Raw genomic sequence first — 56,243 nt, 5'->3', positions numbered from 1 at the left:
ATTTTGCATAATACCAAAATCCTTGTAGAGACGTAGCACTGCTACGTCTCTACATAGGTTTAAGTTTACACGTATGGCTGACTCGCTACCGCTACGCTAATGTAATTCGTAATTTCAGCAAAAACAAAAGGCAGTAGGTTTAAATCCCACTGCCTTATTTGTTAGTTATTCCAAAATTTATCACCCAGGAAAAACCAACATTAATTTCGCGTTAACGGCGGTAATCTTGATCTGCGGGGTCGCCGTAGGGATCTTCGCTGGCTGGACGGACATCACCAAACTCTTGGTCTGCGGGGTCGCCGTAGGGGTCTTCACTGGCTGGACGTACATTACCATAAGACGAAATATCTCCAGGGTCACCATAGGGGTCTTCACTGGCTGGACGGACATCACCGTAAGAGGCGATATCTGCGGGGTCGCCGTAGGGGTCTTCGCTGGCTGGACGGACATTGCGATCGTCTACGGCGGGGCGTAGCCCATCGCGGTATTCAGTATCCTCAGCTTGATCGCCCTTTCCTCCAAAGAAGAGATCCTTCGCCTTTCGCAAAAAGTCATCTACCATAATCTGTCTCCTGATTTAAGTTCGTGTTTCCGACGTGCGCGATCGGCGTTATCCTCCGAGAAACCCGCTTGAGATTTACACACGCTTCGCTATCTAGAGTGCTGGAGCTGCGGATGAAGTTATGCCAGTTAGATCGCGACCTGAAGTACTCCGGTTATAGCCTTGGAATTCCCGATACTTTTGCGCTTCAGATTCAGGTACTCGAATTCCTTCTGCTGGTGGAGTTACCCAGTGAGCGCGATGTTCAGCATCGCGGTAGTATACACGCCCGTTCTTGGAAAGATAGTACTTACCTTGCGCTCCTTCTTGGGGAGCATTCTTATGTTGGTTGTACATATAGTAAAGTGCCGCAGCTCCCGCCAAAAGTGCTACTTTTTGCCCTGTACCCATTCCCTTTTTAACTTCGGGTTGGTTTGTGGTGCGATCGCTCACTGTTCTAGCAACGGTATCATCAACAGGTGGTGGCGTAGCAGTTTTAGAACCACCTCCGCAGCTACTCAGCAGAGGAACCATCAGCAATGCGGAAAGCAACACTGCAAATAGACGCGAAACTATTTTACGTTCTTTAAATATTGTGTTCATCGGATTTCTTCATCACCTGTATTTACTAAAAGCCTTGCTGTTGCAAATACAAAGTTGGAATTCCTGTTATTTCACCTGGAATTGAAAAAACATCTACCACTCAATTCACAACTGCACAGCTACAGCGTTTCACTGTTATGATGATCGATTTTCTCAAGTATTCCATCCCGCCTTTGAGAGAAACTGCATTCATCCTAAGGAAATATCTTATTGATTCTTTATTAATCAATTTAGCTAAAACGCCGAAATATTCAGCAATTTCTTGGTTATTTTTTTGGTGTAAATAAATTAAAAAGATACAGTTACTATGATGATCTTTGCCAATAAATACATTCAAATATGACATCAAAAAATACACCCCAAACTAGAACTCGTCTCCTTTTGGCTTTGTGGGATTTGGGAGGAACGCAGCAGGAAGTTAAAAAGGGTCAACTCACTAACTGGAGTTTAGACTAGTTAGGAGTGCGAAACTAAAGAACAAATCAACTTAAAAGTTACTTTCACAGGATTTGATTGCTTAGTTACTTTTGTACCCTTAGCTAAAGTCCAGTTGTAAATCCGTTAGCGAATATTCCCTCCTTATTAATAAGGAGGGAATATTTTTTGCTCTCTACGCTCTTTTTAACGTGAATTCGACAGACCTCTCCCTCCCAGCCTCCCTCTCCGAAGCGGAAAGGGAGGAGCAACGCAAAAATTAGGTTCTTAAGTCTCTCTCCATTTCGGGGAGAGGTTTGGAGAGGGGTTCTTCAGAATCTATCGAACTCAGGTTCTTTTTAAGAGGTAAATTCAGGCGAATGTTTTAGGTATCCAAAGAGATTTTCGCAGAGTACCTGTTTGTGCAGCTTCTCCAACGAGAGAATAGCTTAAGGCTGAGTATGAGGACGGTTACAGTTACTAATGACTGCTTACTAAACTGAACTCAGTTGTTTTTTCAGGATCAGCTTCTGGACTATCAGCTTCAGAAGGTGGAACCAACTGCCAGAATTTCGGCAAAAATTCTTGCCAGTCTTGGAGAATTTTATTTGCCTTTAGTGAACCAGTGCGTTCCGCATGAGTTTTGATTAACTCTTGCAATTGCTTTGCACCTGCTTCTGTAATCACCCTCTGAATTTTGACAATTTCCGGGTTGACTAACTCACGAAATAAGTCGTCTTCATCTAAAAAGTACGCCAGTCCACCAGTCATTCCAGCTGCTACGTTACGTCCTACTTTGCCGAGGACGACAATCACACCACCAGTCATGTATTCACAGCAGTGATCCCCAGCACCTTCAATAACTGCTATGGCTTTAGAGTTTCTTACAGCAAAGCGCTCTCCTGCTAAACCATTGGCAAATAACATGCCACCAGTAGCACCATAGAGGCACGTATTGCCAACTATCACGTTTTGTGATGCGTTATAGGTAGCATCGGCTGGAGGTTTGATGATGATTTCACCACCATGCATCCCCTTACCTACGTAGTCGTTTGCCTCTCCTGCCAGGGTCAGAATTATACCAGGGAGGTTGAACGCACCAAAGCTTTGCCCAACACTACCTGTAAAGTTGAGATTAATTTGTCCTTCAAAGTCGCTGTCACCGTATTGAGAAGCGATCGCTCCCGCTAATCTAGTGCCTACTGTTCTGTCAGTATTGACAATAGGGTAAGTCTTAGTAACAGTAGACTGATCCCGAATGGCAGTCTGAATTTCGGGATCGGCAAGCATCTTGTCATCTAAAACCACGCCGTTGCTGTGGACTTCTTCATGCACTAACCAATCACGATTGTCTCTGGTATCTGGTAGCTTCAGTAAACAGTCCAGGTTGAGCGATCGCGTTTTGGTGAGTTTTGCCTCTGGGCGCAGTTTCAACAAATCTGCACGTCCAATGATTTCTGACAAAGAACGGTAGCCAAGTCGTGCTAATAAACTACGCACTTCTTCAGCGATGAAGTAGAAGAAGTTAACAACCTGTTCCGGCATTCCCGTAAACCGCTTGCGGAGTTCTTCTTTTTGAGTAGCAACACCCACGGGGCAGGTATTCATGTGGCAAACTCGCGCCATGATACAACCTTCAGCAATCATGGCGATGGAGCCGAAACCGAATTCTTCACCGCCCATCAATGCACCTATTACCACATCCCAGCCACTCTTGAGTCCGCCATCTACGCGCAAAATCACGCGATCGCGCAGGCTATTTTCCATCAAGACGCGATGCACTTCACTTAAACCCAGTTCCCACGGGGAACCGGCATGTTTAATCGAACTTAGTGGCGATGCACCTGTACCACCATCATGTCCAGAAATCTGGATAATATCAGCGTTTGCCTTCGCTACACCAGCGGCGATCGTGCCAATACCAACTTCTGCAACTAACTTCACCGACACCTTTGCTTTGGGATTAATTTGGTGCAGGTCAAAAATCAGTTGCGCTAAGTCTTCAATGGAATAGATATCGTGGTGCGGTGGTGGTGAAATCAGCGTGACACCTGGCTTCGAGCGCCTTAACATCGCAATGTATTGGCTCACCTTGGGCCCTGGTAGCTGTCCACCTTCCCCTGGTTTAGCACCTTGGGCAATTTTGATTTCAATTTGTTTGGCGTTGACTAGGTACGCTGGCGTGACACCAAAGCGTCCCGATGCAACTTGCTTGATGGCACTATAGGCTTTATCACCATTTCGCAATCCTTTTAAATGAGGTAGGGTTGGCGAGTGACCAGACTCGTCTACATCATCTAGAACTGTGTAGCGGACTGGATCTTCGCCGCCTTCTCCAGAATTTGATTTACCGCCAATGCGGTTCATAGCGATCGCCAAAGTTTCATGAGCTTCTCTTGACAAAGCGCCTAAAGACATGCCTCCGGTGCAGAAGCGCTTGACAATTTCAGTTACCGACTCCACTTCTTCTAGAGGAACCGAGGGGCGATCGCCTTGGAAGTCTAGCAAGTCGCGCAAGGCTGTTACTGGTCTGCCTTGAAGATGCTTCTTGTAAACTTCGTAGTGGTCGTAGTTTTTACCATCTAAAGCCTTATGCAGCGCCTTAACCATTTCTGGGCTATTCATGTGGTACTCGCCGCCAGGACGGTACTGCACAAAGCCCAGGTTTTGTAACTTATTGGTCGTCACTTCTGGGAAAGCTTTGCAGTGGAAGGAAAGCACTTCATCAGCTAGTTCGCTAACACTCAAACCACCGATCCGGGAAGTCGTACCACGGAATCCCAGTTCGATTAAATCTCCACCGATGCCAATAGCTTCAAAGATTTGGGCTGCTTGATAGCTGGAGAGCAGAGAAATTCCCATTTTGGAGAGAATTTTTAGCAAACCTGACTCAACTGCTTTGCGATAGTTTCCTAAAGCTTGTTCTAGGGTGAGGGTGGGAATTTTTTCTACACCCATTAACTTTTGAGTTTTGGGATCAGACCACCAATCACGCACTGTATCCAAAGCCATATACGGGCAAACTGCACCAGCACCGTAGCCAATGAGACAAGCAAAGTGATGAGTACTCCAGCATTGAGCAGTATTGACAATTAGGGATGTTTTCATTCGCAGCCCTTCCCGAATCAGGTGATGATGTACAGCACCCACTGCTAAAAGGGGAGGAATGTATGTATCTTCTGGGCTGATACCGTCATTTCCCTTATCGCTTAAGATTAAAATTTTTGCACCTGCGCGGACTGATTGGGCTGCTTGTGCTTGTAAAGATTGGACTGCGGCCTTTAATCCTTCAGGGCCGGTAGCGATCGCAAATCGGGTTGACAACTCAGCCGTGGCAAATCCTGACAGCTTAATTGCCTCTAACTCACCATCCGTTAACACTGGCGATTCCAGCTTCAATCTCCGAGCATATTCTGGCTTGGGTTCTAATAAGTTACCCCGTTCACCCAGTTCGACTTTCAGAGACATCACTAGCTTTTCGCGTAGGGGATCAATTGCTGGGTTCGTCACCTGAGCAAAGCGCTGTTTGAAATAGTCATAAAGCAGGTGGGGTTTTGTTGACAGCACTGCTAAAGGAATATCATCCCCCATGCAGAAAGTCGGCTCTGAACCTGCGATCGCCATTGGATGAATCACCATTTCTACATCTTCTGTGGTGTAGCCAAAGGCAGTTTGCAGCTGAAGCAATGTTTGCTTGTCAATTTTGTTAGTTGTACTATGCCCATTACCATTTTCAGCAGCCAGATGTCCATTTCCATTCACATGTGCCGACTGACTACTGACAATTTGTTTGAGTTCTTGACGGTACTGTTGCAGCCATTCTCCATAAGGGTGCTGCTTGGCGATGCGCTGCTTAATCTCCCAATTTTTCAGGACTTCATGGTTTACTAAATCCACGGCAATCATTTGCCCTGGGCCGAGTCTACCTTTCTCGACAATATCGGCTTCTGGGAAGTCCACTACACCAGCTTCGGAAGCTACAACAATGTAGTCATCTTTGGTAATCACGTAGCGAGCTGGTCTTAAACCATTACGATCTAGTGTTGCACCAACTTTTTTGCCATCGCTGAATACTAAAAGTGCTGGCCCATCCCACGCTTCTTGCAGACCGCTGTAATATTCGTAAAAATCAACAATTTCTGGATAATTACGTAAAGAAGGCTGATTTTGGTAAGCCTCTGGAACCATAATCATTAAAGCTTCCAAGGGGCTGCGTCCAGAGCAGACCAGCAATTCCAGTACGTTGTCTAGGGTAGCTGAGTCGCTATTATCAATATGAACTAATGGCTTAAGTTCCTTGATGCGAGTCTCCTGCAAAGAGGCTGCGCCGTTTTCATGCGCGGAGCGCTGTACGCCCCATACAGGATGATTCAGACTAGCTTCTCGTGCCATCATCCAGTTGATGTTACCCAACAAGGTATTGATTTCGCCGTTGTGACCCAAAAGCCGCATTGGTTGGGCTAGGGGCCACTTGGGCATCGTGTTGGTACTAAAGCGGCGATGATAGACAGCAAAGGCACTTTTGTAAGCTGGATTCTTTAAATCGTGATAAAAGTCGCCCAATACGGCAGAACGCACCATGCCTTTGTAGACAATTGTGCGACTTGACAAAGAGCAGATATAAAACTCTTCTGAGATGTTGGTTGCAACTTTACTAATTCTGCGGCGGGTAATATACAACTGCCGTTCTAATTCATCGCCACTCTTGTCAACAGAAGCTAGCAAAACTTGTTCAATCTGGGGTTGATTTTCTCTTGCTTGTATCCCAAGTAAATCAGGTTGCACTGGCACAACTCGCCAACCAAGTACAGTGAATTTTTCTTCAGCAGCTACCTGCTCAACTGCCGTCCTAGCTTTTTGTGCTGCTTCCTGGTCTTGTGGTAGAAAGATCATCCCAACAGCTATATTATTGATGGATGGAAATTCCTTTCCACTTTCGGCAAAGTCTTGTTGAAACAACTCCCAAGGTATAGCTGTCAATACTCCAGCACCATCACCAGAGTCTTGATCGGCGCTACAACCTCCCCGGTGTTCTAAGCAGGTTAAAGCAGCTAAGGCTTTTTCGACAATTTCGTGGCTGGTATGATTTTGGCGATGAGCAATAAAACCTACACCACAGGCATCTCTTTCCTCTACTAACCACTTTTGCCCCTGATAGGTATCTCTTGAATTTATATCCACTGTGATTTGTTGGTCTTGATTCATCGGTTTATTATTCATACCCTGTTCCTGAAGTATTGAGTTACCAATTTTGCCACTACGTTATGGGAGAAAATTTCTAAATTTAGCGATGGAAAACTATACAAGCACCGAAATTTAGGGAAAAAAAATTTTAACTTCGGTTTTACTTTTGTTAGTTCACCCGTGTTAAAATGATTGCGTATTTTTTATGTATTTATGCGGTGTTAGACAACTTACCTCCGCCAAGACATCATTTTTGCCCTGACAGTTTCTTTTTTATATTGTGAAGCTAAGTATTTTCTCAATTCCCTTTTTGCACATGCACGATAGCTACTCATAGAGCCTATTTCGGCTCACCTGAAACAAAACTAAAACTGAACGCTGTACTATTTTTCAAAGCCAAAGTCAAAATGATTCGTAATTGATCGTGACAAGAAGGACTCACTCTAAGTGTTCACGTAGCCTCTCCCTTTCTCCCAAACGGAGAGGCTAGCGCCAAGGGAGAAGAGAAGGCTTTAAGTTACGCTACCTTAATTCGTAGTTGCAACCAGTGGGGGGTTGTACCCTCCATTGTTTTGTTAACCACTAAATTTTTAATTTAGTGTGGGCTGTTGTACCCTTTTAATTACGAATTAGTAAATATTTAGTTATCCTGATCCAGGACTAAAATCAGCGTATTACAATATATACCCATTTGACAATTCCCAAATATCTTTGTTGTCTAGAGTTTTGCCGCTTACCAGTTGGCACATGTATTACTATTAACTAGACCTTACTGAATTAGCAACATTTAGTCAGGATTGAATATCTTAATCCAGTTTTGATAACCAACACTACCGTGTATAGTGTGGTCAGAATTAGTGCTAGTTAAAACACTTAATTGCAGTGGCTTTAGCGTCTAAATAATTTTTTGCTTTTAAAAGAGATAGCTTGCCAATATATACAATAGCATATTTTAAGAAAAATAAACTCCTATTTTTTTATATTTCCAAATAATTAGTTAATTTATACCTTGGGTGATAGTTTTCAAAAATACCAAGTAAATTATGGTGAAAATGCCGAATTGTTTCCAATCAGGGATTGGCGAGCGCAGATTTTTCCGAGCTACTGTGTCACCAATGCTTTTAACATTACTGTGCTTAACTACTACCTGTGCTACCAACGCCCAGGAGTCCCCAAAAAACGTCCAATCGATACCAAGCCTGATCTCCCAGTCACCTGCACCTCCTTTAACAGGCGTAGCATCTTCTGGTAATCAAATTTCCCTCAATGGTCGTACTTTACCAGGAACTTGGTTGCAGCGACCTGGAAAAGCTGGTCAGGTAACAACTCATCTCAGTGATGGGGTATTTAGGCAATTAATTGGAGTAAATTTCTTAAATAGTAGTAACTCAGCCAGGCAACCAATACAGTGGTTCTCATCGGTGACAAAGCCATTGGTTTTAACCACCAGACTACTAGGAGCATATCGCTATTTGGATATTAGCAATTTTGCTCAAACATCTGGATGGGAAATCCGAACCAATGGCAACACCTTGATAATTGCTACCCCAAAAGCACAAATTAGAAATATTATTCAGAGCCAGGAACGTCCAGAGGCGAGTGCCCCTTTGCAACAAACTCGGCTTCTTGTTGATTTAGATCGTCCAACTCCCTGGCAAGTTGTACAAGGGTCAATTATTAAAAAAATTGAAACTCCACCCTCTGATCCAGACACACCAACTCCCAAATCCACTGCACCACCAAATCGAGAGTGGAGAATTACCCTTGATGGAATAGCCGATCCTGTTTTGATAGAACGCTATACCCCCCAGCCACCAGCAGCACCACCAACATTGCTGCCAAACCTACTCAAACAATTATTACCAGTTACGCCAACACAACCAATACCACCAGCACCAACCCCTGAACCACTAATTCAAGAAGTGGAGGTTGTGAAAAACCAAACAATTATTAGTTTGAGCGTTCCCTTCGGTCTATCGCCTCAAGTGAATACTGTTACTAACCCCAATCGCCTGATTATCGATATTCGACCCGATCCCCTAGAAGAACGAGATATTACTTGGGCCCCAGGATTGCGCTGGCGACAGCACTATGTCAACTTAGGCACAGAACGCTTTCCGGTGGTCTGGTTAGAAGTTAATCCCCGTAAATTTGGGTTAACGTTGAAACCCATGTGGGCTAGTCTTGATGGGCTTGCGGGTATTGCTCCCTTAATTCAAACAGCACAACGTTACTTAGCAGTAGGTGGAATTAACGGTGGTTATTTTAACCGCAATAACAAATTGCCTTTGGGTGCAATTCGTCGGGATGGTCGGTGGTTATCAGGCCCTATTCTGAATCGAGGTGCGATCGCTTGGAATGATTCTGGTCAATTTTACTTCGGTCGTCTCACCTTAGAAGAAACTTTAATCACGGCAAATAATCAGCGCCTACCAATTCTGTTCCTGAATAGCGGTTACGTCCAGAGTGGCATTGCTCGTTACACCCCAGCTTGGGGAGCAACTTACACGCCCTTGACGGATAACGAAATTATTCTATTGGTGCAGAAAGACCAAATTACTCAACAGTTAACAGGCGGCAAAGTTGGTGAGACGGCGGTTCCTATTCCCCAGGATGGCTACCTACTAACCTTACGCGCCAACGCTGTTACTGCTGCCTCACAGCTACCTATTGGCACCACAGTAAGCATTTCCAGCAGCACTGCTCCCACTGATTTTAGTCGTTATCCGCATATTATCGGAGCCGGGCCGCTATTAATCCAAAATCGCCAAATTGTCCTCGATGCCAAAGGTGAAAAATTCAGCAATGCCTTTATTGCCGAAAAGGCTATTCGTAGCGGTATTTGCACAACGCCAACAGGCACATTGATGATTACTGCTGTCCATAATCGTGCCGGCGGCTATGGCCCTAATTTGGCAGAACACGCCCAATTGATGCAACAGATGGGCTGTGTGGATGCCTTAAATTTGGACGGTGGTAGTTCTACCAGCCTTTACTTAGGAGGACAACTACTCGACCGTTCACCTAGTACCGCTGCTCGTGTTCATAATGGAATTGGGATTTTCCTGAAACCACGATAATGAGTCAGTAGGAAGTAAAAAAGCCTCTTAATCATCAATGCTCAATGCCCCATGTTTTTTTAAAGTTTAGAACAAGCTATCATTTTGCTTGATGAAGACTTGGTGTAGATACAAGAATTTTAGTAGTGATGATTTACACCATAAGGTTTGATTTTGCTATGTTTATCAAGGTGCAATAAAATTGCTGATTTCCAACGTTGCAAGATAGCGCCAGATTTTTATCACTAATTAAGAGTACCAACGGTTTGTTATGTCTTCAAATGAGGTAACTATGGCTCGATATCAAGAAACTACACAGACTGACACTCTACACCTACCTTCAACTATCACATCCAGAGGCGTTGCTGCAACTGAGTTACGTCCTTGGGGTGCTTTTACAGTTTTGGAAGAAGGGCGCGGATACAAAATCAAGCGCATTGAAGTTAAGCCCGGACACCGCCTCAGTCTACAAATGCACCACCACCGCAGTGAACATTGGATTGTCGTATCTGGTACAGCTCGGGTAGTTTGTGGCGAGAAAGAAGTACTACTGAGCAATAACGAGTCAACCTATGTACCTCAATGTACATCTCATCGTTTAGAGAATCCTGGTGTGATCCCCTTGGTGTTAATTGAAGTACAAAATGGCGAATACTTGGGTGAAGATGATATTATTCGCTACCAAGATGACTATGCTCGTACCAAGGATTAAACCAAAAGAACGCTATTAAAAGCTCTAATCCCAAAACCAAATACATTTTTGTGCAAAACGTTTTTGGTAACCATTACACCCCAGAAGTCCCTACCTAGTTAAGGTGGGGACTGAAACATGTTAGTGTTATAAATGTAGTAATGGCGATCGCGTTCTTGCCTTTGGTGATTTGGAATTTTTAAGAAGCGAGAGTAAACCCATCTGTCTGTAAAATAATGAAGATGGGATATTCAATTGCAAAAAAAGAGTTCCATGATTCATCTGAGTCAAGCAGCCGCAAGTGAGATTGGGCGAATAAAGTCCAAGCAGCAGCCAAATGTTTTGTTTCGGTTGGCAATAAAACCAGGTGGTTGTTCCGGGTTGTTTTATGAAATGTCCTTCGATGAAGCAATAAAAGTTGGCGACCAGGTCTTCCATTTGGATGAAATTCAAGTAGTCATAGATGCCGCAAGCTTAAATTACCTCAACGGTTTGAGGGTGGATTATTCAGAAGACTTAATGGGTGGTGGTTTTCGCTTTCAGAATCCCCAGGCGATCGCTACCTGTGGCTGTGGGAATTCATTCTCCACAACTAGTCAATAATCCTTAATTAGTGATCATTTGCCAATAACAAAGGAAAAATGACCAAGTAATTAAGCAAAAATCACAATTGACATAAAACCGTAAAAAACGATATAATCAGGATTTGTTAAAACTTAGACATATAAGCAGCTTTACGCGCTGTAACTCATGCCAACAATACAGCAGCTAATACGTAATGAGCGCGAACAAGCGCGTCAGAAAACCAAGTCCCCTGCTCTGAAACAATGCCCACAACGTCGGGGAGTTTGTACCAGAGTATACACGACCACACCAAAGAAGCCTAACTCAGCTCTACGCAAAGTAGCAAGAGTCAGACTTACCTCTGGATTTGAAGTCACAGCTTACATTCCAGGTATTGGTCACAACTTACAAGAACACTCAGTTGTGATGATTCGTGGCGGTCGGGTTAAGGATCTACCAGGCGTGAGATACCACATTATCCGTGGCACCCTAGATACAGCCGGAGTCAAAGACCGCAAGCAAGGCCGTTCCAAGTATGGAACTAAGCGTCCTAAAGAAGCGAAAAAATAGGATTAGGCGATTAATCGTGTTGGATACGATTAATCGTCTACCTTAAAAACACCCAAGGGCAAAAGAAAGAACGCCGTCTTTGTTCTAACAGTAGTTATGAAGGCTGCTAAAGTCTGTTTCAAAAAATCAAGCAAGCTAAATCTACACTAAGCGAGCAAGTGTAGAAGTTCTGAGGAGGAAAATACTGTAATCTACAGCTAATTTCTCATCTGAACATTAAAGTTTATAGTCTTGTCGCCTTGAGTATTTCGTTGCAGGTAGTTAAGTCAAACAATTCTTGATTTTAGACTTCGGCTACGCTCAGTCGAACGATTTGCGGTTTTGGATTGGTCGAACCCACAAGGGAATTAGGCTTACAGACTTTTGATTTGTTCAGATCCTTGCGATCGGAATATATACCGAAAACTTTTAATCCAAAATCAAAAATCAAAAATCAAGAATTGGCAGTCAATTAAGTCAGCCTTGCTGCAACGGTCGAAAAAATAGAGGAAGTCTGAGGGTTGGGTTCTACCGCTTTTAGTTTCCGGTGTCTGATAGCATATAATTTCGTTGCCAATTCCGAATTAAAGGTGAAGTATGTCTCGTCGTGGTGTTATTCAAAGGCGCCCAGTTCCGTCTGACTCCGTATATAACAGTCGCCTTGTGAGCATGATTATCAGACGGATCATGCGTCATGGCAAAAAATCACTTGCCGCACGCATTGTTTATGATGCATTAAAAACTATTGAAGAACGCACTGGTGCTGGTGCCTTAGAAACGTTTGAAAGAGCAGTGCGAAATGCCACGCCTTTAGTAGAAGTAAAGGCTCGGCGAGTTGGTGGAGCAACCTACCAAGTACCAATGGAAGTGCGTACAGAACGGGGCACTACTTTAGCACTGCGTTGGTTAGTGCAATATTCTCGCTCTAGACCAGGCCGAACAATGGCCAGTAAATTGGCAAATGAGTTAATGGATGCTGCCAACGAAACTGGCAATGCTATTCGCAAACGTGAAGAAACTCACCGGATGGCGGAAGCTAACAAGGCATTTGCACATTATCGTTATTAAGTAAAAAAGCGGTATATCGCCTTGCCGAAGCGGTATATCGTGGATTTACACAAAAAGACGGTTTTCCGTAAAAGTATAGAATCTTAACAAAGAGTAATATACAAGATATCATGAGGCAAAAACTATAGGAGGTAGCTGTGGCACGCACGATCCCGCTAGAGAAAGTACGCAACATTGGTATTGCGGCGCATATAGATGCGGGCAAAACAACAACAACAGAGAGAATATTATTTTACTCTGGGATAATTCATAAAATTGGCGAAGTTCATGAAGGAACTGCCGTCACAGACTGGATGGAGCAGGAGCGGGAGCGGGGAATTACCATTACTGCCGCTGCTATCAGTACCAGTTGGAAAGATCATCAAATTAACATTATCGATACTCCGGGTCACGTAGACTTCACAATTGAAGTTGAGCGTTCCATGCGCGTGTTGGATGGTGTAATCGCAGTATTTTGTTCTGTGGGCGGCGTGCAACCGCAGTCTGAGACAGTGTGGCGTCAAGCAGAACGCTACAAAGTTCCTCGGATAGCCTTTATCAACAAGATGGATCGGACTGGAGCGAACTTCTATAGAGTTCACGATCAAATCCGCGATCGCCTGCGGGCGAATGCGATCGCCATTCAACTACCAATTGGTAGTGAAAATGACTTCCGAGGTATCGTTGACCTAGTACGGTTGCGTGCGTATATTTACGCCAATGACCAAGGAACCGATATCCAGGAAACCGATATTCCGGAAGAATTGCAAGCGCAGGTAGAAGAACACCGCACCAAGCTAATAGAAGCCGCAGCAGAAACCGATGATGCTCTGATGAATAAGTACTTTGAAGGCGAAGAACTTACAGAACAGGAAGTTCGGACTGCCTTGCGTAAAGGCACAATTGCGGGGACGATTGTACCAGTACTTTGTGGTTCAGCATTCAAAAACAAAGGCGTGCAGTTGATGCTGGATGCCGTTGTAGATTACCTGCCAGCGCCAAGTGAAGTACCTCCAATTCAAGGCTTACTACCGAATGGCGATACTGTTGAGCGGCGGGCTGATGACAACGAACCCCTAGCAGCTCTGGCATTCAAAATTATGGCTGACCCTTACGGTCGCCTGACATTTGTTCGAGTTTATTCTGGTGTCCTGAAAAAGGGCAGCTACGTTCTCAACGCTAGTAAGAATAAAAAAGAACGGATTTCCCGCTTAGTTCTCATGAAGGCAGATGACCGACAAGACGTCGATGAACTGCGAGCGGGTGATTTAGGAGCAGCTCTGGGATTGAAAGACACCTTGACAGGTGACACCCTCTGTGATGATGGATCGCCAGTAATTCTGGAATCTCTATTCATTCCTGAGCCTGTGATCTCGGTAGCGGTTGAACCCAAAACCAAGAACGACATGGACAAGCTGTCCAAGGCTCTGCAATCTCTCTCAGAAGAAGACCCCACCTTCCGTGTCCGCGTCGATCCGGAAACAAACCAAACCGTGATCGCGGGGATGGGAGAGCTACACCTAGAAATTCTAGTAGACCGGATGTTACGAGAATTCAAGGTGGAAGCGAATGTAGGAGCGCCGCAAGTAGCTTACCGGGAAACAATTCGGAAAGCTGTGAGCAAAATTGAGGGCAAATTCATCCGCCAAAGTGGTGGTAAAGGCCAATACGGTCACGTTGTGATCAATTTGGAGCCTGGAGACCCCGGTACTGGCTTTGAATTCGTCTCCAAAATTGCCGGCGGTTCAGTACCTAAAGAGTACGTTGGCCCCGCAGAACAGGGAATGAAAGAAAGCTGCGAATCTGGTGTTCTAGCTGGATATCCATTGATTGACGTTAAAGCGACCCTAATTGATGGGTCATACCATGATGTAGACTCTTCAGAAATGGCTTTTAAAATCGCTGGGTCAATGGCGATGAAAGAAGCTGTATTGAAAGCTTCACCTGTCATCTTAGAACCTATGATGAAAGTTGAAGTTGAAGTTCCTGAAGACTACATTGGGAACGTCATTGGCGACCTCATCGCCCGTCGAGGGCAAATTGAAAGCCAAAGCACCGAACAGGGACTCGCTAAGGTCGCATCCAAAGTTCCACTGGCGACCATGTTTGGCTACGCAACTGATATCCGGTCGAAGACCCAAGGTCGGGGTATCTTCACGATGGAGTTCAGCCACTACGAAGAGGTGCCTCGCAGCGTAGCTGAAACTATCATTGCAAAAAGCAAAGGGAACGCTTAGTTAAAATAAGGAAATGAGCATTCATGGCACGCGCAAAGTTTGAAAGAAATAAACCCCACATCAATATCGGTACTATTGGCCACGTTGACCACGGTAAAACCACGTTAACAGCAGCCATCACTATGACCTTGGCAGCTATGGGTCAAGCTGTAGCTAAGGGCTATGATCAAATCGATAACGCGCCAGAAGAAAAGGCACGGGGTATTACCATCAATACCGCCCACGTTGAGTATGAAACCCAAAATCGGCACTATGCTCACGTAGACTGCCCTGGACACGCCGACTATGTGAAGAACATGATCACTGGCGCTGCTCAGATGGATGGTGGTATCCTCGTAGTTGCGGCTACTGATGGTCCTATGCCCCAAACCCGCGAACATATCCTGTTGGCAAAACAGGTGGGCGTTCCCAGTCTGGTTGTATTCTTGAACAAAGAAGACTTGATGGATGACCCAGAACTCTTGGAACTAGTGGAACTAGAACTTAGAGAACTGCTTTCCAGCTACGATTTTCCTGGTGATGATATCCCCATCATCAAAGGATCTGGTCTGCAAGCTCTTGAAGTAATGACCAAGAATCCTAAGACCCAACGCGGTGAAAATCCTTGGGTAGATAAAATCTACGAATTGATGGATGCTGTGGATTCTTTCATCCCTACACCTGAGCGGGATGTTGACAAGCCCTTCCTGATGGCTGTAGAAGACGTATTCTCAATCACAGGTCGTGGTACTGTCGCCACAGGCCGGATTGAACGGGGTATTGTAAAAGTCGGCGATAACGTTGAACTAGTGGGTATCAGAGATACTCGCGCCACTACCGTAACTGGTATTGAAATGTTCAAGAAGAGTCTTGAGCAAGGTATGGCTGGAGATAACGCTGGCGTACTTCTCCGGGGTATTCAGAAGGCTGATATTGAACGGGGTATGGTAATTGCCAAACCAGGTTCAATTAAACCCCACCTGGAATTTGAAGGTGAAGTATACGTCCTAACAGAAAAAGAAGGTGGTCGTAAGACTCCATTCTTCGCTGGCTACCGTCCCCAGTTCTACGTGCGGACAACTGATGTAACTGGTACTATCAAAGCCTACACCTCCGATGAAGGCAAAGAAGTAGAAATGGTAATGCCAGGCGATCGCATCAAGATGACAGTAGAATTGATCAACGCGATCGCTATTGAACAAGGAATGCGCTTCGCTATCCGCGAAGGTGGTCGCACCATCGGTGCTGGTGTCGTCTCCAAAATTATCAAGTAGCACCTTTTCGCTCATAACAAAGGAGCAGAGATGGTCTTTATTGTGCCTCTCTGCTCCTTTCTCTTCCCTCTATAAATAAGGTAATAGGTTACAGGGGACAGGTAATAGTTTTCTGTAACCTTTACCCTGTAACCTTTAACCTGTAAATACTCCCCTAATAACGCAGAACCTGGAAAATTAAAGATGGCAACTCTACAGCAGCAGAAAATTAGAATTCGCTTACAAGCTTTTGACCGACGCTTATTGGACACATCTTGCGAGAAGATTGTAGACACAGCTAACCGCACCAATGCTACAGCCGTAGGCCCAATTCCTTTACCAACAAAACGCCGGATCTATTGTGTGTTGCGATCGCCTCACGTAGATAAAGATTCACGGGAACACTTTGAAACCCGTACTCATCGCCGGATTATTGATATTTACCAGCCCTCTTCTAAGACTATTGATGCCCTGATGAAATTGGATCTACCATCGGGTGTAGATATCGAAGTCAAACTTTAATTAGTTATTAGTCATCGGTCATTAGTCATTAGCAAAGGACAAATGACACATGATATTAGTATGAATTTTTACATTGCCCTGAAGAAATATATCTCAGGGCTTTTATTTAGCTAGGAAACAAATGATAGAATGTAGATAAAGTACGGGAAAAGCAGAGAAAAATAAATTTTAAAGATTAAGTTTATACCAAGGTAACAATGACATCATCTTCTAAAATTGCAGTTCGTGAACTACCTCTGTTCCCGTTACCCGAAGTAGTTCTGTTTCCTACTAGACCACTACCTTTGCACATCTTTGAATTTCGCTACCGAATCATGATGAACACGATTTTGGAAAGCGATCGCAGGTTTGGTGTTTTAATGGTCGATCCTGTTAAAGGTACGATTGCAAACACTGGTTGCTGTGCCGAAATCGTTCATCACCAACGGTTGCCAGATGATAGGATCAAGATGTTGACTTTAGGGCAACAAAGATTTCGTGTATTAGAGTATGTTCGTGAAAAGCCATACCGGGTTGGCTTAGTAGAGTGGATTGAAGACCAACCACCGACTAAAGATTTGCGACCTTTGTCTTCTGAAGTAGAACAACTATTGCGAGATGTTGTGCGTCTATCAGGCAAATTAACGGAACAAAATATCGAACTGCCAGAAGATTTGCCAGACCTACCAACAGAGTTATCTTATTGGGTAGCAAGTAATCTTTATGGTGTCGCCGCAGAGCAGCAGTTGTTATTAGAAATGCAAGATACTGCAACTCGGCTAGAGCGGGAAGCAGAAATTTTAACCTCTACTCGGAATCACTTGGCAGCTCGCGCTGTTCTCAAAGACACATTTAATGAAAAGTGATGAGTTAAGGGTAGAGACGCGATTAATCGTGTTTGTATAGGAGTGAGGAGTCAGGAGTTAAAAGTTAGGATTTAGGAAGAAATAACAAAAAATAAAATATTTGCAATTTATAATTTATAGTCCCTAGCTGATAACTCCTAACTTCTCAAGTAACAGCGCTGATCGGCAAAACATTGTAAGCGCCAAGAATTTTTAAAATTTCTGTGTGGAGAGTTAATTCTGCTAAGGCAGATTGCATTTGTGCTTCGTTGGCATCCGCTTCTAAATCAATGAAAAACAAGTATTCACCTAACGATCGCTTCGTCGGACGAGATTCAATCCGGCTGAGGTTAATTCCTAGTTGAGCAAATATTTGTAAAGGTTTGACCAATGCTCCGGGTGTGTTGGCAGGCATACTAAAAGCCAGCGATGTATGACTGGCACGTGTTGTTGATCCCTGATATCCAGCGTCCGCTTCACTCTGACTTACTACCCAAAAACGAGTAAAGTTTTCTGCATAGTCGTTGATTTTACTGGCAAGTATGGGCAGGTTGTAGAGTTGAGCTGCTCTACTAGAAGCGATCGCTGCCGTTGTTGTCTCTTGCTCCAATCGTTGTAATGCTTCGGTTGTAGAATTGCTGGGAATAATCTGTACAGTCGGGAGAAACCGCTCTAACCATCCCTGACATTGTGCCAAAGCTTGCGGGTGAGAGTAAACAGTTTTAATTTTATCTAAGCTAGACGCGCAGGAAATTAACATATGGGCAATGGGTAATACCAAAGCCAACTGAATTCGCAAACTGTCTAACTGCCAAAGTGTATCCAGTGTTGTTGTAACACTTCCTTCAATAGAATTTTCGACTGGCACAACAGCCAAGTGGGCTTGACCATCAGCAACGGCGTGCAGTGACTGAGAGATGGTGGGATAGGGACATAAGGTAGCTTCAACTCCCGTACTTTTAGTTAGCCAGTTGACATAAAAGACAGCTGCTTGTTCTGCATAAGTGCCCGGAGGTCCTAAATGTGCGATCAATAAAGTCATGCTTTTAGCCTTGAGTTGCAAGTTTAATGCGTAAATAGAGATTATGATATTTTGGGTTTCTTATTAAACACTGTTATCTCTAAAATTTACGTACTAAACAAATAGACCGAAATACAAGTTATAGAAATCAGCCTTTTAGCAAATAGATTTCCTGACAGTTTCGTTGCTAAATTACTCCTAAAATTTCAGACCAATTATATTGGTTTCTGACCTGATTACAATGCATGTTATGAGTTTTGTGTCAAGGCTTAAATTTTAATCTAGATTTATTGAACCAAAGATGGTAATAAGCGTACCAACTTTTTGCTGGTGATGTATAGCTGATAAGCAACAATCATTTCTATGTCCAATAAATTTTGTACTTTCCAATAATCAGATTTAATTTATTAAAAAATATTAAAATTAAGAAACAGATATTTTTATCCGCTCATGGCTACCCGGTTTACTGCCTCTCAATCGGTTGAAATCGCTGTTCCAGAGCAGCCTATTCCCATTCAGCACTACTTACGCCAGCCTCAACGTCTGGTTAAGGCTTTGGCTGACAACAGTCGGATTGAGCAGCTTTCTGAGGAAGTATTTCGCTTGAAAATGCGTCCGTTAACTTTTATGTCATTGAGTATTCAACCTACTGTAGACATGAGAGTTTGGGCAGAATCAAATGGAATAATTAATTTGCGATCGCTAGGCTGTGAAATCTTGGGTTTCGAGTATATTAACCAGCGCTTTGCTCTTAATTTAAAAGGGCATTTGTCTCCCAAAGAGTTAAGCACTGGCACTCGCCTGCAAGGAAGGGCTGATTTAGAAGTGCTGGTGGATTTGCCACCGCCATTTTCCTTCACTCCTAAGCCGATTTTAGAAACTACTGGCAATGCTTTGCTCAAAAGCGTGCTGTTGTCGGTTAAGCAACGGTTATTAAATCAACTTTTGGCGGATTATCGCTACTGGGTGACATCACAAACCAAAGATAGAGGACTTGACGGTGACAGTACTGAATTGCCAATCCTGAATGCTGAGTAATTATTTAATCACTCAGCGTTCAGTACTTTGATTTGGCAAGGACGAAAAGACTGACGATGTAGGGGCGAGGGCCCGTATTGTTGGAGAGCCAGCAAATGCTGCTGGCTACCATAACCCTTATTACACTCCAGGTTGTACATAGGGTATTTCAATGCTAGACGCAGTAACAGTTCATCACGCCAAACCTTGGCAACAATACTAGCAGAGGCAATAGCGAGCGATCGCTCGTCTCCCTTAACTATTGTTTGTTGCGGCACTAGCAAGTCTTTGATTGACTGATTACCATCAACCAAGCAGAGTGCAGGCTGTACCTTTAATTTCAGCACAGCCCGCTTCATTGCTAACAGTGTCGCTTGCAAAATATTTATCTTGTCAATTTCGGCAGTAGAAGCAAACCCAATTTTCCAGTCTATAGCTAGCCCACAAATTTGCTGCGCTAGCTGAGTTCTCCGAGAAATAGACAACTTTTTACTGTCTTTAATTTTAGCTGCCATCAGTATTGGCAAAGCATGATCTGGTAGGATCACTGCTGCCGCTACCACAGGACCAAATAGAGCACCTCGCCCCACTTCATCGACACCTGCAACCAATCCTGGAATCCCTAACAAGGTAGAAAACTCCAACCAACTGGATTTTTCCAAGGGTGCTGGCGACGTTTCTACCATAAGGTAAATTAATTATCCTCGATCGCTGAAGAACGACGGCGGCGGCGACGGCTAGCAGTGGCGGCGCTGTTTGCATCACTTTCATCTACGATCGGGTTAGCGGCGGCTTTCGCAGACAAGCGTCCCGAAGGATTCGCAGTTAACTCCGATGGTTCAGGTGTTTCTTCTATCAAAGGTTTTGGTTCTGGCTCAATAACTTTTGGTATTGGTACTTTGGTTGCAGTGACTTCAGATGTTACTTTTTGGGCAGTAGTTGATTCTGAGGATGATTCATTTGAGGTCGTTGGCACTTGACCAGGCTGGATCACGTTAATAATCACAGACTTAGTATTTTTAACCTCTTGGTCTAGCTTCACTAACGGAGATATTCCCATCAAGGCAAACATATCCTGTTCTTGGAGGCTCATTTCTACAGTTCTAATCTCCGGTGGTTCTACCACTGGTTTGACTGGCTCTGCCTTGGTAATTTTAGTGCGCTCTACTCTTTCACTCCAACCTGGTTTACCAAGGGTTGGTGAGGGAATTTCTGGTGCAACTCCTAGTTCTGGTTCCACATCAAGGTCTAAGTCTGGCTCGTTGACAAAAGCCAATGGATTGGCAATAATGCGAGCTTCATCTTTCCCATTTAAACCATTGATGCCAATTCGACTGCGGCGAGTCCGGGTACGACGCTTATTATCATTAAGGTCTTGATAACTAGGATGATTGATCAGATTTAGGTTACTCAATTCCGAGTCGCCGTCAAATGTTTCCCCAAATCCATCATAGGTTTCTCGTGGTTCTGGGATGCGGGCAGCCGGCTGACGTGGTTCTCGGTGAGGCAGGGATACAAAACGTTCACGCTCACGCTCTGGTGTTTCTGCTGGTATTGGTAATCGGTTTTCGATTTCTCCAGGCAGACGCACAGTATGTCCTAAACCGCCACAGGTGGGACAAGTTTCCCCAAACAATTCGTAAATATTTTGACCTTGACGTTTGCGGGTCAGTTCTACTAAACCCAGTTCGGTTAATTGGGCAATCTGCGGGCGAGCTTTGTCTGCTTTGAGTGCTTTATTAAAGTGTTCGAGAACTTGCAGTTGGTCACGTCGTGATTCCATATCAATAAAATCAACGACGATTACCCCGGCGATATTCCGCAGGCGTAACTGGCGAGCAATTTCTGTTGCAGCTTCACAGTTTGTCCACAAAACTGTTTCTCTAGCTGTTGCCGATCGCGTGAAGGAACCTGAGTTAACATCGATTACGGTTAATGCCTCTGTCGGCTCAATGATGATGTAGCCTCCAGAAGGTAGGTCTACTCTCGGTTTTAGGGCTTCTCGAATGGCGGCACTGATGCGGAAGTACTCTAAAATTGGAGAGCGATCACGATGATGGTCTATTAACAATCCCTGCGGTGTTTGACCTCCGCTCCAATTCTGCAAGTACTGTTTCACGCGCTTCAAACCAGTACTGGAATCTACGACAATCCGATTTACATCCGCGCCGTACATATCTCGCAATACGCGCTGAATGAAGTCATCGTCTCGGTTGAGTAGTGCTGGAGCACGGGTGGAATGCGCTTCCTGCTGGATGGCCTCCCATTGCTTTTGCAGCAACTCCAAGTCTTCCATAATCGCTTCTTCAGGTTTGCCTTCTGCTTCTGTACGCACAAGCAAACCCATTCCCGCCGGTTTGACCAAAATCGCTAGTGCCCGTAAGCGGTTGCGCTCACTTTCACTCTTGATTCGTCGGGATAAATTTACACCTCTACCATAGGGCATTAGTACTACGTAGCGTCCGGGTAAGGTGATATTACCCGTAAGCCGGGGTCCTTTTGTCCCCGTTGGCTCTTTCATTACTTGCACCAAAACTTTCTGCTGTGGTGCAAGTAGTTCTGTAATTGCCGCTGCGGTACGCTTTAGCTTTAATGGCCCTAAGTCGGTGACGTGAATAAAACCGTTGCGCTCTGGGTCGCCAATATTAACAAAAGCCGCATCTATCCCAGGCAATACGTTTTCTACTACTCCTAAGTAGATATCACCTATTTGATGATGACCCGTAGCAACAACTAATTCCTGTATTTGATCTTCAGAAAAGACAGCAGCAATTTGGTGCTGCTCCGCGATGATAATTTGTTTTGGCATTCAATTTCCTCAAAATTGGCAGCACCAATAGGTCTGGAGGTTTGTTATACCTTTGTTGCCCCTGCAACCCTCAAAAGGTGCTACTGATAATAAAAATCGCAAACCTGAGCTTCTAAATTAAATAGCTATTGGCGCTCTTAAGAGCATTTTTACGACGGATTATTCTAGAACGGCCACATGTTTAAGCAATTAAATCAACCGTCCGTGGTTGATTTGTGATGCAATACTCTCAAATCTTGAGAGTTCTGAGTTGAAAGTTGTGAATCCTGAGTGAGTTTTTAACTCAGGAAACTTCATTTGAGAGTAACCACTGAAGTCATTAAGAAAAAGAAACTATTTCTATTTTCCATTCCCGGCATTTATCCTTAGGGTTATACTCAGCAACGCCAGCTGCTACCCTACCTTAAGCCACGCTTTGCGCGTCTCGTGAACGTATGCAAATTCGGTCTAACCGATGGGAGTTGTTTACCCTACGGGAACTCCAAGGGCGAACAACTTTAGCAAAATAGCTCACTAGCTCTTTGGCACTACTGCGGATTAAACATTTAGCAGTTGTTTAAAAAGCATGGATTTAGAGAAGCTAACCGAGCCTGCTGTTAGTTACTGATTCACAAGGTAGCTATAGAAGAGAGTGTGTTCTTTAATCTGCCTCAGCTTGTCTGGGATAAAATCCTAGAAGTTGCACTCTAATATCTTTGCTTTCGCCCCCTGAACACCAGGGTAGTGAACCAGCTAATTCAATGCAGCGCCAGAAAATTTCTCTTCACCCCATTCTAACGCAACCTTGCTAAAAATCAATTCCAACGATATGCCATGTTAGGACAACTACTAGCAAGCTGCCCTACAGGGATTATACCCCTAAAATTAGCCGATTGCGGTGGATGTGCAGGAGTTGGAATTCTCCACTAGCCACCATCCCTAGCATAAACAGGATTTGTTCAGGACGCAATAGAAAACCATCTTGGCGATAGCTACCTAAATAACGGATAACAGATATGGATTCTGCAATACCTTTGTGGGTTTCTACTAATTCCAGTTCAAATAAGCGATCGCGCAGATTTATTAACTGGCTCTTGCCTGACTTTGTTGTATGCTCGTACCATAGCTCGTCTTTTGCTTTGATGGTATCAATCCATTCTTGCCATTGTACAGGTGTTGTTTCTTCAAATGCTGCTACGGTAATTAAATATTCTGCTGTTTCTAGCAGTTGAGTGGCTGCCGGAGTTTTTAAATCTATCTGTTCCACATCATATATAGGTATGTCTGTGGGCATTTCCCGAATCAGCTGTTGTCGAAAAGTATCAACTGCCATTGGTACAGTTAACTCAAAATCCGCAATTTCACCACTACTAGTAGCCCCTAAAGCCAAAGCAGTTGCTACAGAAATTCGCGGCATTGGATGAAATCCACCAGTGAAAGCGATTGGTAAGCCTGCTCGCCGCACAACTCGGTCAAACAGACGGATTAAATCCAGGTGGCTTACCAAAGCCATATTACCCTGTTTTCCAAACCAAACTCGCAGTCGTTGTGCCTTAGTTGTGTTGGGGACAAATTCGCCAGCGAATGTCGGGATAGCAGGTGGTTCAATGACAATGTTATGACCAAAGTCGGTGCCACAGACACCACAATGAGAACAACCTTCAAAAGAGCAATCGGGTACAATTGCAGCTTCTAGGGCGCGTTGTAAGTCTTCTTTGAGCCACTTTTTTTCAATCCCGGTATCAATATGATCCCAAGGGAGGGGAGTATCGAGGGAGTAGGGAGTGGGGAGTGGGGAGTTGGGAGTTGGGAGTTGGGAGATGGGAGTTAGGAATTGGGTATTTTCCGCATCTGGCGATCTTGCCTGATCTTGTGCGTGAAACAAATTCCATTCGCCATTTTCTACTTGGCGGTATTTCCAATCTAGATCGGCCCCGGCGATCGCATCTCCCCAAGCGCTAAAAGCCTGATCTAAATTTTCATACCAGGAATCCATCCCTGCACCCAATTCCCAAGCACGGCGAACTACTTTGCTCAAATTGCGATCGCCTCGTCCCACAAAATCTTCCATTGCGGAAATGCGGACATCGGTAAAATTTACCTTCACTGCCTTTATTCGGCGGAATTCTTGCCGCAACAAGTTTTGTTTGCGTTTAAATTCAGTGGTAGAAACTGAGTGCCATTGGAAGGGTGTATGGGGCTTCGGGGTGAAATTAGAAATTGTCAGGTTAAAGTTTAGGGGTTTTCTACCCTTACCCCGACATTCTCGCTGTAGCCAGCTTACCGTTTCGGCAATGCCCAAAACGTCAGCATCCGTCTCACCCGGCAAGCCAATCATAAAATACAACTTGATTTTATCCCAGCCTTGCTCCCAAGCGGTTTTCACACCCCGCAACAATTCTTCATTTGTCAAACCCTTATTTACAATGTCTCGCATCCGCTGAGTTCCAGCTTCTGGAGCAAAAGTCAGTCCACCTTGCCGTGTACCTCCAAGGATATTGGCAATATTCTCATCAAATCTGTCTACCCGTTGGCTTGGTAGGGTCAGAGAAATGTTTTCATTTTTTAAGCGATTTTTAATTTCCATCCCCACTGCTGGTAGGGATAAATAATCAGAACAACTCAGAGATAATAGGGAAAACTCATTGTAACCAGTTGCCCGCATCCCCTGTTCAATTGCTTCTACCACCTTATCTGGTTCTACATCCCGTGCTGGTCGAGTCAGCATTCCTGGTTGACAGAAGCGACAACCACGAGTGCAACCACGCCGAATCTCAATGGTCAAACGGTCATGCACCGTTTCTACGTAGGGAACTAGCCCAATGGAATATGCTGGTATGGGAGTTGCAACCCGTCGCAGAATTCGTTTTGGTACGTCTGGGCGACGAGGATGAACCGAGCCATCCTCTGCCATGTCGTAAAATTGAGGGACATATACACCTGGTATCTGTGCTAAGTCCAGTAACAGATGTTCCCGATTCAATCCTGCTTGTTTGCCTTCTTCCAATACCAAACCAATTTCCGCCAACAGTTCTTCTCCATCTCCAAGGGCGATAAAGTCGAAGAAGTCAGCGTAAGGCTCAGGATTCGATGTTGCTGTTTGCCCACCAGCAAAAATCAAGGGAAACTGGGACTGGAGATTCGGAAATTCTCCCCCTGCTTCCCCTGCTTTTTGGCGTTCTCGCCACGTCAAGGGAATTCCAGCCAAATCCAACATTTCTAGGATATTAGTTGCACCCAGTTCGTAACTGAGGCTAAAACCTAAAATGTCGAATTCAGTGAGCGATCGCTTTGACTCTACCGCAAACAATGGCGTATTAGTTTCGCGTAGTTTGGCTGCCAGGTCTTGCCCTGGTAGGTAGGCGCGATCGCACAATTGACGCGGTTGGGCATTCAAGATGTTATAGAGAATGATGTGCCCTAAATTGGATGCACCGACTTCATATACTTCTGGGTAAGTTAACACCCAGCGTATTGCTGCCGTATCCCAAGATTTGTGTACTGCTAAACGCTCATTACCCAGGTAACGTCCTGGTTTTAAAATATCCGATGTTATTAATTTTTCAACTGCAACAGCCACTGTGCTATCTTCTAGCTACCTTAATTACAGCTACTCAAACCTAACCTTAGCATTGAATTAGGTCTGATAACAGAGTTTATCGTTGCAACTTATAACTCCTTTACATAAAGTCCACTTCCTAACCGAATCTTTGTGCTTTTACATAAAGTTATGTTGCAGCCAACTCAACTTCACCCTCCAATATTTCAAACACCCTATCGAGTTGCGTTAGTTCAAAAATAATTCTAATTGACGGAGTAACAGCGCAAAGTCGGAAACCCCTCCCTAAACTAAGAGCCAGTTTATGTATAGATAACAATGCCATCAATCCCGCGCTGTCTAACGATTCTACTGCTGCGAGGTCTACTACCAAGATGGAAATACCATTTTGTGCCAACGCTGTGGTCATATCTCGTTCAAATTCCAAGGCGTTTGCAGCATTCAAATAGCCTTGGGGGCGAATGACTGCAATCTTGGGATAGTTAAGCACTGCTTGCATAGTTACATCCTATTGAGAATTATTGAAGCGTCAAGCTAAGAATTATTTGAACATAAACTCTATTTTGTTGCATCGACCATATGTCTTAGCTCTCTTTGCTGAATCTTTATTTCTTTAGTATCTCTATTTAAAGATTGTCATAATTCCAGTTTAAAGTGTGTTTATCTATACTTTTTTTTTATGCCAGTTCAAAAACAATCAACATAGACAGATTTAGAGCAGACAAATCTTCAGTAACTATGCTGAGAAAACTTGCTTAGTCGATAACTAGAGCTAATTTAGCCAAGTCTTAACGGTAAGTTAAATCTCCCACTTTAGCGTTGCTGATGGCATACAAGAGAGTCATAGCGAACTATCTATTTAACTAACTTACTAGTTCTCTATATCACTAGTAAGTTATGATTTGGATCACTCTTTATACCTAGAAATATCTGGGATGATTAATATCATATACAGTTGATTTATTACTTATGAGCACTCAGTACGCTATTCGTAAATTGGTAGAAAAAGCTCTTGACATTAAAAAGCTAACTCCTGAGATAGAAAATGAAATCAACTCAGAACTGACAGAACTGGGTTACATTTCTGATGTTGACTACGAAGCTCTAGAATTATTAATGTCGGAGATGGATGCTGGTAGAATTAAGTTGGTTCCTAGTTTAGGATATTCTTAATTGCTTAGGCATATCTCTATGGGATGAGCAGTTTGGATTGAGAGGGTTGAACCCGAATTATAGAGGTTTTTTCTCTAATATGACAGGCTAGCAAGTTGGTTTTTGTTGTTGCTAATGCTGTCGGTATTAAAGGCTTGGTGCAGGTAAAAACTAATGTTGATTCTGGGGTATTTAAGGCACTTGAAACATGTGCGATCGCAGCTTATTCTAATACCACTGAAACAAAACTCCAAGCCATCATGTCGGCTTACCAAAATCGCCGTGACATTATCCTGAATGGACTGCAATCTCTAGGTTGGTCAATTTAGCTTCTTAAAACTACCTTTACGTTTGGACACCAGTTCCTCCAGGATATCCCTCAGCACTATCTTGGTATGCTTGCCAAAGTTGGTGAATAAATTGATTAAGTTGCTGCTTGGCGGCTGAGTCAGGTTCACTTTTTGGTTCTTTTGCTAAAACCTGGCTCAACAAACTAATTACTTCTGTGTCTAATGCTGGTCTAAATAAATTGGCAGGCCAAAGCAAGTCAGATGAATCTCGCAAATCGGTAACTAGCAGTGATTCTTGAATAAAACTAACCATTAATAAAGGACGCACCCAGCACAACTGACGGGAAACTACAAATTGAATGACTTCTGCATACAGATTCCTGTCGCCATGCTCTAAAGACACAATTTGTCCTGGTTGAAGAAAATTTAGGCTAATGTCCATCATTATGCAGTTTGGGCAGGGACAACGATTGTTTTGTAACTTCTTTAATTTAAAAGTGAGAATCCGCTACTTTTAATGTTGCTTCTGTAAGATTAGGGTAGCATTCTCAGGGCAACCATGTCTTCAGACATATGCCTCACAAGCGGCTCCTTGGCAGCCAAGGGTTTTTCTAGCATAGTATCTGAACAGAAATACTATAGAATAGGTAAATAACTGTTAAGCGATCGCTACACAGATACTTTGTTGTAGTGAATCAACAAGAAAAGAGCAAAGAGCCGTGTCAGTTGAAACTATTCAAAAGCCTTCCACAACCCGTAAGCTCGCGCCTCGGTATCGCGTTTTGCTCCATAACGACGACTACAACTCTATGGAGCATGTTGTGCAGTCACTAATAGCCACTGTACCGAGCCTTACTCAACCCCAGGCTATTAGCATCATGATGGAAGCCCATACTAACGGGCTAGCTTTAGTTATTACTTGCGCTCTGGAACACGCTGAGTTCTATTGCGAAACATTGAAAAGTCACGGTTTAAGTAGCACAATTGAACCTGATGAATAGTCATTAGTTATTGGTCATTGGTCATTAGTCAAAATTTAGAGTACTGGCTGGTGATTGGTGGCTTTACCTAGTATGAAAAAAAACCTTGTCCGTTTAGCTGAACGCCCTGCCCCTATTAGGCTGGGTTGTTTTATTTTGACTTTATTGCTGCTATGGTTGCCATTAGCTACACCAATATACTTACTAGTGGATGATCCAAACTTAGAAAGTATATTGACATTGGTATTATTATATGCAGTGTTTATTTTTCTGCTGAGACTATGGGGTAAATATGTCTACCAGCAGCCTCAAATTCTGCGGCATTATGGCTTAGAATTCACGCGGCAAAATGGTGTGGATTTACTGCGTGGGTTAGCTCTGGGGATAATTAATATTCTGATACTTTTTGGCGTAGAAAGTTTGTTGGGTTGGTTGGTGTGGCAGCAACCGAAAGTTTTTTTGCTGAAAGTTATTTTAGAGGGTTTACTTGTTGCCTTAGGCATCGGTTTTGCTGAGGAATTGTTATTCCGAGGCTGGTTGCTAGATGAATTACAACGAGATTACAGTCCGCGTGTGGCGCTGTGGACAGATGCAACTGCCTTTGCTGCATTACACTTTATTAAACCATTGGAAGCAATTATTCATACACTGCCGCAATTCCCAGCTTTAGTACTGCTGGGGCTAACGCAAGTATGGGGAAAGCGTTGGCGCAGGGGACGCTTGGGTTTTCCAATTGGTTTGCATGGTGGTTTAGTTTGGGGTTACTACATTATTAATGTGGGGAAATTAGTAAAATATTCTGGTCAAGTTCCTGATTGGGTAACTGGTGTGAATAATAATCCCCTGCAAGGAGTGATGGGGATATTGTTAATGAGTGTACTAGCTTTGGGGATACGAGGGCGAACAAGAAATTTATAAAATCTTTAATATTAAACATTTGTAACCGTCACCAAATTGTATTAGCACTGGATAATTGAATTTTCTTATCTCGACTAATCACTGGTACTCCCAGACATAACGCTGTAGCAGCAATAATGCGATCGGGTAAATCTGGTACTTGTGAGCGATTCACTAAGCGCAAAGCTTCAGCTATGTGCCTATTAAAGGGAACTTCAAGGAGTACAGCATCACTTGTGTCAACAGATACAAGCAGGCGTTCAAGTGTTAGTGGAGAAATACGACCTTTCTCACTCAAGTAGACGATTTCGGCTAGCGTAATCGAGGAGAAAGCAACTTGATCTCCAGAAGATGCTATTTGGGCTATAGTATTTTGGGCAGTTGTTGATAATCGTGAATCGCCAAAAATATACCAAATGACTGAATGAGTGTCAGCTACAGCACGCAGCATCAAACATCCTCCCGTGGAAAGTTAGTCCATTCTTCACTACGGGCTACATCAATTTCCTCTGTGGAAGGTGCGTTTCCTAAATCAGCACAGAGTCCCCATAAGGATTGTCGGGGAAAGTTAGAGAGTTTATCTGTTAACTCGCGTTCTATATCAGGAGCAATTTGCTGGATCAAACGTACTTTGTCCACAGTTGAAAGCTGCTTTGCTAGTCTGATAACTTCTTTTAGGCTCACAAATTTTCACCTGCTTCATCTACAAAAATATTTAATAATAGCGAAGGATACTGGGCTTTTTGGTGCAATCTTTACGCAAGCGTCTCAACCACAGTACCCACCAAACACGCTTTATTCAAATTAACGCCGCCCAAATTTGCACCTTCTAACTCTGCACAGAGTAAATTCGCTCCTGTCAAATTCGCCCCTGCCAAATTTGCCCCTCGCAAGTCAGCTTCTTCAAGGTTTGCTTCACTCAACAGAGCACCCTGCAAATCAGCACGACTCAAATCTGCACCTTTGAGATTTGCCCCTGTCAGGTTTGCACCGCGCAAGTCAGCACCACGCAAATCAACGCCTTGCAAGTTCACATTCATCAAATTAGCACCACTCAAGAAAGCACCCACTAATGAGACATCACTGAGTCTTGCTCCCATCAAGTTAGCACCACGCAAATTGCTACCCCGCAAGTCAGCGCCCGTTAAATCTGCTTGCATCAGGTTCGCTCCCATCAAGTTCGCCCGCAAGTCAGTTTCTTGGAGGTTCGCCCCCATCAAATTTGCCCCCTCCAAATGCCCACCTTCGAGTTTGGAAGCAGCGAAATTAGTGCCAACAAGGGTAGCACCAGCAAGATTAATCCGGCTTAAATCCAGTCGAGAGAGTTCCTCGTCTTCTAAATTTGCCCCTGGAAGTTGTTTGAGTTTTCCTAATTTAATGGCTTCAATATTCATGTAAAGTAACTACCAATCTCCTCACTGATCTTGCTGTGGCTATCCCATTGGGAATCAAGTATCCAGATACCGGCGCTAAATTTGGGTGTCATGATGGGTAAATCAAGTCCCTGTTGTAAACCCATAACTAATAAAGTTAGGGTATCTACAAGTTTAGGGTCAAAGCGGGTAGATTGTTGCTGTCTGCACTCATCTAAAGCTTGAGTAAATATCTGTTCCCGACTTTGATTTGACGATTTACGCTCATTGACTCGCCATTGAAAGTCTGCCAATAATGCCAAAATTCTCGACTCTAAGGGAATTTCATCTCCAGCTAAACCTGCTGGTTCCCCCGTGCCATTCCACCACTCGCTTTGGTGAGTAATAATTTGGGCAACAGCTCGTAGTCGTGGCATAGTTCGTAATACTTGGGCCCCCGGTACTAAGGGACAAGTTAAGGGACAACTGGGGGCATCTTCTTGGTAGCGGGTGGATATACCACCAGTGAGAACACTTTCTGCTTTCTGTAACGGATCTATGCGATGCAACAAAGCCGCTAGCCGCAATCTCTTAATCTGCCATGCAGGAAGATCCAAAAGCTGGCCGATCGCTTCAGCCAGTACAACCACTTCCGCAGCTGCCATTGGATTGTTGACATCTGCCATATCCATCAGTTGCGCCATTCGCAAAAAGGCTTGGATTTCGTTAGAAACCAAGTTGCGATCTAGGGTTTGTTTCTGAAGCGCTGTGGGGATGGATAAATTATCTTGCCCAGTCTGGAGGTAATCTACTACACGGGAGACAACTGCACCTAAATTTTCGGATCTGTCCATTGACGGTACAATTTGTTGTTTATTGCCTGTGAGTTTTTGTGCCAGTTCTGGGTTGTATTTTTTGATGTGAGCGATCGCTATTTCTGCCGTCTCTTGCACTAACTCTGGCTCAAATGTCCACAAGCCATAGAATTTGCGCTCTAAATCTGATGTCGGTACTCCAGTGCTCCCATAATCAGCCTCTGATAACTCTTGACAAATTACCATTGCTGTGTATTTAGGCGATAAAATAATTAAGTGCCACTCCTGCGCCACTGGATCGACTGAATCTAATCCCACTAAGTCTACATTAGGTAAAAGGCTTGTGGGATGTTCAGCAAAGCCAGATTCAGCAGCAGCCATGATGGCAATTTCACGGCTGCGCTGGGCGATGTCTGCATATCGTTCAGCTTCTTGTAGATACCATTTCCCCTGTTGGAAAGCTGTGATCACTAGGGGTATACCGTCGTCGGTTAAGATATGGTCTTCTAGAGCATGGCACAGGGCAACTAGGGTATTTTTGTAGTAAACACCAAATCGAATTGGCCTGGTAGTATGGCGATGGGCTGTTTCTAGCTTTTGTAAGATTGAACCTTCTAACATGGGATTGGGTAGAAAATAACCGCAGAGGGGGAGTGATTAGGGTAGGGGGTAGGCGCGAGACAAGGAGATGAAATTTGCTCTTATCTAATTTCTTCTGCAAATTTTATCAAACAGCTGCTAAGTGTTTGTCTTTTGTCTCTATTGGTGCAGAAAGTGCTGCTTCTAAGTCGGCACAACCTAGTTTTTCTTCTAAGATTTTCATGACTTCGCGTCCGAAATCGTTGGGGTTTTGTTGCCAAGCTTGCAAGCAGACTTCTCCAAAGAATGAACCAAGAGGTTCGGGATTCCAGAGGAGTTTTTTGGCTGTCCACGGCATCAAGCTCATTGGATCATACCCTGGTTTGAGGATGCCTTCTTTGAATGCGTATTCTTCTAAATGAGTATGGGGTTGCAGCCCAATAAAGAAAATGGCAGGTTCCACTTTATCGGCACCAAAAATGCGTTCTAGTTCCCGGTGGTAGGCGACGGTTTGGCGGATGGTTTCGGGACGTTCGTCAATGACGTTAAAGGAGTAATTGACGGAAACTAAATCGTTGAAACCAGCTGCTTTTAAATCGCGGCAGTTTTGCAAGACGGTTCGCAGGTTGTACCCCATCCGCATTTTCCGCACGAGTTCTTGAGAACCACTGGTAATCCCAATTTCAAAGTAGTTCATCCCGGTTCTTGCCATCAAGTCACACAAATCTGGTGTCAAATTGTCGGCTCTAATATATGCTGCCCAGTGGATATCTGTCATACCAGAATCGACGATTTTTTGCAATAGTTCTATGGCATCGTCGATAAATTTTCGTGCTGGGATGAATTGGGCATCGGTAAACCAGAAGTTGCGAATGCCGCGATCGTATAATTGGCGCATCTCAGCAACTACTTCATCTGCTGGGTTGATGCGTACTTGTTTACCTTCGACAACAGTGTAGACGCAATAGCAGCAGTTGTGAGGGCAACCACGCTTAGTTTGTACACCTATATAAAAGTCTTCCTCTTGCAGGTAGAAGTTAAATTCCGGCCAGATGCTTTCGATATAGTCGTAGTTACAAGCTGTTTTTTCTAGTGGGGTGGGTTGTTCGTGAATTAGCCGTTTGCGTGGTTGAGTTTCTCCGGCAACGTAACAGCGTTCATCTCGAAAATCTCTGCCACTTAAAAGTTTTTCCAGCAGGGTTTCCCCTTCACCCACAGAAATTATTGTCCCTTGAGGTAAGCTTTTACCCAACTGTTCATAAAATACACTGACTGCACCGCCACCTACAACTACACGGGCATGAGAATTATATTTTTGGGCACGCTTTAAACCGCGTTTTATTAAGCCCTGATTGCGCCATAACTCTACATAATAAGCGATGAATATTCGTAAACCGCCCAATCCCCCACGTAGTTTCAATAGAGGATTTTTAGCATAGTAAAATTCAAAAGCGTTTTGTAGTGGGTTACCACCACGTCCGCCAACTGGAGCATAAATTTGAATATCCCGCCAAGAAAATACTAGCAGTGTCGGCTTAAATTCATCGATACAGCGATCCAAGGCAGAATTGTAATCTAAAGGTGGCACTGTTCCCAAATCAAAAATGCGCTGTTCGATATTAGGAAACTGTTTGTGAACATGATCGCTCAGGTAGACAACCCCAATGGGAAAGATAGGGTTACAAGGAAGGCGAACGTAAAGAATTCGATTTTCCATCATGGGTGTTTTGACTTCCATCTTGCCAATCTGTGGGGAAAGCGAGATAAATTCCTGTTTTAAAGCGTGTTTTTGTTTTGGCTGCTCTTAATCTCTGACAATCTTGCTTGACATTGAAGCCAATTATTGATAAGTGTAAATTTTTATAGATGCACGAATCAATAAAATTGCTTTGCATACTAAATGCAGGGGATCAAGAGAAGCTTTATGAAGATATTTTTCATATAGCTTTACGATAACATCGAGTTCATTCATTAAGCGATGATCCCAGGCTTTTAATCCTGCGATCGATGAAACACAACAATACACTCCTGAACTAGCTCAAGCTAAGGGGATCTCCGCCATAGCTACCCTGTAATTATCCGCCTTCAGAAAGTTGAAGATTTTTTGCGGTAAATTAAGAACTTAAAAGTGTTCACATAGTGTAAAATTGCAGATAAAGAATAAATAATTTATAAAATTTTCACAACCTGCCTATATCTTTAGGTAGAAATAATCTACAAAGATTTCAGTTGGTAGTCGGAGCTACAGCAACTGGGGATCAGGCAATGCTAGGCTTGGCTGGTGTAATGTAAAATTGTGGCGTAAAGCTCCTCAGCAGTTATGGCTCAAATATTAGATCCTCTACCACCTGAGCAATCGGGGAAAATTCTCTGCTGCTACATCAATGCCACCAGCAAAATACAGGTAGCTCGCATCTCCAATATTCCCAACTGGTACTTTGAAAGGGTTGTTTTCCCTGGACAACGTTTAGTGTTTGAAGCTCCGCGAAAAGGTCAAGTGGAGATTCATACAGGGATGATGGCAAGTGCAATTTTATCCGATAAAATTCCGTGCGATCGCTTAATGCTCGACGAACCCAGTACCTATGAGTTTGATACAGACTCATCAGATGAAAAAGACCTTATTAGTACCAGACCTATGGTGCAGCAAATTAATACAAGAATCGGAGATACTACAAAACCCTTACAAATTGTTGGTTGAGCATCGGTTGATTAAAAAAAAATTTTTACTAAATTTAAGGGTTGCTAATTCAGCAACCCTTTTTGTTTATTATTTATTGGGGATTGGGGATTGGGCATTAGTTATTCTTTTTTTCCCTTGTTCTCCTTATCTTCCCCTGCTTCCCCTGCTCCCTCATCTCCCCCATCTCCCTCATCTCATCTACAATCATTCTTATGAATCTGCCTTCATTTCTTTGGTTGTGGAAAATAGCCGCCTGGTCAATGGGGTTGTCCCTGTTGGCATATGTGATGTTAGCAGTCACCGGCGTTTGGATGTTTCGGGCGAGAACTTCGCAGCAATTCCCTTTCATTACCCAATTTATGGGCGGAAATAGAGAGGTGCGATCGCTCCACTATACAATGGGCATCAGCATGGTAAGTTTAGTGCTACTACTGCTAGCGATCGGCATTGTAGGCACTTTAGGTCACTTTGGTTCTTTAGGTCACTCGTCACATTTAGTTGCTGGATTGATAGTAGTAGCATTAGTTTTACTATCTGCTTTCAGTGCAACGCAAATTAGTGCCAGACGACCTTGGGCTAGACCCTTACACATCGGCGTAAATATTATTTTATTTATAGGATTTGCCTGGGTATCCCTTACTGGTTGGATTGTGGTGCAAAAGTATTTACCCTAAAGAATTACGAATTACGAATTATTAAAGTGGCATAGCTTTTGCGCGACAGGCGAAGTAGGACATAGACCTACCCTACAATGAAGAAAAGCATTGTAATTGAGCCGTGATAGCAAACTCAGCCAATATTTCAGCTTCTGTTTTTCGTCTATCTCCTTTGATTCGGATGACGCTGCTGAGTCTATACATAGCACTCACAGTTCCATTACCCTTCTTATCGCAGGTAACAGCTGCACCCGTACCCCCAGAATTATTGTGGATAGGAATTAGCATCGGCTTAGTTGCCTTGTATGCTGTATTGACTGAACAAGTAATGGTAGATGACGAGGGAATTCAGGTTACTTACCCCGCCTGGGTGCCTCGCTTTTTTCGTAAAGGCTGGCTTTTACCTTGGTCACAAGTGAAAGAGTTAAAACCCCGCACCACTGGTCAAGGAGGAATAGTTTATTACTTCCTCAGTCAGGATGGAAAAGCTTATTTATTACCGATGCGTGTAGCTGGATTTGCCCGTTTCGTGGAAATTGTCCAAGCAAAGACGGGCATTGACACCACAGATGTTCGCCCTTTAGCACAGCCGTGGATGTACTTGATTTTACTAGTATTCACACTGCTGTTACTATTGGTCGATGGCTGGGCGATCGCTACAGCCTTAACTACTGCACAATTAACTTAAAATTGCTATGGGGCATGGGGCATTGGGCATGGAAAAGAGGCAGAGGGGAAAACTCTTCTCCCTTGTTCCCTGTTTCCTCCTCCCCCTGCTCCCCCTGCTTCCCCATCTCCCCACTCCCTACTCCCCACTCCCTTGAATACAGCAAAAGCCACACTCAGGCTAGAGCAAGTTAATCTATTTACGAAGCTGAAAACCCAACTTCCAGGCAATCAGCAAGGATACCCCATATTGCAAGATATTTCCTTGGAGGTATTCCAGGGCGAAGGACTTGCCATTGTAGGGCCCGTTGGTGCTGGGAAAACTTCGTTATTACGCCTTATTAACCGCCTAATTGAACCCACGAGTGGCAAAATCTATTTAGAAAACCAAGAATATCGCCAAATTCCCGTCGTCCAACTACGCCAGATGGTTGTACTTGTATTGCAAGAAGCAAAGCTGTTGGGGATGACAGTTGGGCAAGCCTTGGCTTATCCTTTAGTTTTGCGTGGTTTGTCCAAACAGACAATTCATCAACGAGTCAGTCACTGGACAGAACAACTGCACATTCCCAGTGAATGGTTGGGAAAAACGGAGGTACAACTTTCTGCGGGACAACGACAACTAGTAGCGATCGCTCGTGCCTTAGTCATCCAGCCTAAAATATTATTATTAGACGAGCCAACCTCTGCCCTAGATGCTGGTACTGCTTCTCATCTAATGCAAGTCTTAACCCAGTTGAGTCAAACTCATCAAACTACGATTTTGATGGTAAATCACCAACTAGAACTAGCCCAGATGTTTTGCACTCGGTTGTTACATCTACAGCAAGGTCATTTATTGGCAAATCAAAAATCCTCTGAAATAAACTGGGTCGAATTACGAGAAAGCTTAATTCAAGCAGAAGCTCAAGACGATTTTGGATTTTAGATTTTAAATTGGTCAGCAGACAGGAGTCAGGAATAGTTATTTTACTCCCCCTCACCCCAATGCCCCATGCCCGATTCACACTTGACTACTACTCAGTGTCGAACGTTGATTACTAAATCTCTCTCTAGCTAACTTTGTTGTTTGTGATTGTGAAATATTGCTATTCAAAATTTCCATGTTAAAACGGTATCCTACATTGCGGATAGTTTGAATCAAGTTGGGTTGGCGAGGGTCAAGTTCAACCTTTTTCCGCAGCGATAAAACGTGAGTATCAATAGTACGAGGGTTATCGATAGCGTCAGGCCAAGCACGGCGCAGCAATTCTGACCTACTCAAAGGTACTCCCCCAGCTTGTGCCAAAACGTACAGCAAACTGAATTCTTGGGGTGTTAAGTCGATAAACTCCCCCTGGAAGCGGACCCGGCGCTGAACTAAATCGATTTGCAAAGTGCCATAATCCAAATAAGCTGGTGCAGTAGGTGTGCGCTTCCGACGAATCAGTGCCTCTACCCGTGCCAAAAACTCTTGCATCCCAAAAGGTTTGCTCAGATAATCATCTGCACCCGCTTTTAAACCTGCGACGATATCACCTTCACTATTACGGGCAGATAGCATTAAGATTAGAGGCTGCTGTTGACGATGTAACCACCGACAAAACTCAATGCCATCACCATCAGGCAGGTCTGCATCCAAGACGACCAGTGTTGGTTGATGACTTAAAAATACTTCCCTTGCTTGATAAATGCTGGCTGCTTGATGCACACGGTATTCTAGTTGTTGCAAGTGCCAACCCAGCAACGACCTCAGATGGGGATTCCCCTCAATGATTTCTATACAAACCGAACCCACAGCGGCAAGACCCCTTAGCGTCGATGACTTTCAAAGTAACAAGCTCATCTCTAAGGTTTTGTAGCCTTTGTTACTTCAATAGCTATTAACTTTACATTTCCTAATAAAAAGAGTATTAATATTCTTAATTTATGCCTTGCCGATAGGCGATTAGAAATATCCTTAAATTTTTATTAAATTTCTCACAAGTGTTGTTAAACTTATTAAAAGTTCTTTTAGCTTAACATTCTGCTTTTAGATGAGTATCATGTGGCAAATATCTATAATCCAACTAGCTAACCGCTACTACACCAGCTTTTAAACCTGATGGCAAAAGTGGATATTATCTTGCAGAAACTAGTCCCTATACCCACGAATATATCACCAATATACTTGGGTTGTGGACTATGAAAATCATAAAAATAACTTAGCAGATAACTAGAATCTATGTTTTCTGGAATAGGATTAAAGTATGCTGTAGTTGCTAGGAGGGTACTGCCCAAAGTAGATGTATTGACTTTGAGTTAATGTCAAAGTGAAATTACAGTTCACTTTTAAGCGTAAATCATTTACAATTCTCATTCCAAAGAGTTTAATACAGCAGTTATGCTCCAAGACACACAAACTATCCGCTATTACCAAAGACTCACCGACGCCTTCGTCGAGTTATGGAATCGCGGTTATCGCACGGATGACATGCGGATGTATTTGGATGGATATCTAGCCGCACTACGACATGGCAACATTCTTGAACCTATCTTGATTCATCGCCTAGAAGAGGAAGCCAGCCGCTACTTGTACGATGGATCAAATTTCGCAGTGCCGCAACCACAGCCACAACCCGATTACTACTAAGTAATATTTACCTAGTCATTCAGAGTAACCGTTAATTACCGCAGATGATCATAGCATATTATCTGTATTGGTCAACTGGTGCCGTGGTGTGAGATTTTGGAGATATTTCTATTGTATTGATAAAACGTATCCCCTCAGCCCCATATTGGTCTTGCCAATGCGGCTGAGGGGATTGTCGACTATGCCTCAATACGCTTGGGTTAAGGGCTAATTGTACAAAATTGTGGGTTTTCGAGACGCGATAAATCGCCGTCTCTACAAGTGTTTTGATCTTATCTGAATTGTATTGGACTATGCCTGAAATCAATTCCAACACATATTCAAGTGTTTTGGTCACAAACCCATTAAAAAACCCTTGAAAGGACAGAGAAATTTCAAGGGCATTAAATTAAAAGTGGCAAATTGCCTTAATTGCGTCTGGTTTGCGTAAAGAAATATTACGACGAGGCTAGTGCTACTTCTACCTTTTCTTGCAACTCACCTTTTTGGTACATTTCAATCAAAATGTCAGAACCGCCAACGAATTCACCATCGATATACACTTGGGGAATTGTTGGCCAGTTAGAGTATTCTTTGATTCCCTGGCGGATTTCAGAGTCTGAGAGAACGTCAATTGTCTCGAAGGGAACTCCCAAGGTATTGAGAATCTGCACAACGTTGTTGGAGAAACCACATTGGGGCATTAACTTGTTTCCCTTCATGAAAACCATAATCTTGTTCTGTTGTAGCAAGTTATCAATTTTCTCTTTGAGTTCTGGCGTCATGGTATTTGTGTTTCCTATGTTACATTCAACAATGACGAGTGAGAAGTTAAAAATTCATAACTCCTAACTCCTAATTCCTAACTCTATGTTTACGAAGCTGGTGTTGCTTGCCAAGATTCAGGAGTATATGTTTTTACTGCCAAGGCATGAATTGCTTCAGTTGACATAGCTTGCCCCAAAGCACCATAAACTAACTGGTGCTGTTGCACTAGTCCCTTACCTGCAAAGTGCGATGAAACTACTGTTACCTGATAGTGGTCACCGCCACCAGTCAAGTCTTGCACCTGAACCTGGGCGTCTGGCAGTTCCGCCTTGATCATTGCCTCAACCTGCTGCGGACTAATCATCGCTGTTCCTGAAAAAACTTACTTTTCTATTATTAACAGATATGGAGCAATGGCTGTGCCAAGTTCAGGTTTTGGCAAGGCTAGAGATAAATGCAGCTCAGAGGTGGATTTTGAGGACGATCGCTCGAAAGCTACGGTAGATAATCCTATCCTAGCACTGGACACGTTCTCAAGCTGCTCAGAGGGAGGCAAAGCAGGAGGAGCAGGGGAAAAACAGACAAGAAAAATTTAATTTATTTTTTTTGAGGTGGGGAAGATGAAGCACTACCTCCTCTAGGATAGGGAGAATCAACAAAACCCAATTCAAACAACTGTTGATAGGCTTTCTTACCTAAATCCCGCGTCGGGTTCTGACTTTTAATTATTTGAACCAACAATGGCACAGCTAATTCTGGCTGATTTTGTGCTCGATGTACCAATGCTAGCTGAAAGGTGGCTTCATCTCTCTTCTGGGCTGTTAATAGAGCTTTTTGACGCTGAGAATCAGAAACTCTATTGTCAATTCCCGAAAAACTAGAGTTTAACTCTTGATAAAAATTAGATAGCTGATTATAAACCTGACGTGCTTCTTGCAGTTTCTTAGCAGCTAAGGGGTAATTTTGAGCAGAAACTGCTTGTTCTGCATCTTTCACAAGACGATCGCCACCTTGAATACTCAAAAGACTGTTACTTTGGGTTATGGGGCGTAGATTATTGGGATCGTTGGGATCGATGGGTTGTGGGCTAGTAGTGCCTGGTGACTGTGATACCTGAGCATTTACAGGTGATAGCAGACTGAGGACTGCTATGACTGATAAAAAGGTACGGCGCATCAAGGTAACAGCGACAGCAGTGTTCATGGGGTCAAGTAGTGCAACGACTATACAGAAAAGTTATGGAAACTTCGGGTATCTTAACTCTGTTTTGGTCTTGGGCAAAGCAAAGCCGCATCCTAAGTTTCTTTGATTTAGACTGAAAATCGGTTTAATAGAGTTCCCATTGCTGCTGTATACTAATTAACTAAAATCGTTGCTATGAGCGATCGCGTTAATTCCTCTGATTTTTTAATCTTCGGTTTACCAGCAATTAGCTTGGGAGTAGTTTGACAAGGCGCTGGCGAAAAGTTGATTTGAGAAAAGGATCTTAGACTACTTCACCACTTCACCATCTGTCTGGCTACCAACTTTCCTCCCCAATAATTATCTCAGGTTAAGTGAGATATTTGACACGAGAATCTTTCCAAAGCACTGCTTGAACTATTTGCGATCGCTTCCAGCGGGCGTGAAACGCCATCGCACCAAACTAGTTAAACAAGGCGATGTCCCCAGTTCGCGCTTCCCAAAATTTTATTTTTACCAGTCATGTTTACAAAATCAAGGAAAATCCAAAGATTTTCCTTTAACTGACTGACCAAATAGTAAGAATATTTATTATCTACCAATTCAGTAGCTTGCAAACAATGATGGGCTATTTGCTCCAAAAAATGCCAATTTGGCTAAATATCCCGTCAATAGAGGCTAATTTATATATAACATCCTCAAAAATTGCAAAATACCACTAATCTTTTGTTACTGGCTCAGAATGAATATAGCAGTTGGTGTCAAACCTTAAAAACGTGCAGTTTCTTAATTATGCACGGTTAATGGTCAATGGTTAAGAGCCAATTTTGGGACTCTTGACATTTGACTACATCAAGAATTAGTAATTTCTGCAAATGCACGATTAGTAATTTTTGTTTCTTGATGGCTTAATTGTTGCATTGCCTTTGCCAAATCAGCTGTGATGTTTTTGGCATCTTGTTTTATACAGCCACTCATATAATCCGTAACTCTGATTGCGGAGCCAATGTGAATACTCACATCTGTACCCCAATTTGGATAAGGTTGGCTGTAATTAATACCTATAGGTATAATTTTCACTCCCAGCTTGGAATGGCTAGATTCAGCACTCAAAGCAAGACGGGCAATTCCTGGCTTCAACTGATGAACTTGGCCATCACGAAAAATGTTACCTTCTGGAAAGATGACCAAGGTTTTTTTCTGCTGAAGTAACTCAACTCCATGTCGCAGCGTGCGGATTGACGGATGCTTAGAATTTACAGGAAACCCCCCCAAACGTCGGACAAACCAGCCTTGCAAACCTTGGCATTCGTCAATAGTCACCATAAACCGCAGGTCTTGTTCTGTCCGACAATCAGCGGTAGCGTAGGGTACGAGCAATGCATCCCAACGCGCCCGATGAGTAGGCGCGAAGATCACAGGCCCAGTTGTAGGGATATTTTTTTGTCCGGTTATGCTAATTTGCCCAAAGAATAATGGTAATAAGCAGTGACGCCCTAATAAATATGCCAGAGGACTTAACCAAGGAGAAACCCTTGAGGTAGTACCAGTCACCTGATAATTTGCTGGTGTGCGCTGGCAGGTATCGGATGAAGAGTAAAATTCCATCATGACGGATGCAGCTGATTGACGGGTAAAAATTTAACGAAAAGCTGATTAGTTACACCGTAGATTCTCTTGCGTGACTTGTGTTGTAGTAGATGGACAGTTTTACCTCTGTCCGTTAGTTTACTGTACGCCGTCTAAGAGTAAACCAAGTCTGTAGTTGTTCACGACAAGCTGACTCTAGAACGCCTCCGATTACTTGTAAGCGGTGATTAGAAGCAGCGCTATGGGGTATGTTAATAGCTGTACGAATTGCGCCAGTTTTTGTATCGTCTACTCCATATACGAGTAGTCCTAGTCGCGCTTGGACGATCGCACCTGCACACATCGGGCAAGGTTCAAGAGTTACGTAGAGGGTACATTCATTAAGATGCCAATTTTGTAAAGTTGTTGCAGCTCTCTTGAGAGCCAGAATTTCCGCATGAGCGGTAGGGTCTTTGTCGCGCTCTTTTCTGTTTTCTCCTTGTGCTAGCAATTTGCCTGTTGAATCGATGATAACAGCACCTACAGGGACTTCACCTGCATCACCTGCTACTTTTGCTAATTCTAGGGCATAACTCATCCATTGTTTATGTATAAGATAATCTGCATACCTACTTAGCATATACTTATCAATACAAAAATTTTAAAATTATGCTCGCCTTTGGACGAGCGAGACACTGATCCTACAAGAAAGAAAAAGTATATAGCTTGCAGACTAGAAGTCTTGTCATTACCTACATTTGACAATCCCCGCTTCGTTGTTATCCCGCCTCGGAATAAATTCCAAGGCTAATAGCTAAAGTCCACTCAAGTGGACTGAAATTTTTGTTTAGTCCTCTTAAGAGGACTTTAGCTATTAGCCTAGAACTTAAGTTCTAGGCGGGATGTGCGTCACTGCAATACTTTAACTGTTACAAAAATGGGGGTAATGACAATGACTAAAAATCTGAAGCTAAATAGCAGCTTGGGCTAAAAGGGAATCGAGTTGATTTTGTGTGTCTAGTTGATAAAGATCGTCGCAGCCGCCAATGTGCTGGTTATTGATAAAAATTTGCGGTACAGTACGGCGTCCGTTAGCGCGTTCTGCCATTTTAGCTCTGGCTGCTTCGTCGCCGTCGATTTTATATTCGGTAAAATTTACACCTTTCCACCACAGCAGCATTTTGGCACGGATGCAGTAAGGGCAAGTTTGCCATGTATAAAGTTCGACGTTGGCTTTGACTCGCTCTGGATGGCGATTTAAGAGGGGATTAAGAAAGTCCAGCATGTTTATATTAAGCAAAGTTTTAACTACGTCTCTAGCCTAGATCATTGCTTACCGCATCGGCGCTGGAACCCACTTTTGAAAACCCTCTAAATGATTCCAGTAAGCTAAATATCCCGTCAAAGCCCAAATTAGAGCGGCTACTATCAACACTGCTACGCCAATTAACCGCCAGGTTCGGTTGGTTTTCCAATAGAGAGTTGGCGCTGCAAAAACACCACCTAATCCGGTTAAAATAAAGCCGATTCCTGATAAAAGCGGCTGGCGCGTCAAATTCAAGTTGATGATGCGGATACCCACTACGATCGCAACTGCACCAGCAAAAAAGCCGTAAATTGCGATTGTCGATAAATCCCAACCTTGAGCAAGTGCGATCGCAGCCGCAACAAATAAGATTCCAAATAGGACACTTGTCTCACCAAAGGCAATATTAAAACTACCAGTAACTGGCCAGGTGAAGCTCATGTGTAAACCAGTTGTGAGTGCGATCGCACCCGTAATTCCAAAACCGGGAATCCACTGTCTTTGGTTAGAACTATCTATACCACGATACACATAGTCAGCCAGTAGAAATAGCCCAGCTACCATGTTGATTAACATGAGTGTGATGTAGTCGATAAACACGATTAACCTCTTAATTTGACAAGCTATTTACTCTGTGCCTCGTTTTTCAGTTTTTAGGGAATTCACCAGCTTTTTTCTTCATTATTTTATACCTACAGAGAAACACTGAAGAAAAACAATGCTCTAGATATAGACTGCTACCCATTTGTGGCAGTGCTTAATTTAGTTATTTTTAAACACGCTTTATACTGGAGTAGTAAGAGTAAAAAAGCAAGATGTCTTAACTGGCACTTTTCTAACCAGTTAGCAGCAAAACTTAACTTTCTTCCACGTGTATCCGCCCTTTGGTAGACTTGAAGACTGAAATAGCCAGATAAAGCGGCGGAAATTCAAGCAGTTGAGAGGGCAGACTCTGTGGAAAATACACTTGGGTTAGAGATTATTGAAGTAGTAGAGCAAGCCGCGATCGCATCCGCAAAGTGGATGGGTAAAGGCGAAAAAAACATCGCTGACCAAGTAGCTGTGGAAGCTATGCGGGAGCGGATGAATAAAATCTATATGCGGGGTCGCATTGTGATTGGGGAAGGCGAACGCGACGACGCGCCTATGTTATACATCGGGGAAGAAGTTGGTATTTGTACCCAACCAAATGCCTCAGCTCTGTGTAACCCTGATGAATTAATCGAAATTGATATCGCCGTTGACCCCTGTGAAGGTACGAACTTGGTAGCTTATGGACAACCTGGTTCGATGGCTGTCTTGGCAATTTCTGAAAAGGGTGGATTATTTGCTGCTCCTGACTTTTACATGAAGAAGTTAGCAGCACCTCCCGCAGCTAAGGGCAAAGTAGACATCAACAAGTCAGCTACAGAGAACCTGAAGATTCTCTCTGAGTGTCTAGAGCGCTCTATTGAAGAACTCGTAATCGTAGTCATGAAGCGCGAACGCCACAATGATTTAATTAAAGAAATCCGTGAGGCTGGAGCCAGAGTCGCCCTAATTTCAGACGGAGATGTGGGTGCAGCTATAAGCTGTGGTTTTGCTGGAACTAATATCCACGCGCTGATGGGTATCGGTGCGGCTCCTGAAGGTGTAATCTCGGCAGCAGCAATGCGTGCTTTGGGTGGACACTTCCAAGGTCAACTGATTTACGATCCAGCAGTCGTAAAAACAGGTTTGATTGGAGAAAGCAGAGAAGCCAATATTGATCGCTTAAAGTCTATGAATATCAATGACCCCGATAAGGTCTATGATGCTCATGAACTGGCATCTGGTGAAACTGTTCTGTTCGCTGCTTGCGGCATTACTGCTGGTAATCTGATGAATGGTGTACGTTTCTTCAGCGGTGGAGCAAGAACTCAAAGCTTGGTAATTTCCAACCAATCGAATACGGCTCGATTTGTTGATACAATTCACATGTTTGGTAAACCCAAGACTCTCCAACTGAACTAATTTTTAGGGAATGGGGAATGGTAAAAGTAGGGGCGAAGCATTTGGAAATATATCTTTCTATAAAATGAGAAATAATTACGAAAATGCTTTACCCTTACATGTAGTTAATAGTTAGTAGTTAGTGATTAATAGTTGTTTGTTGCTGGGAATAACTACCAACCAATAAACAAAAATTCCCCATTCCCTATTCTCACTCAATGCCCTATTTTCAACTACCAACTAGTAACTACGATTTAGCAAATGAATATAGCAGTGGTGGGGTTAAGTCATAAAACAGCCCCAGTAGAAGTCCGGGAAAAACTGAGCATTCCAGAACCACAAATTGAAAGTGCGATCGCTCAACTGGCCAGCTATCCCCATATAGATGAAGTTGCAATTCTTAGTACTTGTAACCGTCTAGAAATTTACATTGTTACCAGTGAAGCAGACCAAGGTATCCGGGAAATAACGCAGTTTCTTGCGGAATACAGTAAATTACCCATGCTTTCTCTACGACAACACTTATTTATGCTGCTACATGATGATGCAGTGATGCATGTTATGCGGGTAGCCGGTGGTTTAGATAGTCTGGTACTTGGAGAAGGTCAAATTCTGGCTCAGGTGAAGACTACTCACAAACTGGGGCAGCAATATAACGGTATAAAAACCATTTTGAATCGATTATTTAAACAAGCGCTGACAGCTGGTAAGCGGGTTCGCACTGAAACTAGTATTGGTACTGGCGCTGTCTCTATCAGTTCGGCTGCTGTAGAGTTAGCGCAGATAAAAGTGGCAAATTTAGCAGCTTGCCGAGTGGTAATTCTGGGTGCTGGTAAAATGTCGCGGTTGCTGGTGCAACACCTAATTTCTAAAGGTGCTGTAGAAATTAGTATTGTAAATCGCTCTCGCGATCGCGCTCAAGAATTAGCAAAGCTGTTCCCTCAACAACCGATCCAAATTCATCCACTATCGGAAATGATGAGCGTAATTGCTGATAGTGATTTGGTGTTTACAAGTACTTCGGCAACAGAGCCAATACTTGATCGGGCCAAATTAGAAATGGTTTTAGAAGTTCAGCGCTCTTTAATGTTATTTGATATTTCTGTGCCGCGTAATGTTCATGCGGATGTAAATGAATTGGAAAATGTGCAGGCGTTTAATGTGGATGATTTGAAGGCAGTAGTAGCGCAAAACTACGAAAGCCGTCGCAAGATTGCACAGGAAGCAGAGAAACTTTTAGAAGAAGAAGTGGAAGCCTTTGATATTTGGTGGCGCAGTTTAGAAACTGTTACCACTATTAGCTGTCTGCGAAATAAAGTCGAAACCATCCGCGAACAAGAGTTAGAAAAAGCTTTGTCGAGATTGGGTTCAGAATTCGCCGAAAAACATCAAGAAGTGATTGAAGCATTAACACGGGGAATTGTCAATAAAATTTTACATGACCCGATGGTGCAATTGCGATCGCAGCAAGATGTGGAAGCTAGACGGCGCTGTATGCAAACTCTGCAAATGCTATTTAACCTCGATGCAGAGGAACAATTTAGTTAAATTTAACAACAAGTAAGATCCCCGACTTCTTAAAGAAGTCGGGGATCTTAGCTTTCAATTAGATATACTTCTAAGGGGTTTATGGGCGTATGACATAAACCAGAACTTTAAAATGGTAATAGAATCAAAAAATTAGCCGCACAATCAATCATAGTTTGTATTTTTATGCAGTTAGAAACACAAAAATTATATTACACACCTGAAGAGTATTTAGAAATTGAAGAAAAGGCAGAATACAAAAGCGAATACCGGGATGGAGAAATTGTACCGATGACGGGTGGCACTACAAATCATAATAAAATTGCTTTGAATTTAGCTGCATCCTTAAAAATTGCTTTAAGGCGTAAAAATTATGATGTTTATATTGGTGATGTGCGTTTATGGATACCCCGTTATCGGCAGCACACGTATCCCGATGTGATGGTGATTGAGGGACAACCTATTTATACGGGAACTAGCACAACAACAGTGATGAACCCGATGTTAATTGCTGAAGTTTTATCTAAATCGACTAAAAACTATGACCAAGGTGATAAGTTTCTTTATTATCGCTCTATTCCCGAATTCAAGGAATATATTTTAATTGACCAATATCAGTATCACGTGATGCAGTATGTAAAAACTGCGGAAAGTCAATGGTCATTCACTGAACTTGAGCATGAATCTGCGATTTTATCACTGCAAACGGTTGATTTTAAAATTGAATTGCGCGACCTTTACGAGCAAGTTAATTTTGCAAACAATAATGAAGATTGAAAAAAGAAATTTTATAAAAGTATTGTGCACAATCATCTATCGAACTGGGATTGTAATTATGAACTCTGTACCCTCTCCTGGTGATGAAATGCACTTTAACGAGCCTCCGTGTTTTTCGGTAATTATCTGGTAGCTAATTGACAATCCCATGCCAGTACCTTTGCCAACTGGTTTTGTAGTGAAAAAGGGGTCAAATAGACGAGACTGGATTGCTTCTGGAATTCCTGTGCCATTATCAGCAATATGAACAACGACATTTTCATTCACCTGGGCTGAAGAAATACGAATTATTGGTTCTGGACAAAGCCCGTTTTGAAAAGCCTCTTCTAAAGCATCAATGCCATTTGCCAAGATATTCATAAATACTTGATTCAATTGTCCTGCAAAGCACTGAATTTTAGGGATGTCAACATACTCTTTAATCACTGTAATTTGAGGGCGATGACCTTGGGATTTGATCCGGTGTTGTAAAATTAATAGAGTGCTGTCAATTCCTTCATGGATATCAGCAGTTTTAAACTCGGCTTCATCTAAACGAGAAAAGATTCTTAAACTAAGGACAATTTCCCGGATGCGACTGGCTCCAATCTTCATGGAAGTCAACATTTTAGGCAAATCTTCTGTTAAATATTCAATATCAGCTTCTTCTTTAGCTTTTTGAATTTCTGTTTCTGGGTAGGGATAATGTTTTTGATAAAGTTGAAGTAACCACAACAACTGTTGTGTGTAATCATCAGTATGCTTAAGATTACCGTAGATAAAATTAACTGGGTTGTTGATTTCATGAGCAATACCAGCAACCAACTGTCCTAAAGAAGACATTTTTTCATTCTGGATTAATTGGGACTGGGTAAGCTTGAGTTCTTGTAAAGTTTGCTTGAGAACGATATTTTTTTGTCGTAGTGCTTGGGTTCGCTCTTCTATTTTTTCTTCTAGTGTTTGGCTGTAAACCTCTAGCTTTTGATTTGTTTCATATTGTTCTATTAGTAGTTGCTTTACCTGTTGAATTAACTTATTAAAAGAAATGGCTAAGATTCCAACCTCGTCTTCAGTTGTTACGGGAGCTTGGAGATCAAAATTAGATTCTTGGGTAACTCTTTGTGCCACCTGTGTAACAGCTTTTAAGGGACGAGTAATTGTTCGCGCAATTAAAAATCCAGTAACTGCTAAGATACTGCTTCCCAACAAAAACAAGAGTCCTAAATGCTCCCATAACTTATATTGAGCAACTTCTAACAACGATATGGAATATAACACTGTAGTTGTTAAAGACTGACTTGCTCCTGTAAATACAATGCTTTTGGCTAAATAATTGTTGTTGTCAATAGTGATTCGTCTAGCAGGCAAATTAGGAGGAGGAAATTGCCAAGTTCCACTTTTGGCTGCCAACAAAGTTGTCGCAATGACGCGATTTTGTCTCTGGATAATCAACTGTTTAGAGGAACCCGCAGCAATTTTTTGCAGTAGGATATCGTCTACTAAGTCACCAATGATGATTCCTCCCAAAAGTCCTGCTGATGATTTGATCGCATTTGTTACTACTTGTAGAACCTGTTGCTTGCCTTCTACATCTACCAAGTCAACTAAATGCGCTCCTCTACTAGCAGTGCTGGTAACTACTTCGTCTAAAAACTTGGCTTGAGTTAACGAGTTGTTCCGTAAATCTAGGAGGACATTTCCCTGAGTATCGACTACCTTAATCCAATCCAATTTTAAAATAGACTTCAGTGGTAGTAATATCTGCAAAAGCAATCCTTGATCACGCTGTTCAACAGCTTGATTGAGCATATCTCGATTAGCAATTAGCTCAATTTCAGTTTCTAGTGTTTGCTGTTTATACTGAAAATCTTGATAAACTCGTTCAGCAAAACTTTCAGTTTGTTGGCGGAAATTTTGATTCAAACTATCCGTAAACCAATTTCCTAGCACTACCAAACCCAGCATGAACACGCTAAGACAAACTGCAAGCAGTGGTAGAACAATTTTTTGGCTGAGTCTCAGCCCCCTGAAAAATCTCTGCATGGCACATTCAACAATAATTACTAATTCGTAATGGGCTACGCTTTGCTGCGTTAACGTAATTCGTAATTACGAATTGTTAATTTAGTTGGCAGGAACAAAGCCATTATTTTGTAAGAGTTTTTCACCTTCCGAGCTAAAGATAAAATCAATAAAACCCTGAGTAGATTCTGAAGGTGCTTTTTCCCAGAGAATACCTATGTGACGCACCATTGGGTATTGGCCACTCGCGAAGTTTTGCGCTTTGGGAACAACACCATTGAGACTAAGATGATTGACAGGCAATTCATTGATAAGGGAAGAAGCCAAAGAAAAAGCGCCGATGGAATTAGGAGTATTTTGTAAGGTTTCCATTAATTCTCCCTCTTTATTCAAAATCACGGCTTTAGTTGTGGTCTTCTCTGCTCCCAAATAATATTTTCTCAATAATTTTTTCGCTGATTCATCTTCAGGTCTATCCAACAGTACAATGTTTGCATCAGCACCGCCTAATTCGCGCCAATTTTTGATGTCACCTTTGTAAATTGCTTTTAATTGCTTGGTTGAAAGGTTATTAACTCCTTTGACACTGTTGTGGGTGGCGACAAGTAACAAATCTTTTGCCAGTTCCCGATATTGAACTTCACCGTTATCATCTTCTGATTTGGGTTTTTGACTGCTACCGGCGATATCAATAATATCGTTTTTTAGGGCTGCGATCGCTCCTTCAGATTGGCTATTGGATACAAACTCAATTTTGACAGTTTTATTTTTGGATTGATAAGCTTTTGCTAAAAGTTTTAAAACTGTTACAGTTGAACTGGAACTACCAATTTTGATAATTGTTTTGGCTTGAGAATCAGTTTGGTTAATAACTTGATTAGAAGTTGTTAGATCCGTCGATTTTACTGAGTTACAACTGCAAAGTCCAAGAAGGACGATTCCGATAATTATTGAGTCAGCAAATTTTTTCATAAGTGAGTGTTGAAATATCAAAAATCCGATATCTGTTCTAAGCTTTCATAGCTTAATATTCCCGAATATTTATAAAATGTAACGGCAAACTTAAATTACTCGTGATCAACAAGTTACCCGATTTCTTTGAGACATCGGGTAACTGTAGCGTTCATGAGAAAATATATTTTTAGCTCACAAATTATTTTCGCAAACAATACCAGTTAAATTAATGATTGCAACATATCCTTGGGTAAAGACGCGATGAATCGCGTCTCTACAAATGGTCTATTTGTCGCATTCTTTTTTCAAATTGGTATTTGTGTTTCTTCCTCGGTAAAGATAGGAGGTCAATACGGTTCAGTTAAGGGCTATTGGCAAAAATTTTGGGTTTTCGAGACGCGATAAATCGCCGTCTCTACAAGTGTTTTGGTCTTATCTGAACTGTATTGCTTTATGGGTAGAATATTTTGAATTCTGACTCCTGAATTCTGACTCCTGTTTTATTTGCCCAAATAAGCTTCTAAAACTTTGGGATTAGTTTGAATTTCTGCTGGTGTACCGTCAGCCAAATTCTGTCCTTCGGCAAGTACCCAAACACGATCGCACAAGGACATAACCACATCCATATTGTGTTCAATAATTAAAAAGGTCATCCCATCTTGGCGGTTCCAAGTGATAATGCGATCGCAAATATCATCAATCAGTCTCGGATTCACCCCAGCAGCTGGTTCATCCAACAAAATTAACTTGGGATTAGTCATTAACGCCCGTCCCATTTCCAGCAGCTTCCGTTGTCCACCAGACAAGCAACCAGCATAATCGTGCGCTTTTTTTGCCAAGCCCACTGATTCTAATAGGAACATTGCCCGCTCTTGCAGTTGCTTTTCTTCCTTAGCCACGATGTGCGGTTGCAATTGTACTTGCCAAAAATTTTCACCCGTTTGTTTTTGCGCCGCCAGCAGCATATTTTCTAACACCGACAACCGCGAGAGAGTCCGTGCAACCTGAAAAGTGCGGATTACTCCCTGCTGGGCGATTTGATATGGTTGCAAGTTGTGAATCGGTTCGCCGTCAAAAATCACTCGTCCCTTATCTGGGCGAATGAAGTTGGAAAGTAAGTTAAATAAAGTAGTTTTACCAGCACCATTGGGGCCAATCAAGCCCGTAATGCTGCCTTTAGCAACTTCGATTTTTGCTTCATTAACGGCTCTGATACCACCAAAGCTTTTAGAAAGTCCAGTGGCTACCAAAAGGGGAAGTGGCGATGACTGGTTATTTACCAAGAGTGAGTTCCTCCTTTTTCCCTAAGATACCTTGAGGACGCCAAATCATCAGTACCATCAAAATTAATCCGATTATCATGATCCGAAATGCACCCAAACGCGCTTCATCAAGGGTAACGATTCGGGGTAAGACTTCCCGTGTCAGCGCATCGTAAGCAAAGAAAATTACTGCACCTAAGATTGTGCCAACATTACTACCAGAACCGCCTAAAATCACCATAATCCAAGTGTCAAAGGTGATCTGGGGTTGGAAATTATCAGGGTAAATGGCGCCCAGTTGCCAAGCGAAGAAAGCGCCAGCAAGACCCGCGATCGCACCCCCAAGCATGAGAGATTGTAATTTATACCAAAAGACATTTTTTCCCAGCGCCTTAGGAATTTCTTCATCTTCACGGATGGCTTTGAGAATTCTACCCCAAGGCGATCGCACCAAAATTTCTAAGCGCCAGTATACAAGTGCTAAAACCAACAGCAACACCAGCATTAAACCGGCTTTTGGGTTGTAATTATACAGTCCAATCACCCCAGAAATATAAATCGCTGCTGCCAAAACAGCTAACACAATTCCCACAGCCAAGCGGGATATAAATTCTTGCTTACTAGTCGTCCTTTTGCCTAAATCAGTAGTCCGAGATATTTGGGTGGTGCGAATCCATCGCCACAACGTAAATAAAGTTACATTAAACAGCAGTGTCAAAATCCCAATCATCACTAATCTGACAAACAAATTCGGTTCTGTGGATAGGGGTATGGGATAACTTTGCACACCAAACGCGCCAGAAATCCAGGTGTCACCCACAGGTAATTCCTGGTTATTTACAACCAAACGAATTAATTCACCTGTACCAATTGTGACAATTCCTAGATAATCTTCCCGTAAGCGGAGAGTTGCAAAACCAATTATCAAACCCAACAAGGCGGCGACAATTGCCCCAGCTACTGCCGCTATCGGTAGAGGTACGCCTTTTAAGCTTAGTAATACGGTTGTGTATGCTCCCAGGGTCATGAAAGCAATATGACCAAAGTTAATTAACCCCGTAAAGCCCCACTGTAAATTGAGTCCTAGTGCGAATAGGGCAAAAAGTGCTGTAGAAATTGCTAAGAAAATTAGATAGTCAACCATGTTTTGGAATGGGGAGTGGGGAATGGGGAATGGGGAATGGGGAAAGGGGGAATGGGGAATCGTTATTTTCGCTTGTGCCCTACTCCCTACTCCCTACTCCCTACTCCCTACTCCCTAAGCGAATAAATTTTAGCGTAGCTTGAGCGTAGCTAATTTTGTGGGAATACTACTTATTGTTGGTGTTTGCTGGTATGGAATAATTAACGTATGAATTTGCTGCGACTGAGAATGCATCACTTAATCGAGCAGTTAGCCGATGAAGATTTGCAAGACATTTGGGACGTTCTCGAAGCTTTACATTGTGACTTTTATATGCTTAAAGCGATACAACAAGTTAAGCGATCGCAGCAACCGTGGGATATCTTAACCCATGAAGAAGCGGTGAGACTGTTGATGTTTTTCTGATTCAGCAGCGCTTTAAAACTTGCAAAAGCCTTGATATCCAAAACTTTTGACTTTTAACTTTTGACTTTTAACTTCCGCCTTGCGGTGCGATCCCTCAAATTTTGGTTAAGGTAATGCCTAGTGAATCTGGAAATGCGCTATGCAAGGTCTTTTTTGCTAGACCTGAAGAATTTAGAACCTGCCGCCTACGAGCGGGTGTATGATTTTGTGTTTATTGAGTTAGCCCAAAAGTGGCAACTGAGTGATTTAAAAGAACTACGACAGCTTGATGGTGAGGGCATTTTTCACCGCTTCACCCTAGATAATTATCTGATTGGTATAGAAATTAGGGGTGAAATTGTGAAATTTCTACGTGTAATCCCTATGCCAGATGTTTAAAGTCAAGAGTCAATCAATTTTAGATTTTGGAATTGCGGATTTTGGATTTGTTCCACCCACGTTCGCTTTCTTAGCACGTTCGCGGTAGCGTCTGGTAAAGAAGTGCAGGGCATCAACCGAAATAATTTTTAATCTAAAATCTAAAATCTAAAATCTAAAATTGGCACAGTCAAGCGAACACTTAAAACTGTAAACTGTATAAGGCTAGGCAGGGATCGCTATAACCTTCCATTAAACTGGTTTTTGAGAAAACACTTTATTTGAGATTTCCCTATGGATGCTAGGGCACTTTGGCAACGATACCAAAACTGGTTATATTTCCACGAGGGATTGGGACTGTACTTAGACATAAGTCGAATGCGGTTCGATGATGCCTTCGTGGATTCGTTGCGGCCGAAGTTTGACAAGGCGTTTGCGGATATGGCTCAACTGGAGAAGGGTGCGATCGCAAATCCTGACGAGAATCGCATGGTTGGACACTACTGGCTGCGAAATCCTGATTTAGCGCCAACTCCAGAACTTACACAAGAAATTGTCCAAACCCTAGAACAAATCGAAGCTTTTGCGGAAAAAGTCCAAACAGGTGCTATTCATCCTCCCAGAGCAAGCCGCTTCACGGATATTATCTCCATTGGCATTGGTGGTTCCGCTCTCGGCCCCCAATTCGTCGCGGAAGCTCTCGCTCCTGATTTCCCGCCTCTGAAACTTCATTTTATCGATAACAACGATCCAGCAGGTATCGATCGCGTTATCAATCATCTACGAAATAGCCTCGCCAGCACTTTGGTTTTGGTGATCTCCAAATCTGGGGGAACACCGGAACCCCGGAACGGCATGATTGAAGTTAAAAAAGCTTACGCCGGACACAATTTGGAGTTTGCTCAATATGCGGTAGCAATTACCAGCGTTGATAGCAACCTCGATAAACTAGCCAAAGACGAAGGTTGGCTGGCTAGATTTCCCATGTATGACTGGGTAGGAGGACGCACCTCAGAAATGTCTGCTGTGGGGCTAGTACCAGCCGCATTGCAGGGCATTGATGTTCGCGCCATGCTAGATGGTGCAAAAGAAATGGATGACGCTACCCGCGCCCCAGATGTGAAAAATAACCCAGCAGCCTTGCTTGCTTTGTCTTGGTATTTTGCAGGCAATGGAAAGGGCGAAAAAGATATGGTTGTCCTACCTTACAAGGACAGCTTATTTTTATTTAGTCGCTATTTGCAACAGCTGGTGATGGAATCTTTGGGCAAGGAAAAAGACTTAGACGGCAACGTTGTCCATCAAGGCATCGCCGTTTATGGCAACAAAGGCTCAACAGATCAACACGCTTACGTTCAGCAGTTGCGTGAGGGTGTAGCGAATTTCTTTGCTACCTTCATCGAAGTATTGGAAGATCGTCACGGCCCATCCACTGAAATAGATCCGGGAGTTACATCAGGCGATTATCTTTCAGGTTTTCTCCAAGGAACCCGACAAGCGCTTTATGAAAATCACCGCGATTCAATTACAGTCACTATTCCCCAAGTTAACCCCCGAACTGTAGGGGCATTAATTGCTTTGTATGAACGCGCTGTTGGTTTATACGCTAGCTTAGTCAACGTCAACGCCTACCATCAGCCAGGGGTAGAAGCTGGCAAAAAAGCAGCCGCCTCCATTCTCGATTTGCAAACACGAGTGTTAGCAGTCTTACAAAAAGAAAAAACTCCCATTTCTCTTGATGAACTCGCCGAGAAGGCAGGTGCATCAGAGCAAGTTGAGGCAATTTACAAGATTTTGCGTCATATCCATGCCAATCAGCGAGGCGTGGTTTTGCAAGGTGATCTTCAGAAACCCGGCAATTTAACCGTTTCTGCTAGCTGATAGCTCTAGTCCAAACATCACATTTTGTCCAGAATTGTTGTATCAGCAACAATTTTTTATTGTGAAGCATCCTAGATAGAAGTTTTATCTTCCGTCTAGGATGCTTCGCTGTATAATTCGTAATTCGTAATTCGTAATTTTCTCGTTTTTATGCTCCGCATGGGAACGCATCCATGTGTGCTGCTGACTCACCCGCCTTGAACTTTAGTTCAAGGCTAAAAGCTAAAGTCTACTCAAGTAGACTAAAGATTTTTCGTATATTTAGTCATCTTCAGATGACTTTCACATTAAGTTGACACCTATGCTTAAAACCTTTAGCTACCAAAAAGAGGACTTTTAACACATCCTCTTAATTATGAATTACGAATTACGAATTACTACTTACCAAGAGGCGTTGATTAAAATAGCTTTTGGGTAGGAAGCAGCGATCAAGTAAAAAAGGATTATTAGTATTTTAAAATAAATTAGTCGGCTTATTTCGATGACAGAATGGTGGCACAATTCCCCAGTCTTCTGCTAGCCAAATCCAATAGCCGATTTCAATTCTGCCGTAGTTTGAACCTGTAAGAATCGGGAGCATCCACTTTTGGAAGAAACACCTAATCAGACAGCAAGTAAACCATTAAG

The 56,243-nt window shown here is 43.0% G+C and carries 53 protein-coding genes; 26 read left to right on the top strand and 27 right to left on the bottom strand.

Translation table 11 applies throughout. The features are described from left to right. Positions 1-211: 211 nt before the first annotated feature. From VB740_RS21750 to gltB, 3 genes are all read right to left on the bottom strand, one after another. Positions 212-562 (bottom strand): translation initiation factor, encoded by a 351-nt coding sequence (locus tag VB740_RS21750; protein ID WP_323201990.1) that lies wholly within the window; start codon positions 560-562, stop codon positions 212-214. A 93-nt stretch (positions 563-655) separates the two neighbouring features. Beyond that, a complete protein-coding gene (locus VB740_RS21745) occupies positions 656-1,144 on the bottom strand; it encodes a hypothetical protein (protein WP_323201989.1) in 489 nt (162 codons plus the stop codon). 894 nt (positions 1,145-2,038) lie between these two features. Beyond that, positions 2,039-6,778, bottom strand: coding sequence for a glutamate synthase large subunit (gene gltB, locus VB740_RS21740; protein WP_323201988.1), 4,740 nt, complete (start codon positions 6,776-6,778; stop codon positions 2,039-2,041). A gap of 1,016 nt (positions 6,779-7,794) precedes the next feature. Between gltB and VB740_RS21735 the strand changes: the two genes are divergently transcribed. The 9 genes from VB740_RS21735 (at position 7,795) to VB740_RS21695 (ending at position 17,488) form a co-directional block, all read left to right on the top strand. After that, positions 7,795-9,822 carry a phosphodiester glycosidase family protein gene (locus tag VB740_RS21735; RefSeq protein WP_416290358.1) on the top strand — a complete coding sequence of 676 codons (2,028 nt, stop codon included), beginning with the start codon at positions 7,795-7,797 and terminating at the stop codon, positions 9,820-9,822. Between the two features lie 271 nt (positions 9,823-10,093). Then, positions 10,094-10,513: a cupin domain-containing protein gene (locus VB740_RS21730; protein ID WP_323201987.1), complete on the top strand. Its 420-nt coding sequence runs from the start codon at positions 10,094-10,096 to the stop codon at positions 10,511-10,513. 252 nt (positions 10,514-10,765) lie between these two features. Next, entirely contained in the window at positions 10,766-11,095 is a 330-nt protein-coding gene (locus VB740_RS21725) for an iron-sulfur cluster assembly accessory protein (protein ID WP_323201986.1), read from the top strand. 147 nt (positions 11,096-11,242) lie between these two features. Next, on the top strand, positions 11,243-11,626 hold the full coding sequence (gene rpsL / locus VB740_RS21720; protein WP_012410236.1) for a 30S ribosomal protein S12: 384 nt from the start codon (positions 11,243-11,245) through the stop codon (positions 11,624-11,626). A gap of 576 nt (positions 11,627-12,202) precedes the next feature. Next, complete coding sequence (gene rpsG, locus VB740_RS21715) at positions 12,203-12,673, top strand: 30S ribosomal protein S7 (RefSeq protein WP_069070112.1); 471 nt, start codon at positions 12,203-12,205, stop codon at positions 12,671-12,673. Positions 12,674-12,810: 137 nt separating this feature from the next. After that, a complete protein-coding gene (gene fusA, locus VB740_RS21710; protein WP_323201985.1) occupies positions 12,811-14,889 on the top strand; it encodes an elongation factor G in 2,079 nt (692 codons plus the stop codon). A 23-nt stretch (positions 14,890-14,912) separates the two neighbouring features. Continuing rightward, on the top strand, positions 14,913-16,142 hold the full coding sequence (gene tuf, locus VB740_RS21705) for an elongation factor Tu (protein WP_323201984.1): 1,230 nt from the start codon (positions 14,913-14,915) through the stop codon (positions 16,140-16,142). Between the two features lie 183 nt (positions 16,143-16,325). Continuing rightward, positions 16,326-16,643 carry a 30S ribosomal protein S10 gene (gene rpsJ, locus VB740_RS21700; RefSeq protein ID WP_017320518.1) on the top strand — a complete coding sequence of 106 codons (318 nt, stop codon included), beginning with the start codon at positions 16,326-16,328 and terminating at the stop codon, positions 16,641-16,643. A 197-nt stretch (positions 16,644-16,840) separates the two neighbouring features. Beyond that, positions 16,841-17,488, top strand: a complete 648-nt coding sequence (locus VB740_RS21695) for an LON peptidase substrate-binding domain-containing protein (protein ID WP_323201983.1) — start codon at positions 16,841-16,843, stop codon at positions 17,486-17,488. A 145-nt stretch (positions 17,489-17,633) separates the two neighbouring features. Here the strand turns inward: VB740_RS21695 and pheA are convergent, their stop codons facing one another. Next, positions 17,634-18,509, bottom strand: a complete 876-nt coding sequence (gene pheA, locus VB740_RS21690; protein WP_323201982.1) for a prephenate dehydratase — start codon at positions 18,507-18,509, stop codon at positions 17,634-17,636. Between the two features lie 429 nt (positions 18,510-18,938). Here pheA and VB740_RS21685 point away from each other — a divergent pair, with 429 nt between their 5' ends. Continuing rightward, positions 18,939-19,526, top strand: a complete 588-nt coding sequence (locus VB740_RS21685) for a DUF1997 domain-containing protein (protein WP_323201981.1) — start codon at positions 18,939-18,941, stop codon at positions 19,524-19,526. 8 nt (positions 19,527-19,534) lie between these two features. Here VB740_RS21685 and VB740_RS21680 read toward each other — a convergent pair whose 3' ends face one another. The 4 genes from VB740_RS21680 to VB740_RS21665 form a co-directional block, all read right to left on the bottom strand. After that, entirely contained in the window at positions 19,535-20,191 is a 657-nt protein-coding gene (locus VB740_RS21680) for a ribonuclease HII (RefSeq protein WP_323201980.1), read from the bottom strand. An 8-nt stretch (positions 20,192-20,199) separates the two neighbouring features. Then, positions 20,200-22,314 carry an Rne/Rng family ribonuclease gene (locus VB740_RS21675; protein WP_323201979.1) on the bottom strand — a complete coding sequence of 705 codons (2,115 nt, stop codon included), beginning with the start codon at positions 22,312-22,314 and terminating at the stop codon, positions 20,200-20,202. Positions 22,315-23,164: 850 nt separating this feature from the next. Continuing rightward, positions 23,165-25,873 (bottom strand): TIGR03960 family B12-binding radical SAM protein, encoded by a 2,709-nt coding sequence (locus VB740_RS21670; protein WP_323201978.1) that lies wholly within the window; start codon positions 25,871-25,873, stop codon positions 23,165-23,167. 148 nt (positions 25,874-26,021) lie between these two features. Beyond that, positions 26,022-26,351 (bottom strand): STAS domain-containing protein, encoded by a 330-nt coding sequence (locus VB740_RS21665; RefSeq protein ID WP_323201977.1) that lies wholly within the window; start codon positions 26,349-26,351, stop codon positions 26,022-26,024. Positions 26,352-26,821: 470 nt separating this feature from the next. Here VB740_RS21665 and VB740_RS21660 point away from each other — a divergent pair, with 470 nt between their 5' ends. Then, on the top strand, positions 26,822-27,025 hold the full coding sequence (locus tag VB740_RS21660; protein ID WP_323201976.1) for a hypothetical protein: 204 nt from the start codon (positions 26,822-26,824) through the stop codon (positions 27,023-27,025). 95 nt (positions 27,026-27,120) lie between these two features. Continuing rightward, positions 27,121-27,333 carry a hypothetical protein gene (locus tag VB740_RS21655; RefSeq protein WP_323201975.1) on the top strand — a complete coding sequence of 71 codons (213 nt, stop codon included), beginning with the start codon at positions 27,121-27,123 and terminating at the stop codon, positions 27,331-27,333. A 16-nt stretch (positions 27,334-27,349) separates the two neighbouring features. Here VB740_RS21655 and VB740_RS21650 read toward each other — a convergent pair whose 3' ends face one another. Further along, the gene (locus VB740_RS21650; RefSeq protein WP_323201991.1) at positions 27,350-27,736 is read right to left on the bottom strand and encodes a hypothetical protein; all 387 of its coding nucleotides are present in this window, start codon (positions 27,734-27,736) and stop codon (positions 27,350-27,352) included. Positions 27,737-28,013: 277 nt separating this feature from the next. Here VB740_RS21650 and clpS point away from each other — a divergent pair, with 277 nt between their 5' ends. Together clpS and VB740_RS21640 are read left to right on the top strand one after the other, a co-directional pair. Then, on the top strand, positions 28,014-28,295 hold the full coding sequence (clpS, locus tag VB740_RS21645) for an ATP-dependent Clp protease adapter ClpS (RefSeq protein ID WP_323201974.1): 282 nt from the start codon (positions 28,014-28,016) through the stop codon (positions 28,293-28,295). A 72-nt stretch (positions 28,296-28,367) separates the two neighbouring features. Next, positions 28,368-29,192, top strand: a complete 825-nt coding sequence (locus VB740_RS21640; RefSeq protein ID WP_323201973.1) for a type II CAAX endopeptidase family protein — start codon at positions 28,368-28,370, stop codon at positions 29,190-29,192. Positions 29,193-29,220: 28 nt separating this feature from the next. Here the strand turns inward: VB740_RS21640 and VB740_RS21635 are convergent, their stop codons facing one another. From VB740_RS21635 to VB740_RS21615, 5 genes are all read right to left on the bottom strand, one after another. Further along, a complete protein-coding gene (locus VB740_RS21635) occupies positions 29,221-29,622 on the bottom strand; it encodes a type II toxin-antitoxin system VapC family toxin (protein WP_323201972.1) in 402 nt (133 codons plus the stop codon). After that, positions 29,622-29,855: a hypothetical protein gene (locus VB740_RS21630; protein WP_323201971.1), complete on the bottom strand. Its 234-nt coding sequence runs from the start codon at positions 29,853-29,855 to the stop codon at positions 29,622-29,624. Before VB740_RS21630 ends, VB740_RS21635 begins: the two co-directional genes overlap by 1 nt. 71 nt (positions 29,856-29,926) lie before the next feature. Continuing rightward, positions 29,927-30,565 carry a pentapeptide repeat-containing protein gene (locus VB740_RS21625; RefSeq protein WP_323201970.1) on the bottom strand — a complete coding sequence of 213 codons (639 nt, stop codon included), beginning with the start codon at positions 30,563-30,565 and terminating at the stop codon, positions 29,927-29,929. Next, a complete protein-coding gene (locus tag VB740_RS21620; RefSeq protein WP_323201969.1) occupies positions 30,562-31,959 on the bottom strand; it encodes a DICT sensory domain-containing protein in 1,398 nt (465 codons plus the stop codon). The genes VB740_RS21625 and VB740_RS21620 overlap by 4 nt, the downstream gene beginning before the upstream one ends. A gap of 106 nt (positions 31,960-32,065) precedes the next feature. Further along, complete coding sequence (locus VB740_RS21615; protein WP_323201968.1) at positions 32,066-33,655, bottom strand: photosystem II high light acclimation radical SAM protein; 1,590 nt, start codon at positions 33,653-33,655, stop codon at positions 32,066-32,068. Positions 33,656-34,237: 582 nt separating this feature from the next. Between VB740_RS21615 and VB740_RS21610 the strand changes: the two genes are divergently transcribed. The 4 genes from VB740_RS21610 (at position 34,238) to VB740_RS21595 (ending at position 36,850) form a co-directional block, all read left to right on the top strand. Next, positions 34,238-34,618 carry a DUF1830 domain-containing protein gene (locus tag VB740_RS21610; RefSeq protein ID WP_323201967.1) on the top strand — a complete coding sequence of 127 codons (381 nt, stop codon included), beginning with the start codon at positions 34,238-34,240 and terminating at the stop codon, positions 34,616-34,618. A 194-nt stretch (positions 34,619-34,812) separates the two neighbouring features. Next, positions 34,813-35,274, top strand: coding sequence for a DUF4079 domain-containing protein (locus VB740_RS21605; protein WP_323201966.1), 462 nt, complete (start codon positions 34,813-34,815; stop codon positions 35,272-35,274). 103 nt (positions 35,275-35,377) lie between these two features. Beyond that, entirely contained in the window at positions 35,378-35,944 is a 567-nt protein-coding gene (locus tag VB740_RS21600; RefSeq protein ID WP_323201965.1) for a hypothetical protein, read from the top strand. A gap of 132 nt (positions 35,945-36,076) precedes the next feature. Further along, the gene (locus VB740_RS21595) at positions 36,077-36,850 is read left to right on the top strand and encodes an ABC transporter ATP-binding protein (protein WP_323201964.1); all 774 of its coding nucleotides are present in this window, start codon (positions 36,077-36,079) and stop codon (positions 36,848-36,850) included. 75 nt (positions 36,851-36,925) lie between these two features. Here the strand turns inward: VB740_RS21595 and VB740_RS21590 are convergent, their stop codons facing one another. Further along, positions 36,926-37,699 carry a response regulator transcription factor gene (locus VB740_RS21590; RefSeq protein WP_323201963.1) on the bottom strand — a complete coding sequence of 258 codons (774 nt, stop codon included), beginning with the start codon at positions 37,697-37,699 and terminating at the stop codon, positions 36,926-36,928. Positions 37,700-38,284: 585 nt separating this feature from the next. Here VB740_RS21590 and VB740_RS21585 point away from each other — a divergent pair. Next, the gene (locus VB740_RS21585; protein ID WP_190938947.1) at positions 38,285-38,533 is read left to right on the top strand and encodes a DUF6761 family protein; all 249 of its coding nucleotides are present in this window, start codon (positions 38,285-38,287) and stop codon (positions 38,531-38,533) included. Positions 38,534-38,970: 437 nt separating this feature from the next. Here VB740_RS21585 and grxD read toward each other — a convergent pair whose 3' ends face one another. After that, positions 38,971-39,297: a Grx4 family monothiol glutaredoxin gene (gene grxD / locus VB740_RS21580; protein WP_323201962.1), complete on the bottom strand. Its 327-nt coding sequence runs from the start codon at positions 39,295-39,297 to the stop codon at positions 38,971-38,973. An 89-nt stretch (positions 39,298-39,386) separates the two neighbouring features. Further along, positions 39,387-39,644, bottom strand: coding sequence for a BolA family protein (locus VB740_RS21575; protein WP_100899811.1), 258 nt, complete (start codon positions 39,642-39,644; stop codon positions 39,387-39,389). Between the two features lie 49 nt (positions 39,645-39,693). Here VB740_RS21575 and VB740_RS21570 point away from each other — a divergent pair, with 49 nt between their 5' ends. After that, the gene (locus tag VB740_RS21570; protein ID WP_323201961.1) at positions 39,694-39,876 is read left to right on the top strand and encodes a hypothetical protein; all 183 of its coding nucleotides are present in this window, start codon (positions 39,694-39,696) and stop codon (positions 39,874-39,876) included. A gap of 1 nt (position 39,877) precedes the next feature. On the opposite strand, the gene VB740_RS21565 is transcribed toward VB740_RS21570, so the two are convergent. The 5 genes from VB740_RS21565 to VB740_RS21545 form a co-directional block, all read right to left on the bottom strand. Continuing rightward, positions 39,878-40,483, bottom strand: a complete 606-nt coding sequence (locus VB740_RS21565) for a hypothetical protein (protein ID WP_323201960.1) — start codon at positions 40,481-40,483, stop codon at positions 39,878-39,880. A gap of 831 nt (positions 40,484-41,314) precedes the next feature. Continuing rightward, positions 41,315-42,073 (bottom strand): 1-acyl-sn-glycerol-3-phosphate acyltransferase, encoded by a 759-nt coding sequence (locus VB740_RS21560; RefSeq protein WP_323201959.1) that lies wholly within the window; start codon positions 42,071-42,073, stop codon positions 41,315-41,317. A 112-nt stretch (positions 42,074-42,185) separates the two neighbouring features. Beyond that, positions 42,186-42,671: a tRNA adenosine(34) deaminase TadA gene (gene tadA / locus VB740_RS21555; RefSeq protein WP_323201958.1), complete on the bottom strand. Its 486-nt coding sequence runs from the start codon at positions 42,669-42,671 to the stop codon at positions 42,186-42,188. A 330-nt stretch (positions 42,672-43,001) separates the two neighbouring features. Then, complete coding sequence (gene grxC, locus VB740_RS21550) at positions 43,002-43,316, bottom strand: glutaredoxin 3 (RefSeq protein ID WP_190892904.1); 315 nt, start codon at positions 43,314-43,316, stop codon at positions 43,002-43,004. A 48-nt stretch (positions 43,317-43,364) separates the two neighbouring features. Then, positions 43,365-43,937 carry a DUF981 domain-containing protein gene (locus VB740_RS21545; RefSeq protein ID WP_323201957.1) on the bottom strand — a complete coding sequence of 191 codons (573 nt, stop codon included), beginning with the start codon at positions 43,935-43,937 and terminating at the stop codon, positions 43,365-43,367. 354 nt (positions 43,938-44,291) lie between these two features. On the opposite strand from VB740_RS21545, the gene glpX reads away from it, so the two are divergent. The 3 genes from glpX (at position 44,292) to VB740_RS21530 (ending at position 47,612) form a co-directional block, all read left to right on the top strand. Continuing rightward, positions 44,292-45,329 carry a class II fructose-bisphosphatase gene (gene glpX / locus VB740_RS21540; protein ID WP_323201956.1) on the top strand — a complete coding sequence of 346 codons (1,038 nt, stop codon included), beginning with the start codon at positions 44,292-44,294 and terminating at the stop codon, positions 45,327-45,329. A 240-nt stretch (positions 45,330-45,569) separates the two neighbouring features. After that, a complete protein-coding gene (locus VB740_RS21535) occupies positions 45,570-46,856 on the top strand; it encodes a glutamyl-tRNA reductase (protein ID WP_323201955.1) in 1,287 nt (428 codons plus the stop codon). Between the two features lie 165 nt (positions 46,857-47,021). Then, positions 47,022-47,612: a Uma2 family endonuclease gene (locus tag VB740_RS21530; RefSeq protein ID WP_323201954.1), complete on the top strand. Its 591-nt coding sequence runs from the start codon at positions 47,022-47,024 to the stop codon at positions 47,610-47,612. A gap of 36 nt (positions 47,613-47,648) precedes the next feature. Here the strand turns inward: VB740_RS21530 and VB740_RS21525 are convergent, their stop codons facing one another. The 4 genes from VB740_RS21525 to VB740_RS21510 all read right to left on the bottom strand — a co-directional run bounded on the left by VB740_RS21525 (position 47,649) and on the right by VB740_RS21510 (position 52,973). After that, positions 47,649-49,634, bottom strand: a complete 1,986-nt coding sequence (locus VB740_RS21525) for an ATP-binding protein (RefSeq protein WP_323201953.1) — start codon at positions 49,632-49,634, stop codon at positions 47,649-47,651. Between the two features lie 81 nt (positions 49,635-49,715). Further along, on the bottom strand, positions 49,716-50,585 hold the full coding sequence (locus VB740_RS21520) for a substrate-binding domain-containing protein (protein WP_323201952.1): 870 nt from the start codon (positions 50,583-50,585) through the stop codon (positions 49,716-49,718). Positions 50,586-51,067: 482 nt separating this feature from the next. Beyond that, complete coding sequence (locus VB740_RS21515; protein WP_323201951.1) at positions 51,068-51,850, bottom strand: ABC transporter ATP-binding protein; 783 nt, start codon at positions 51,848-51,850, stop codon at positions 51,068-51,070. Next, the gene (locus VB740_RS21510; protein ID WP_323201950.1) at positions 51,840-52,973 is read right to left on the bottom strand and encodes a branched-chain amino acid ABC transporter permease; all 1,134 of its coding nucleotides are present in this window, start codon (positions 52,971-52,973) and stop codon (positions 51,840-51,842) included. The genes VB740_RS21515 and VB740_RS21510 overlap by 11 nt, the downstream gene beginning before the upstream one ends. Positions 52,974-53,180: 207 nt before the next feature. On the opposite strand from VB740_RS21510, the gene VB740_RS21505 reads away from it, so the two are divergent. From VB740_RS21505 to VB740_RS21495, 3 genes are all read left to right on the top strand, one after another. Further along, a complete protein-coding gene (locus VB740_RS21505; protein ID WP_196509674.1) occupies positions 53,181-53,378 on the top strand; it encodes a hypothetical protein in 198 nt (65 codons plus the stop codon). Positions 53,379-53,498: 120 nt separating this feature from the next. Beyond that, on the top strand, positions 53,499-53,756 hold the full coding sequence (locus VB740_RS21500; RefSeq protein ID WP_323201949.1) for a cytotoxic translational repressor of toxin-antitoxin stability system: 258 nt from the start codon (positions 53,499-53,501) through the stop codon (positions 53,754-53,756). Between the two features lie 273 nt (positions 53,757-54,029). Further along, entirely contained in the window at positions 54,030-55,616 is a 1,587-nt protein-coding gene (locus VB740_RS21495) for a glucose-6-phosphate isomerase (protein ID WP_323201948.1), read from the top strand. Positions 55,617-56,070: 454 nt separating this feature from the next. On the opposite strand, the gene VB740_RS21490 is transcribed toward VB740_RS21495, so the two are convergent. After that, a complete protein-coding gene (locus tag VB740_RS21490) occupies positions 56,071-56,196 on the bottom strand; it encodes a hypothetical protein (protein ID WP_323201947.1) in 126 nt (41 codons plus the stop codon). Positions 56,197-56,243 lie beyond the last annotated feature (47 nt).

It is taken from the genome of Nostoc sp. UHCC 0251 (genome assembly GCF_034932245.1).
Classification (GTDB): domain Bacteria; phylum Cyanobacteriota; class Cyanobacteriia; order Cyanobacteriales; family Nostocaceae; genus Nostoc.
The sequence above is the reverse complement of the archived record's forward strand: the minus strand, read 5'-3'. Positions and strand labels throughout refer to the sequence as shown.

Coding starts and splice junctions, on each gene's coding strand:
- rpsL (WP_012410236.1), top strand. CDS start 11,243: ATGCCAACAATACAGCAGCTAATACGTAATGAGCGCGAACAAGCGCGT.
- VB740_RS21665 (WP_323201977.1), bottom strand. CDS start 26,351: ATGCAAGCAGTGCTTAACTATCCCAAGATTGCAGTCATTCGCCCCCAA.
- gltB (WP_323201988.1), bottom strand. CDS start 6,778: ATGAATAATAAACCGATGAATCAAGACCAACAAATCACAGTGGATATA.
- grxD (WP_323201962.1), bottom strand. CDS start 39,297: ATGACGCCAGAACTCAAAGAGAAAATTGATAACTTGCTACAACAGAAC.
- VB740_RS21505 (WP_196509674.1), top strand. CDS start 53,181: ATGAATTTGCTGCGACTGAGAATGCATCACTTAATCGAGCAGTTAGCC.
- VB740_RS21685 (WP_323201981.1), top strand. CDS start 18,939: ATGGCTACCCGGTTTACTGCCTCTCAATCGGTTGAAATCGCTGTTCCA.
- VB740_RS21675 (WP_323201979.1), bottom strand. CDS start 22,314: ATGCCAAAACAAATTATCATCGCGGAGCAGCACCAAATTGCTGCTGTC.
- VB740_RS21490 (WP_323201947.1), bottom strand. CDS start 56,196: ATGCTCCCGATTCTTACAGGTTCAAACTACGGCAGAATTGAAATCGGC.
- VB740_RS21565 (WP_323201960.1), bottom strand. CDS start 40,483: ATGAACACTGCTGTCGCTGTTACCTTGATGCGCCGTACCTTTTTATCA.
- VB740_RS21635 (WP_323201972.1), bottom strand. CDS start 29,622: ATGCTGCGTGCTGTAGCTGACACTCATTCAGTCATTTGGTATATTTTT.
- VB740_RS21750 (WP_323201990.1), bottom strand. CDS start 562: ATGGTAGATGACTTTTTGCGAAAGGCGAAGGATCTCTTCTTTGGAGGA.
- VB740_RS21735 (WP_416290358.1), top strand. CDS start 7,795: ATGCCGAATTGTTTCCAATCAGGGATTGGCGAGCGCAGATTTTTCCGA.
- VB740_RS21650 (WP_323201991.1), bottom strand. CDS start 27,736: ATGGACATTAGCCTAAATTTTCTTCAACCAGGACAAATTGTGTCTTTA.
- VB740_RS21745 (WP_323201989.1), bottom strand. CDS start 1,144: ATGAACACAATATTTAAAGAACGTAAAATAGTTTCGCGTCTATTTGCA.
- VB740_RS21725 (WP_323201986.1), top strand. CDS start 10,766: ATGATTCATCTGAGTCAAGCAGCCGCAAGTGAGATTGGGCGAATAAAG.
- VB740_RS21570 (WP_323201961.1), top strand. CDS start 39,694: ATGGCTGTGCCAAGTTCAGGTTTTGGCAAGGCTAGAGATAAATGCAGC.
- VB740_RS21660 (WP_323201976.1), top strand. CDS start 26,822: ATGAGCACTCAGTACGCTATTCGTAAATTGGTAGAAAAAGCTCTTGAC.
- tuf (WP_323201984.1), top strand. CDS start 14,913: ATGGCACGCGCAAAGTTTGAAAGAAATAAACCCCACATCAATATCGGT.
- tadA (WP_323201958.1), bottom strand. CDS start 42,671: ATGCTAAGTAGGTATGCAGATTATCTTATACATAAACAATGGATGAGT.
- VB740_RS21530 (WP_323201954.1), top strand. CDS start 47,022: ATGCAGTTAGAAACACAAAAATTATATTACACACCTGAAGAGTATTTA.
- VB740_RS21695 (WP_323201983.1), top strand. CDS start 16,841: ATGACATCATCTTCTAAAATTGCAGTTCGTGAACTACCTCTGTTCCCG.
- VB740_RS21605 (WP_323201966.1), top strand. CDS start 34,813: ATGAATCTGCCTTCATTTCTTTGGTTGTGGAAAATAGCCGCCTGGTCA.
- VB740_RS21585 (WP_190938947.1), top strand. CDS start 38,285: ATGCTCCAAGACACACAAACTATCCGCTATTACCAAAGACTCACCGAC.
- rpsG (WP_069070112.1), top strand. CDS start 12,203: ATGTCTCGTCGTGGTGTTATTCAAAGGCGCCCAGTTCCGTCTGACTCC.
- VB740_RS21620 (WP_323201969.1), bottom strand. CDS start 31,959: ATGTTAGAAGGTTCAATCTTACAAAAGCTAGAAACAGCCCATCGCCAT.
- VB740_RS21520 (WP_323201952.1), bottom strand. CDS start 50,585: ATGAAAAAATTTGCTGACTCAATAATTATCGGAATCGTCCTTCTTGGA.
- VB740_RS21625 (WP_323201970.1), bottom strand. CDS start 30,565: ATGAATATTGAAGCCATTAAATTAGGAAAACTCAAACAACTTCCAGGG.
- VB740_RS21575 (WP_100899811.1), bottom strand. CDS start 39,644: ATGATTAGTCCGCAGCAGGTTGAGGCAATGATCAAGGCGGAACTGCCA.
- grxC (WP_190892904.1), bottom strand. CDS start 43,316: ATGCTGGACTTTCTTAATCCCCTCTTAAATCGCCATCCAGAGCGAGTC.
- VB740_RS21610 (WP_323201967.1), top strand. CDS start 34,238: ATGGCTCAAATATTAGATCCTCTACCACCTGAGCAATCGGGGAAAATT.
- VB740_RS21615 (WP_323201968.1), bottom strand. CDS start 33,655: ATGGAAGTCAAAACACCCATGATGGAAAATCGAATTCTTTACGTTCGC.
- VB740_RS21525 (WP_323201953.1), bottom strand. CDS start 49,634: ATGCAGAGATTTTTCAGGGGGCTGAGACTCAGCCAAAAAATTGTTCTA.
- VB740_RS21495 (WP_323201948.1), top strand. CDS start 54,030: ATGGATGCTAGGGCACTTTGGCAACGATACCAAAACTGGTTATATTTC.
- rpsJ (WP_017320518.1), top strand. CDS start 16,326: ATGGCAACTCTACAGCAGCAGAAAATTAGAATTCGCTTACAAGCTTTT.
- VB740_RS21640 (WP_323201973.1), top strand. CDS start 28,368: ATGAAAAAAAACCTTGTCCGTTTAGCTGAACGCCCTGCCCCTATTAGG.
- VB740_RS21730 (WP_323201987.1), top strand. CDS start 10,094: ATGGCTCGATATCAAGAAACTACACAGACTGACACTCTACACCTACCT.
- VB740_RS21680 (WP_323201980.1), bottom strand. CDS start 20,191: ATGGTAGAAACGTCGCCAGCACCCTTGGAAAAATCCAGTTGGTTGGAG.
- VB740_RS21535 (WP_323201955.1), top strand. CDS start 45,570: ATGAATATAGCAGTGGTGGGGTTAAGTCATAAAACAGCCCCAGTAGAA.
- VB740_RS21510 (WP_323201950.1), bottom strand. CDS start 52,973: ATGGTTGACTATCTAATTTTCTTAGCAATTTCTACAGCACTTTTTGCC.
- pheA (WP_323201982.1), bottom strand. CDS start 18,509: ATGACTTTATTGATCGCACATTTAGGACCTCCGGGCACTTATGCAGAA.
- VB740_RS21560 (WP_323201959.1), bottom strand. CDS start 42,073: ATGATGGAATTTTACTCTTCATCCGATACCTGCCAGCGCACACCAGCA.